Origin of the sequence: Psychrobacter sp. 1Y6 (genome assembly GCF_052258385.2) — a bacterium.
In the GTDB taxonomy this organism is placed as follows: Bacteria; Pseudomonadota; Gammaproteobacteria; order Pseudomonadales; family Moraxellaceae; genus Psychrobacter.
The window spans coordinates 1-57,671 of record NZ_JBQQEW020000001.1 but is presented as its reverse complement, the minus strand read 5'-3'; the positions used below and the strand labels follow the sequence as shown (position 1 = coordinate 57,671).

At 42.1% G+C, this 57,671-nt stretch carries 51 protein-coding genes (1 of these 51 running past the window's edge); 22 read left to right on the top strand and 29 right to left on the bottom strand.

Annotation, left to right across the window (positions count from 1 at the left end; all coding sequences use genetic code 11):
- From ACTXGF_RS13875 to rpmH, 8 genes are all read right to left on the bottom strand, one after another.
- Positions 1 to 495 carry the 5' portion of a riboflavin synthase gene (locus ACTXGF_RS13875; protein WP_379543430.1) on the bottom strand. The gene continues 180 nt to the left of window position 1, outside the view, so 495 of the gene's 675 nt are visible here — the first part of the coding sequence; its start codon is at positions 493 to 495; its stop codon lies beyond the left edge, outside the window.
- A 432-nt stretch (positions 496 to 927) separates the two neighbouring features.
- Entirely contained in the window at positions 928 to 1,983 is a 1,056-nt protein-coding gene (gene ribD, locus ACTXGF_RS13870; protein ID WP_443533028.1) for a bifunctional diaminohydroxyphosphoribosylaminopyrimidine deaminase/5-amino-6-(5-phosphoribosylamino)uracil reductase RibD, read from the bottom strand.
- A gap of 113 nt (positions 1,984 to 2,096) precedes the next feature.
- A complete protein-coding gene (nrdR, locus tag ACTXGF_RS13865; protein WP_057762240.1) occupies positions 2,097 to 2,555 on the bottom strand; it encodes a transcriptional regulator NrdR in 459 nt (152 codons plus the stop codon).
- An 86-nt stretch (positions 2,556 to 2,641) separates the two neighbouring features.
- On the bottom strand, positions 2,642 to 4,030 hold the full coding sequence (mnmE, locus tag ACTXGF_RS13860; RefSeq protein ID WP_443533597.1) for a tRNA uridine-5-carboxymethylaminomethyl(34) synthesis GTPase MnmE: 1,389 nt from the start codon (positions 4,028 to 4,030) through the stop codon (positions 2,642 to 2,644).
- Between the two features lie 261 nt (positions 4,031 to 4,291).
- On the bottom strand, positions 4,292 to 5,974 hold the full coding sequence (yidC, locus tag ACTXGF_RS13855; protein WP_160021025.1) for a membrane protein insertase YidC: 1,683 nt from the start codon (positions 5,972 to 5,974) through the stop codon (positions 4,292 to 4,294).
- Positions 5,975 to 6,189: 215 nt separating this feature from the next.
- Positions 6,190 to 6,570 carry a membrane protein insertion efficiency factor YidD gene (gene yidD / locus ACTXGF_RS13850; protein WP_443533031.1) on the bottom strand — a complete coding sequence of 127 codons (381 nt, stop codon included), beginning with the start codon at positions 6,568 to 6,570 and terminating at the stop codon, positions 6,190 to 6,192.
- Between the two features lies 1 nt (position 6,571).
- On the bottom strand, positions 6,572 to 6,943 hold the full coding sequence (gene rnpA / locus ACTXGF_RS13845) for a ribonuclease P protein component (RefSeq protein WP_443533032.1): 372 nt from the start codon (positions 6,941 to 6,943) through the stop codon (positions 6,572 to 6,574).
- A gap of 179 nt (positions 6,944 to 7,122) precedes the next feature.
- On the bottom strand, positions 7,123 to 7,257 hold the full coding sequence (gene rpmH / locus ACTXGF_RS13840; RefSeq protein ID WP_007394757.1) for a 50S ribosomal protein L34: 135 nt from the start codon (positions 7,255 to 7,257) through the stop codon (positions 7,123 to 7,125).
- A 590-nt stretch (positions 7,258 to 7,847) separates the two neighbouring features.
- Between rpmH and dnaA the strand changes: the two genes are divergently transcribed.
- The 5 genes from dnaA to ACTXGF_RS13815 all read left to right on the top strand — a co-directional run bounded on the left by dnaA (position 7,848) and on the right by ACTXGF_RS13815 (position 15,853).
- Positions 7,848 to 9,287 (top strand): chromosomal replication initiator protein DnaA, encoded by a 1,440-nt coding sequence (gene dnaA, locus ACTXGF_RS13835; protein WP_443533034.1) that lies wholly within the window; start codon positions 7,848 to 7,850, stop codon positions 9,285 to 9,287.
- Positions 9,288 to 9,447: 160 nt separating this feature from the next.
- Positions 9,448 to 10,623, top strand: coding sequence for a DNA polymerase III subunit beta (gene dnaN / locus ACTXGF_RS13830; RefSeq protein ID WP_179798536.1), 1,176 nt, complete (start codon positions 9,448 to 9,450; stop codon positions 10,621 to 10,623).
- A gap of 138 nt (positions 10,624 to 10,761) precedes the next feature.
- Positions 10,762 to 11,973, top strand: a complete 1,212-nt coding sequence (gene recF, locus ACTXGF_RS13825; RefSeq protein ID WP_443533036.1) for a DNA replication/repair protein RecF — start codon at positions 10,762 to 10,764, stop codon at positions 11,971 to 11,973.
- Positions 11,974 to 12,484: 511 nt separating this feature from the next.
- Positions 12,485 to 15,100 carry a DNA topoisomerase (ATP-hydrolyzing) subunit B gene (gene gyrB / locus ACTXGF_RS13820; protein ID WP_201568095.1) on the top strand — a complete coding sequence of 872 codons (2,616 nt, stop codon included), beginning with the start codon at positions 12,485 to 12,487 and terminating at the stop codon, positions 15,098 to 15,100.
- Positions 15,101 to 15,226: 126 nt separating this feature from the next.
- Positions 15,227 to 15,853: a manganese efflux pump MntP gene (locus tag ACTXGF_RS13815; protein ID WP_443533039.1), complete on the top strand. Its 627-nt coding sequence runs from the start codon at positions 15,227 to 15,229 to the stop codon at positions 15,851 to 15,853.
- Between the two features lie 105 nt (positions 15,854 to 15,958).
- Here ACTXGF_RS13815 and rlmF read toward each other — a convergent pair whose 3' ends face one another.
- Positions 15,959 to 16,996 (bottom strand): 23S rRNA (adenine(1618)-N(6))-methyltransferase RlmF, encoded by a 1,038-nt coding sequence (gene rlmF, locus ACTXGF_RS13810; RefSeq protein WP_443533041.1) that lies wholly within the window; start codon positions 16,994 to 16,996, stop codon positions 15,959 to 15,961.
- Positions 16,997 to 17,083: 87 nt separating this feature from the next.
- Positions 17,084 to 17,839 (bottom strand): LysE family translocator, encoded by a 756-nt coding sequence (locus ACTXGF_RS13805; RefSeq protein WP_443533043.1) that lies wholly within the window; start codon positions 17,837 to 17,839, stop codon positions 17,084 to 17,086.
- A 229-nt stretch (positions 17,840 to 18,068) separates the two neighbouring features.
- Between ACTXGF_RS13805 and ACTXGF_RS13800 the strand changes: the two genes are divergently transcribed.
- Positions 18,069 to 18,869: a crotonase/enoyl-CoA hydratase family protein gene (locus tag ACTXGF_RS13800; protein WP_443533045.1), complete on the top strand. Its 801-nt coding sequence runs from the start codon at positions 18,069 to 18,071 to the stop codon at positions 18,867 to 18,869.
- A gap of 193 nt (positions 18,870 to 19,062) precedes the next feature.
- On the opposite strand, the gene ACTXGF_RS13795 is transcribed toward ACTXGF_RS13800, so the two are convergent.
- Positions 19,063 to 19,875 carry a hypothetical protein gene (locus ACTXGF_RS13795; RefSeq protein WP_443533047.1) on the bottom strand — a complete coding sequence of 271 codons (813 nt, stop codon included), beginning with the start codon at positions 19,873 to 19,875 and terminating at the stop codon, positions 19,063 to 19,065.
- Positions 19,876 to 20,240: 365 nt separating this feature from the next.
- On the opposite strand from ACTXGF_RS13795, the gene ACTXGF_RS13790 reads away from it, so the two are divergent.
- Positions 20,241 to 21,404: a MalY/PatB family protein gene (locus ACTXGF_RS13790; RefSeq protein WP_443533049.1), complete on the top strand. Its 1,164-nt coding sequence runs from the start codon at positions 20,241 to 20,243 to the stop codon at positions 21,402 to 21,404.
- Between the two features lie 133 nt (positions 21,405 to 21,537).
- Here the strand turns inward: ACTXGF_RS13790 and ACTXGF_RS13785 are convergent, their stop codons facing one another.
- Positions 21,538 to 23,406 (bottom strand): BCCT family transporter, encoded by a 1,869-nt coding sequence (locus tag ACTXGF_RS13785; protein WP_443533050.1) that lies wholly within the window; start codon positions 23,404 to 23,406, stop codon positions 21,538 to 21,540.
- 504 nt (positions 23,407 to 23,910) lie between these two features.
- Here ACTXGF_RS13785 and guaA point away from each other — a divergent pair.
- On the top strand, positions 23,911 to 25,521 hold the full coding sequence (gene guaA / locus ACTXGF_RS13780) for a glutamine-hydrolyzing GMP synthase (protein WP_443533052.1): 1,611 nt from the start codon (positions 23,911 to 23,913) through the stop codon (positions 25,519 to 25,521).
- A 927-nt stretch (positions 25,522 to 26,448) separates the two neighbouring features.
- Here guaA and ACTXGF_RS13775 read toward each other — a convergent pair.
- Positions 26,449 to 26,676 carry a hypothetical protein gene (locus ACTXGF_RS13775; protein WP_443533053.1) on the bottom strand — a complete coding sequence of 76 codons (228 nt, stop codon included), beginning with the start codon at positions 26,674 to 26,676 and terminating at the stop codon, positions 26,449 to 26,451.
- Between the two features lie 21 nt (positions 26,677 to 26,697).
- Positions 26,698 to 26,928, bottom strand: coding sequence for a ParE family toxin-like protein (locus ACTXGF_RS13770; RefSeq protein ID WP_443569785.1), 231 nt, complete (start codon positions 26,926 to 26,928; stop codon positions 26,698 to 26,700).
- Positions 26,929 to 27,075: 147 nt separating this feature from the next.
- Here ACTXGF_RS13770 and ACTXGF_RS13765 point away from each other — a divergent pair, with 147 nt between their 5' ends.
- Complete coding sequence (locus ACTXGF_RS13765) at positions 27,076 to 28,914, top strand: hypothetical protein (RefSeq protein ID WP_443533056.1); 1,839 nt, start codon at positions 27,076 to 27,078, stop codon at positions 28,912 to 28,914.
- A 212-nt stretch (positions 28,915 to 29,126) separates the two neighbouring features.
- Here ACTXGF_RS13765 and ACTXGF_RS13760 read toward each other — a convergent pair whose 3' ends face one another.
- The gene (locus ACTXGF_RS13760; RefSeq protein ID WP_443533058.1) at positions 29,127 to 30,131 is read right to left on the bottom strand and encodes a YhdH/YhfP family quinone oxidoreductase; all 1,005 of its coding nucleotides are present in this window, start codon (positions 30,129 to 30,131) and stop codon (positions 29,127 to 29,129) included.
- Between the two features lie 191 nt (positions 30,132 to 30,322).
- Positions 30,323 to 31,300, bottom strand: coding sequence for a zinc-binding dehydrogenase (locus ACTXGF_RS13755; protein WP_443533059.1), 978 nt, complete (start codon positions 31,298 to 31,300; stop codon positions 30,323 to 30,325).
- 1,002 nt (positions 31,301 to 32,302) lie between these two features.
- Here ACTXGF_RS13755 and ACTXGF_RS13750 point away from each other — a divergent pair.
- From ACTXGF_RS13750 to oppF, 5 genes are all read left to right on the top strand, one after another.
- Positions 32,303 to 33,973, top strand: a complete 1,671-nt coding sequence (locus ACTXGF_RS13750) for an ABC transporter substrate-binding protein (protein ID WP_443533061.1) — start codon at positions 32,303 to 32,305, stop codon at positions 33,971 to 33,973.
- 189 nt (positions 33,974 to 34,162) lie between these two features.
- Positions 34,163 to 35,083, top strand: a complete 921-nt coding sequence (gene oppB, locus ACTXGF_RS13745) for an oligopeptide ABC transporter permease OppB (protein WP_443533062.1) — start codon at positions 34,163 to 34,165, stop codon at positions 35,081 to 35,083.
- Positions 35,084 to 35,181: 98 nt separating this feature from the next.
- Positions 35,182 to 36,087, top strand: a complete 906-nt coding sequence (gene oppC / locus ACTXGF_RS13740; protein WP_057757598.1) for an oligopeptide ABC transporter permease OppC — start codon at positions 35,182 to 35,184, stop codon at positions 36,085 to 36,087.
- Between the two features lie 27 nt (positions 36,088 to 36,114).
- Complete coding sequence (locus tag ACTXGF_RS13735; protein ID WP_443533064.1) at positions 36,115 to 37,284, top strand: oligopeptide ABC transporter ATP-binding protein OppD; 1,170 nt, start codon at positions 36,115 to 36,117, stop codon at positions 37,282 to 37,284.
- A 3-nt stretch (positions 37,285 to 37,287) separates the two neighbouring features.
- Entirely contained in the window at positions 37,288 to 38,310 is a 1,023-nt protein-coding gene (gene oppF, locus ACTXGF_RS13730; protein ID WP_443533066.1) for a murein tripeptide/oligopeptide ABC transporter ATP binding protein OppF, read from the top strand.
- 110 nt (positions 38,311 to 38,420) lie between these two features.
- Here oppF and ACTXGF_RS13725 read toward each other — a convergent pair whose 3' ends face one another.
- Entirely contained in the window at positions 38,421 to 38,675 is a 255-nt protein-coding gene (locus tag ACTXGF_RS13725) for a DUF2798 domain-containing protein (RefSeq protein ID WP_102078218.1), read from the bottom strand.
- A gap of 340 nt (positions 38,676 to 39,015) precedes the next feature.
- On the opposite strand from ACTXGF_RS13725, the gene ACTXGF_RS13720 reads away from it, so the two are divergent.
- Positions 39,016 to 39,735: an aspartate/glutamate racemase family protein gene (locus tag ACTXGF_RS13720; RefSeq protein WP_443533068.1), complete on the top strand. Its 720-nt coding sequence runs from the start codon at positions 39,016 to 39,018 to the stop codon at positions 39,733 to 39,735.
- A 25-nt stretch (positions 39,736 to 39,760) separates the two neighbouring features.
- Here the strand turns inward: ACTXGF_RS13720 and ACTXGF_RS13715 are convergent, their stop codons facing one another.
- Complete coding sequence (locus tag ACTXGF_RS13715) at positions 39,761 to 40,804, bottom strand: NAD(P)H-dependent flavin oxidoreductase (protein ID WP_443533069.1); 1,044 nt, start codon at positions 40,802 to 40,804, stop codon at positions 39,761 to 39,763.
- A 261-nt stretch (positions 40,805 to 41,065) separates the two neighbouring features.
- On the opposite strand from ACTXGF_RS13715, the gene ACTXGF_RS13710 reads away from it, so the two are divergent.
- The gene (locus ACTXGF_RS13710) at positions 41,066 to 42,052 is read left to right on the top strand and encodes a GTP pyrophosphokinase (RefSeq protein WP_443533070.1); all 987 of its coding nucleotides are present in this window, start codon (positions 41,066 to 41,068) and stop codon (positions 42,050 to 42,052) included.
- Between the two features lie 161 nt (positions 42,053 to 42,213).
- Here ACTXGF_RS13710 and ACTXGF_RS13705 read toward each other — a convergent pair whose 3' ends face one another.
- From ACTXGF_RS13705 to ACTXGF_RS13690, 4 genes are all read right to left on the bottom strand, one after another.
- The gene (locus ACTXGF_RS13705) at positions 42,214 to 42,591 is read right to left on the bottom strand and encodes a DsrE family protein (protein WP_102078217.1); all 378 of its coding nucleotides are present in this window, start codon (positions 42,589 to 42,591) and stop codon (positions 42,214 to 42,216) included.
- 177 nt (positions 42,592 to 42,768) lie between these two features.
- Entirely contained in the window at positions 42,769 to 43,320 is a 552-nt protein-coding gene (locus tag ACTXGF_RS13700; protein WP_443533071.1) for an acyl-CoA thioesterase, read from the bottom strand.
- Positions 43,321 to 43,379: 59 nt separating this feature from the next.
- Positions 43,380 to 44,477, bottom strand: coding sequence for a YheT family hydrolase (locus tag ACTXGF_RS13695; protein WP_443533073.1), 1,098 nt, complete (start codon positions 44,475 to 44,477; stop codon positions 43,380 to 43,382).
- Between the two features lie 299 nt (positions 44,478 to 44,776).
- A complete protein-coding gene (locus ACTXGF_RS13690; protein WP_443533075.1) occupies positions 44,777 to 45,379 on the bottom strand; it encodes a YigZ family protein in 603 nt (200 codons plus the stop codon).
- A 197-nt stretch (positions 45,380 to 45,576) separates the two neighbouring features.
- Here ACTXGF_RS13690 and ACTXGF_RS13685 point away from each other — a divergent pair, with 197 nt between their 5' ends.
- Together ACTXGF_RS13685 and ACTXGF_RS13680 are read left to right on the top strand one after the other, a co-directional pair.
- On the top strand, positions 45,577 to 46,281 hold the full coding sequence (locus ACTXGF_RS13685; RefSeq protein WP_057757631.1) for a pseudouridine synthase: 705 nt from the start codon (positions 45,577 to 45,579) through the stop codon (positions 46,279 to 46,281).
- 377 nt (positions 46,282 to 46,658) lie between these two features.
- Positions 46,659 to 47,723, top strand: a complete 1,065-nt coding sequence (locus ACTXGF_RS13680) for a disulfide isomerase DsbC N-terminal domain-containing protein (RefSeq protein ID WP_443533077.1) — start codon at positions 46,659 to 46,661, stop codon at positions 47,721 to 47,723.
- A gap of 155 nt (positions 47,724 to 47,878) precedes the next feature.
- Here the strand turns inward: ACTXGF_RS13680 and ACTXGF_RS13675 are convergent, their stop codons facing one another.
- Complete coding sequence (locus ACTXGF_RS13675; protein WP_443533079.1) at positions 47,879 to 48,529, bottom strand: DUF2939 domain-containing protein; 651 nt, start codon at positions 48,527 to 48,529, stop codon at positions 47,879 to 47,881.
- A 43-nt stretch (positions 48,530 to 48,572) separates the two neighbouring features.
- Here ACTXGF_RS13675 and ACTXGF_RS13670 point away from each other — a divergent pair, with 43 nt between their 5' ends.
- From ACTXGF_RS13670 to ACTXGF_RS13655, 4 genes are all read left to right on the top strand, one after another.
- A complete protein-coding gene (locus ACTXGF_RS13670) occupies positions 48,573 to 48,701 on the top strand; it encodes a hypothetical protein (protein WP_267442830.1) in 129 nt (42 codons plus the stop codon).
- Positions 48,702 to 48,952: 251 nt separating this feature from the next.
- The gene (gene dnaJ, locus ACTXGF_RS13665; RefSeq protein WP_057757637.1) at positions 48,953 to 50,089 is read left to right on the top strand and encodes a molecular chaperone DnaJ; all 1,137 of its coding nucleotides are present in this window, start codon (positions 48,953 to 48,955) and stop codon (positions 50,087 to 50,089) included.
- A 172-nt stretch (positions 50,090 to 50,261) separates the two neighbouring features.
- Positions 50,262 to 51,092 carry a 4-hydroxy-tetrahydrodipicolinate reductase gene (dapB, locus tag ACTXGF_RS13660; RefSeq protein ID WP_443533082.1) on the top strand — a complete coding sequence of 277 codons (831 nt, stop codon included), beginning with the start codon at positions 50,262 to 50,264 and terminating at the stop codon, positions 51,090 to 51,092.
- A gap of 76 nt (positions 51,093 to 51,168) precedes the next feature.
- Entirely contained in the window at positions 51,169 to 52,089 is a 921-nt protein-coding gene (locus ACTXGF_RS13655) for a hypothetical protein (RefSeq protein ID WP_443533084.1), read from the top strand.
- 82 nt (positions 52,090 to 52,171) lie between these two features.
- Here ACTXGF_RS13655 and ACTXGF_RS13650 read toward each other — a convergent pair whose 3' ends face one another.
- The 6 genes from ACTXGF_RS13650 to ACTXGF_RS13625 form a co-directional block, all read right to left on the bottom strand.
- Positions 52,172 to 53,347, bottom strand: coding sequence for a type III PLP-dependent enzyme (locus tag ACTXGF_RS13650; RefSeq protein WP_191115316.1), 1,176 nt, complete (start codon positions 53,345 to 53,347; stop codon positions 52,172 to 52,174).
- A gap of 146 nt (positions 53,348 to 53,493) precedes the next feature.
- Positions 53,494 to 54,048 carry a peptide deformylase gene (gene def / locus ACTXGF_RS13645; RefSeq protein WP_057757649.1) on the bottom strand — a complete coding sequence of 185 codons (555 nt, stop codon included), beginning with the start codon at positions 54,046 to 54,048 and terminating at the stop codon, positions 53,494 to 53,496.
- Positions 54,049 to 54,281: 233 nt separating this feature from the next.
- A complete protein-coding gene (locus ACTXGF_RS13640) occupies positions 54,282 to 54,536 on the bottom strand; it encodes a GlsB/YeaQ/YmgE family stress response membrane protein (protein WP_057757652.1) in 255 nt (84 codons plus the stop codon).
- A 357-nt stretch (positions 54,537 to 54,893) separates the two neighbouring features.
- Complete coding sequence (gene mpl / locus ACTXGF_RS13635; RefSeq protein WP_443533086.1) at positions 54,894 to 56,375, bottom strand: UDP-N-acetylmuramate:L-alanyl-gamma-D-glutamyl-meso-diaminopimelate ligase; 1,482 nt, start codon at positions 56,373 to 56,375, stop codon at positions 54,894 to 54,896.
- Positions 56,376 to 56,636: 261 nt separating this feature from the next.
- Positions 56,637 to 57,266 carry a copper resistance protein NlpE N-terminal domain-containing protein gene (locus ACTXGF_RS13630; protein ID WP_443533088.1) on the bottom strand — a complete coding sequence of 210 codons (630 nt, stop codon included), beginning with the start codon at positions 57,264 to 57,266 and terminating at the stop codon, positions 56,637 to 56,639.
- A gap of 201 nt (positions 57,267 to 57,467) precedes the next feature.
- The coding region (locus tag ACTXGF_RS13625) for a hypothetical protein (RefSeq protein ID WP_522885859.1) at positions 57,468 to 57,671 on the bottom strand (204 nt) is incomplete at its 5' end.

Here is a 57,671-nt window from a genome sequence, read left to right as displayed (position 1 = left end):
AGCAGTATGCGGAATGATATTTAGAGAGACAATATTGTCACGTACTAAATTGGTCGTTAGGCTAATACCATCTACTGTGATAGAGCCTTTGGTCGCTGTATAGTGCGCTAGCTCTTGCGGTATCTCAATCTCTATATAAATAGAACGAGCATCTTGTTGTAATTTGCTAACGACCCCTACTCCATCTACATGGCCAGCGACGATATGACCACCAAAACGAGTCGTCGGTAGCATGGCTTTTTCTAGATTGACTGTATGACCTGCTTTTAACCCCTCTAATGCTGTTCTAGCAATAGTTTCACGTGAGACATCAACAGAGTAGTAATTACTTCCGAGCTCCACCACGGTTAAACAAATACCATTTGATGCAATAGAATCGCCTAGCTTCACGTCACTGAAATCTAAGTCATCAGACTCTACTGTCAAACGTATGTCACCGCCTGTAGCCTGCATAGATTTAACTTTTCCAACGCTTTCTATAATTCCAGTAAACATATTATCCTCATCTCATTACAGTATTGCCGTTATAGGCGATATGTTTTAGTTTATCAAATCATCTATCAATTCTTTATCACAACTTGTTCAAATAACTGACAGTGAAACATCGTTAGACTTGACCTTTAATAGGATAGATTGTGGATAAGTAAGGATAAATCAATAGAGGTATAGCTAGAAGTCGCTATACATACATAGTTATCCACAATAAATGAAAATTTCACATGAAACCTATTTATTTATAAATAAAATGTTAAAGTATTGATTTATATAGATATTTATTAAAATAATCGAAATAGAAACATCTTTTGTGTTTCATGTGAAACAAAGTTATACACAGTTCCATGTGAAACACGTAAATCAACAATTGATTTATCCATATTCTAAGCTTATTTTTATGATTTGTGGAAAACCTACTTATACGAAGAATATTTATAAAGGTAATAAGGTTAATTTGAGATCTGAGCCAAGCTGTTGATGACTTTCTATATCAAATCGTAACTGCTGAGCAAGGAACATAGGATTGAAATCAACCATTGGACGAGCTTGATCACCAAGTAAGCAAGGTGCTTGATATACGATTAGCTCATCTACCAACCGTTGACTCAAAAAGCTACCTGCAACACTAGCACCTGCTTCTACTAGCACGTCATAGCATTGATGCTTACTGACTAACTTTGCTAACAACGCTGGTAAATCATCTTTATGCCAATAGATAGTATCTGGATGCCGGCACAGCTGATGATCAGACTGTAGGCTGTGCTTTAAACGCTGACGCCTATCAAGTATGACTATTTTGGGATTAGGTATGTTTTCAGGTGGCACTCCCAACTGTTCTGAGCGCACATTGAGCTGCGGGTTATCAGTTATTACAGTTTCACTACCTGTAATAATCGCACCACTTTCTGCTCGTAATTTTTGTACATCCTCGCGAGCAGCAGTTGAGGTAATCCACTTTGATTCACCAGATGCCATCGCTGTACGGCCGTCTAGACTGGTCGCTATTTTTAATCGTACATAGGGCATCTGAGTGCGCATAGCTTTTAGAAAACCACGGTTTAGTGCCTCTGCCTGCTCTGTTAGGACACCGACTGTCACTTCTATGCCAGCTTGCTCTAATAGTTTCACACCGCGACCTGCGACCTGCGGATTAGGATCTAGACCTGCAATCACAACGCGCTTTACCTTAGCGGCAACAAGCGCCAACGCACATGGCGGTGTACGTCCCGTATGACTACATGGCTCTAATGTAACGTAAGCAGTTGCATCTGCTGCCTGTGTACCAGCTTCTTTCAGCGCGAATACTTCTGCATGTGGCTCACCAGCTTTAGGGTGAAACCCTTGACCAACAATCTGCTCTGCCTGAACAATAACGCAGCCCACTGCAGGATTGGGTCTAGTAGTATACAAACCGCGCTTCGCTTGTTCGATAGCAATCATCATAAAGTAGCGATCTTGTGCATCTTGAGCATGGCTTTGAATAGACATAAGGCTAGGCTTAATAAATGATTAAAAGTTCTATATAAGAAAATAAGCGTTAAAAGCTGATTGGTAATTAGAAATCACTTATCAGCTAGGGTTTACTTAAAAGCTTGCTCCGCTTATTTTTCATTTGGACGAATATTGGCAATTTCTTGATGGAATGCATCGATATCTTGAAAATCACGATACACACTAGCGAAGCGTACATAGGCGACATCATCCAAAGTTTTGAGCTCACTCATGATGATTTCACCCAAGACTTTACTACTGATTTCTCGCTCACCCATCTGCCTAACACGCTTCTCAATACGACTAATCATCGCCTCTTGTTCATCGATAGTGATAGGACGCTTTTGTAAAGGTAGTAAAATAGAACGGCGCAGCTTTTCATTGTCGTAAGGTTCAATCTTGTTACTAGACTTGATAATCCTTGGCATGACAACTTCTACCATCTCAAAAGTCGTGAAACGTTCTTGGCAGCTGTTACACGAACGGCGTCGACGCACTTGTGCCCCTTCCGCAGCAAGACGTGAGTCAATAACCTTGGTCTCTGACGCATTACAGTACGGACAGTGCATAGCATTTCCTTATTTTACGATTGAGAATAAGAGCAGTGTTTTTAAGATAGCTAATTTTGATAAATAATAAAAATATCATTTACCAGTTATTTACCAATACAAAAGCTACCGAATATCTTACCCAATAAGTCATCAGCGCTGAACTCACCCGTAATTTCACCCAGACTCTGCTGTGCCTGACGTAAGCTATCAGCAACCAATTCACCCGCTTCAAATACGGTTAATTGCTCGTGGGCTTCTGCCAAGAAATTAGCTGTCCGTCTAAGTGCGTCTAAATGTCTGATACGAGCGATTAAGCTATTCTCTGGTGGATGAAAGCCTACTTTCTCACATAGTGCTTCGACTAAATCATCAATACCAATACCTGTTTCACATGAAACATTAACTTGCTGGTAGCCTCTGTTCTTGATTTCAGCTTGGGTCATAGCAGCACTTTCTTCTCTATCATTATCGCTCAATAAATCGCTTTTATTAGCAATGATAAGTAAGCGTTTAGCTTCTGGTAATTCACCAAATAACTGTTCAGCAAGCTGCAAAGGTGTGCTTTCCTCTTCAACATCGCGAGTCACATCATAGACCATCAGTAGCATATCAGCTTGAGTGATAGCAGTACGGGCACGCTCAATTCCGATACGCTCCACAGTGTCTTCTGTCTCGCGTAGGCCTGCCGTATCGGTCAGATGTAGTGTCAAACCATTGAGCACAACTGTCTCTTGCAGCGTATCACGTGTAGTACCAGCGACATCAGTCACGATAGCACGCTCTTGCCCTGCAAGGCGGTTGAGCAAGCTAGATTTACCTGCGTTTGGCCTACCTGCTAGCACAACATGGATACCATCGCGCAAAAGCTGACCTTGCTTTGCCGTTGCTAAGACTTGTTGTATCTTATCTTGCGTTTGCTCAAGTTTGCCTTGTATGACGCCATCAGACAAAAAGTCCACGTCTTCTTCATCAGGGAAATCAATCGCAGCTTCGACATGTAAACGAAGGTGAATGAGTTGTTCTAGTAGCTGGTTAATTTTTTGTGAAAACTCACCACTTAAAGAACGAATCGCACTACTGGCGGCGGCAGCACTGGTGGCATCAATCGCATCAGCGATCGCTTCGGCCTGCACCAAGTCCAATTTATCATTATCAAAGGCACGATAAGAGAACTCTCCTGCACTTGCTTGCTTGGCACCTAGCTCAAAAACTCGCGCGAGCAATTGGTTTTGCAAAATAACGCCGCCATGCCCTTGCAGCTCAATCACATCCTCGCCTGTGAATGAATGCGGACCTTTGAAAAACAAGACCAATCCCTCATCGATGACAGTGCCATCAGCTTGATAAAAACGACAAAAGCTGGCCATCCGCGGCGTAAAAGCAGACTTACCTGTTAGAGCACATGCCATATCGTAAGCACGGCTGCCTGATAGACGTATGACACCCACACCCCCTCGCCCGAGAGGCGTTGCAATCGCAGCAATTGTGGCCAATCCAGATGTATTAGACTTTTCAGAAGAATTAGGTACGGCTAATGCTGTCTCTAAGGAATCCACAATGACTCTCAATATTTAAAAGCTCCATTATAGACGTCTGGACTCATACTGACAAAGCAAACTTTGAAAGGTAGTCGCATCAGACATATATTCGTTTCAATGTTGATAAGCTGTGGATAACATTTACTACTTATCAACCACCTATAAAAAAAACCACCGCTTGCGCGATGGTTTTTTATATTTCTGACAAAGAACTAATTAATCGACCACTTTTACCGTACGACGCTTTTGCTCTTCATCGACTTTTTTATTGACGATGTATTGCTGAGTCATACTAAACAAGTTGTTGACTGTCCAATATAAAACCAAACCTGCTGGGAAGAACAGCATGAATGCCGTAAAGATAATCGGCAAGAACTTCATTACTTTTGCTTGCATCGGATCTGCTGGCTGCGGGTTCAACTGCTGCTGTACAAACATTGATGCACCCATTAACAACGGCAAGATAAACCATGGGTCCATCGCTGACAGATCTTGAATCCACAAAATCCATGGTGCATGACGCAGCTCAACACTCTCTACCAATACCCAATATAATGCTAAGAAAATCGGCATCTGCATCAAGATTGGTAGACAACCTGCCATCGGATTGACTTTTTCTTCTTTGTAGATCGCCATCATCTCTTGCGACATTTTCATACGATCATCGCCATGCTCTTCTTTAAGCACTTTGAGTCTCGGCGCAATGGCACGCATTTTAGCCATCGAGTAGTAGCTCTTATTAGAGAACCACATCAAGGCAATTTTCACTAAGATAGTCAGTAAAATAATTGACCAACCCCAGTTACCAACAACCTTATGCACACCTTCCAAGATAGCAAACAAGACCTTTGATATTGGCCATAGCAGACCATAATCAACTGTTTTGTTAAGGCCTACCGCAACGTCTTTTAGCTCAGACTGAACTTTTGGACCTGCATACAGTGTTGCATTTAAAGTAACTTGTTTGTTTGGTGCTACGTTCACTGGTTGGCTATTAAAGCCGATAAAATAATCACTACCTGTTTCACGAGTGAAGAATTTGCCAGTAAAGTTTTCAGGCGTCCAAGCAGATACAAAGTAATGCTGTACGATACCAACCCAGCCTTTATCGCTAGTGGTCGTCAACTCACCATCACTAAAGTCACCAAATTTCAGCTTATTATAAGGATCATCCGGGGTACCCCAAGCGCCGCCTAAATAAGTCGCCATGCTCAGCGCACCTTTATCAGACATACCAGGGTCTTTACTATCATCACGCTTTAATTGCGCAAACATCTGACCTTGCCAAGCATTGGTAGACGCGTTTTGGATCTGATAACTAATATCGATTGGATATTTATTTTCAGTGAAAGTGAAAGTCTTGGTAATCGTTACACCGTCTTTTTTGTAAGTAAGCGGCACTGACAACGTTTGCTGTCCATCTTCCATCACATAATTGTTAGCAGTATGGTTATAAGTCGCTCTACCTTCTGCTGTATCAATACCGTTCTGACCGATAAGTCCAGATTGAGCCACATACACACGGTTACTGTTGTTTTCTAACAATACGAAAGGCTTATCGCTATCGAGCGTTGCGTCATACTGCTTGAGCGCAGCATAAACAATATCACCACCTTCTGGATTGATTTTTATATCATAGCGATCAGTTGTTACCGTGATTAGACCAGCGTTTTTCGCAGGAGTCGCTGTCACAGCACTATTATCCACAGGTAATGTCTGTACCGGGATATCACCTGCTGCACCAGTAGTAGAAGGAATGTCAGCACCTACCGAACTCGTAGTTTCTGGCACCGCATCTACAGCTGGAGCATCGGCATAATCATCTCGCCATGCCAAAATCAGCAGATAAGCGGTAATTAGCATCGCAATGATGATCATCACCCGAAATATCTTTTGCATAAACCTTTCCTAGATTAAAAAATTAGGGAATGAAAAATTAGGGCATGTGTCATGACTGTACTACACAGCTGTCCTGTCACATTGCAACTGCATCAGTAGTCATTTACATAAAATGTGCATCATTTTACTAAAAATCTGTCTCAAATGATACCAAGAGTGTGGATAACTTGTGGGTAACTCAACAGAGTATATCTCTGAGACTAAAGAGATCAACTTTATGTTGATTTCATCAAATAATTAAGCTGTGAAACATAGCTAGTAATGTCTCGATAGACACCCAAACCCTTAAGGTTGATATTTAGTACATCACTAAAAGATATATATTGATAACTATAGGAAGCTAATGGTAAGGGTACAAAGTCTATACCGTGCCCACCTAAAGGGTGACACCTACTAAGACGTTTTAATAACAACCAACCACCCTTACGGGCACCATGCCATGTTAAAGCTTGTTTGCCATAATTTGAGCATGTCGGATAATAGCGACAACGAGCAGGTATTACAGGACTAACTATTTTTTGATAAAAAACAATCAAATTAAAAAATACTTTATAGAAAATTTTATTTATATTTTTTATTTTTAATAAAGTATTCATTTTATTTTTTTTCTATTTTTTTAAATATATTAATTATTTGATTTTTTAGCTCTTTATTATCTATATCTTTAATAGATTTTTTGACAATAAAAACAATATCTTTATTTTCTATCTTAAAAGCTTTTGTACGGAACTCTTCACGCACATGCCTTTTGATTAGATTACGAGCGACAGCAGTAGGTACTTTACGCTTAGTAATAGCCATACCGACTCGCGGCTGTGCATGCTCGTTGGCGCGTACAAAGGCCATTAAATGACTCTGATGAATCTTGCGCTCAGGTGCGTCAAATACCTCACGGAAGGCTGCAGGGGTAAGCAGGCGTTGCTGTTTAGTGAAACTAGCTGCAGGTGTATCTGATAGAGTATTGGACATAGTACAACCTAGTAGAATAACGATAGAAGAAATAATAACAAATTATAGAGACAAAAAAAGCGCCTATGTGGGCGCTTTTAATATATGGCTAAGTGTCAGTTGTGATGATTGACTATCGCAATCTATAAGCAATAAGAACACAACAAGCACTGTTAGCCATGCTTATCGCAATCTACTGATTATACAGTAAGGCGATGACGTCCTTTAGCGCGGCGACGAGCTAAGACCTGACGGCCTTTTTTAGTTGCCATACGAGCACGGAAACCGTGAGTACGTTTACGCTTGATCACGCTTGGTTGGAATGTACGTTTCATAACTCACCTATCAAAATAATGGACTAAATTCGTAATAACGGAGGATTATACCATTCAGTATAGTTTTGGTCAATAAACTAATTTGCTTTGTACCTAAATAGGAAATACCTCATACAAATCTAGTAAAGATATTTCCTTAAAACCTATTTCTAGTTAACCAAATTTTATAGTTATATATCCTATAATTTACAAAGTTATCCACAGGTTGGCTCAAACACTATAATAATAATTAATTAATATAAATATAGTATTGTTATTATTGGGACCATGATTATCTGTGGTTAAGTCTATTTTCCTTTTTATTATCAATTTACTAGGCTATGGGTAATCCTGTGGATAAACTGTGGGTTAAATATGGATAACTAGCTTGTGAAAGTTATGCACAAAACTGTCCACAGTCTTATCCACAAAAAACAAGGTTTTATCCACAGGGTATCTGTGTTAAATTAGGCGCTACTTGATATACATTTTCGTATAGGATATCAGTACGAACTTTTTGGTTAGTTGTTACGTGTAATATCGAGGCTTAGGTAGCAATTTATATTGCTAAAAAATAACTATTATTTCAGATTACAAGGTCAGTACTTTTCATGATAGACACAGCAAATATTTGGGATAAATGTCTAAACGATTTGCGTTATAACGTCAAAGACAACGTGTTTACTATGTGGCTGAGACCTCTGTCAGCTCATCAAGAAGCACAAACTTTAATTATTCTTGCTCCCAATGATTATTTTGTGACGTATATCAAGAAGAATCATCTTCAAGATATTCAGCAATTGGTGACCAAACACAGCCAAGGTAGTATTGAAGAGGTCGTCGTACGTGTTGATAATGCTGGCCGCAATGCAGAAGATAACAGTCAATCAGGTTCTTTATTTATAGAAGACGAGGTCTCCCCTACCCCATCCGAACATAAGTTTGAATCTATTCATCATAACAACGCAAAAGCAGATATCGACGCGAACATGCGTCATAATGAGCCAGTTGAGTCTGCTGATACAAAATCATTAAGCTATCTGAACCCCGACTTTACTTTTGAAACCTTTGTTACAGGTAAGTCCAATAACTTGGCTTACAAGGCTTGTTATGAGCTTGGTAAGCGCCAATCGAAAAATCGTCACAATCCTTTATTTATATATGGCCCTTCTGGATTGGGAAAAACGCATTTAATGCATTCTGTAGCTCATCGCTATTTAAAAAATAATCAAAGTTTTTATTATTTCACTTCTGAAAAATTTATAAACCAATTAGTTTATTCATTAAGAAATAATAAAATAGAAGATTTTAAAAAGAAAATAAAAAAAGTAGATTTATTAATTGTAGATGATATTCATGTATTGGCAGGAAAGACTAAAAGTAGTAATGAGTTTCTAACATTATTTGCAGATTTTACTAGTGGTGATAAACAACTTATTTTAGCCTCTGATCGACATCCCTCCCAAATGACGGAATTTGATGAACGATTTAGATCGCGGTTTTCTTGGGGTTTGACAGTCGCTGTTGATCCTCCTGAAATTGATACTCGAGTACAAATTCTGCAGAAAAAAGCAGCCTCCTACGGGATGGTATTACCAAAGGAATGTGCGCTATTCATTGCACAAAATGTGGTGTCTAATGTCAGACGTTTAGAAGGTGCCCTAAATCAGGTGTTTGCCAATGCTAACTTAACAGGAGCACAGATTACTCTTGAGATGGTGCAATACGCACTAAAAGATATCGTTGCGATGCGTGTGCAGGCAGTGAATATGGATAACATCCGTAAGATAGTTGCTGAGTACTATGATGTCACGGTCAAAGATATCATGGGACGTAAACGTACGCGTAGTATTGCAAGACCACGTCAAATAGCGATGGCTTTGTCGCGTGAATTAACAGGCGATAGCTTCCCTGAAATTGGTCAGTCGTTTGGTGGACGCGACCATACGACGGTGATGCACGCTTGCGATAAAGTAAATGAGTTAAGAGCAGCAGATCCTGCATTTGATAAGGACTATAAAACCCTAGCTCTAATGTTACAGGCAGGATAAAAGCGCCAGATATCATTGTGTTTTAGTAACGACAGATGGTTTATAATATCGAAAATACAAGTGCACAGATGCTCTGTAGATTATCGTCAGCAGACAAGGTATTATTGAGTCATTACGACAAATTTTTATAAAAGAATCATTCAAATAAGAGTAACTAAGCATGCAATTATCGATCAATCGAGAATCGTTACTAAAAGCTATCAACTTGATCGCCAAAGCCGCTGATAAACGCCACAATATGGTTATATTGGGTAATATCAAGCTACAGCTATCAGATTCTGAGCTTATCTTAACAGCGTCAGATTTAGAGGTAGAGCTGACATCGACATTGAAATTGCCTGCTGGTGCTTGTGTAGAAGCAGGTACAACGACGCTTCCTGCAACCAAGCTAAAAGATATTTGTAAATCGCTACCTGCACAGGCGCAAGTTAATCTAGCAACTCAAGCAAATGAGCGTTGTTTGTTAACTAGTGGTAAGAGTCGTTTTACATTAGGAACATTACCAAGCGAAGACTATCCGAGTTTGGGTAACCCTGAAAATATCACCCCTCTGACTATTAGCCGTAATCGTCTAACAGATTTGATTCATAAAACACAGTTTGCAATGGCGATTCAAGATGTACGCTACTACTTAACAGGTATGTTATTTGACGTTTCACAGCAGCAACTGACAACGGTAGCAACAGATGGCCATAGATTGGCATTAGCCCGTAGTGTGATCAATGTAAGCGCAGATCTCAATATGCAGGCTATCTTGCCACGTAAGGCAGTAATCGAACTTGAGCGTTTGGCTTCTGAGCTTGGTAAAATGTTGGGTGATCAGGACAACGCAGTTACCCTAAGTTTTGGCCGAGAGTTTTTACAAGTAAGTTTACCATTTGGCGATGTAGATAGTGCAGGGCAGGTCAGCCAAGATCTAATGGTAACATTTACCGCACGTTTAATTGATGGTAAGTTCCCTGATTATCGCCGTGTGATGCCAAGCAATACTGACAAGCTGGCTTTATTCAGTCAGGAAAAAATGACAGATGTTCTACGTCGTGTTGCCATCTTGAGTAATGAAAAATCTCGTGGTGTGGTTTTTAATTTTGCTAGTGATGGTATGGTCGAAGTACGTGCTAATAATGCTGAGCAGGATGAAGCAGTCGAGATGATACAAGCTAAGTATCAAGGTGAGCCGATGGAGCTGTCGTTTAATGCTGCGTATCTGCAAGATGTATTGGGCGTTATCCAAGGCGATTTACAAATGCATATGAGCCAATCGAATGCCTCTGTATTGGTTAATCAACTAAATGATGAGTTCCATCAATATGTCATCATGCCAATGCGTATATAGTGTGTTTTTCTTTAGAGACAAACAAAATTGAATAGAAGTAGTACGTTCCAGAAAGTTTTATTCTCAGTACTAAATATTGATTTTTAATGAACTTTTGACTGCTTTATTAGCAGGCTTTAATGGGCGGCTATCGATACCATGATTGAACGTCTACAAATATCCCATCTTAGAAACCTTACTCAAATTAGTTTAGAGCCTGCTGCTTGCAACATCATTATCGGTGCAAATGGTAGTGGTAAAACCTCGTTGCTCGAAGCTATATTCTTGTTATCAAGAGGTAAGAGCTTTCGTCATCACCAGCCTAAACGTTATATCCAGCATCATCAAAATAATACGACTGTCCATGCTAAGCTCAGTGATGGTCGTACTTTAGCTATTCAAAAGCAAGCAGATGCTACGACCATCTTACGCCTCAATCAAACCACTGTTTACAACCAAAGTATCTTGACAGAGCAGCTACCTACGTTGCTGATAGATCCATCGACAATGGATATGTTGGAGCAGGGAAGTGCGAGCCGTCGACAGCTGTTAGATTGGTTAGTGTTTCACATGAAACAAGGGTTTCATCCACAATGGATGGCTTATCAACGTCTCCTAAAACAGCGCAATAGTTTACTAAAAAGTACTCGTCATTTAACCCAAGTACAGCTTGCTGAGCTGAAATCATGGGATAAAGGGTTGAGCAACCATGCTGCTTTGATTCATCATTATCGCGAGCAAGTATTTACTGAATGGCAGCCTTATTTTGCCAAGAGTATCGTACAGCTATTGCCCTCTTACGCTGAGCAACTGAGCCTGAGCTATAACGCTGGTTATGACACCAGTATCGCGCTAGATGTGCAGCTTAATGAGCGGTTAGATCAGGATTTGCAATTGGGATATACCCGTATAGGCAATCATCGTGCTGATATCCATGTGCATTGGCGTTCTGATGATTCTATAAGCGATCAAACGACAAATGCCAGAACAGAAGCTTCAGCAAATAGTATCCAAACCAAATTACCGACTTTAAAAGAGCAGGCAGCAAACGTATTGTCTCGCGGTGAAAAGAAACTGCTCATTACTGCACTGCGCTTATCGCAACTACCACTGTTGCTAAACGATGGAGAGCACAGTGACTCACTCAATGATGATTTATCATCGAGAGCGACACCTGTTGTGCTCCTAGATGATATCACTGCAGAATTGGATGATAGAGCTATAGAAATACTGCTATCGACCCTCGCTCAACTCCCTTGCCAAGTATTTATGACCAGTCTAACAGACGATATTTTACCTTTAGTTAATGAACTTTGGTCACAACCAAATATGTTTCACGTGAAACAAGGTGAAATTCTGTTTACTAACTAATATTCCATTCTTCTACTTGTACTTTTGACGATTACCCATCTACGTTCATCTCTCATTATTCAGTACACTAGCGACTACTATTTGTCCTAACCGTTACTATGTTAAGACAACCTTCCATAGACCGTAAAACTCTCAGTAAACAGTGACTTAGAAGCGAAAAAATGTTAAAATAACCCTTTATTTTTGTCCTGTGCTCAGCAATTTATCTGATAGCATCATAGAAAAGATTTCTATTTTTTAATTATTCATAAGTATTTGATAAATATGTATTTTATTTATTTCAATAGTTTTAACAATGGCTAGAAAAACAAAGACTATTACTAATAAATAATTTGCTGATTTTATCTCTGTGCGGCCTTTTTTGAGGCTAACGGTGGTTAGTAGTTTAACTGCTCATATGCACTCTAGATTATGAATAATAGACGTTAATTCTAAGATGCCATTATGTAGCGGACTGTTTATAAGTGCGCTAAGCGTAAATGGCTGATTATGGCTAGATTAAGGAATGTACATGAGTGATTCATTACCTATTGACCACGAGCAATTGATAGACGACAGTGCTACTGAAGCGGCTGTTCCTACTGTAGTTTCAGAAGTATTGCCTTCTGATTATAGTTCTAAAGATATTCGCGTATTGCGTGGGTTAGAGGCCGTACGTGTGCGTCCTGGTATGTATATCGGTGATACCGATGATGGCACAGGCTTGCATCATATGGTCTTTGAGGTAGTGGATAACTCTATCGATGAGGCGCTTGCTGGTCATTGTGATCAGATTGATATCGTTATTCACGAAGATGAGTCTGTCAGTGTGATGGATAACGGTCGCGGTGTGCCTGTTGATATCCACCCAGAAGAGGGTGTATCAGCGGCTCAGGTTATTATGACTGTATTGCATGCGGGCGGTAAGTTCGATGACAATAGCTATAAAGTGTCAGGTGGCTTGCACGGTGTAGGTGTATCAGTCGTTAACGCTCTGTCTCAAAAGCTTGAGATGAATATCTGGCGTGAAGGCTATCATTATCATCAGACTTATACTGATGGCGTACCTGATAGCGATATCCAACAGATGGAAGCAACCGATCAGACGGGTACACAAATCCGTTTTTATCCTAGCAGTGATGTGTTCACCGGTACGATCTTTGAGTACGATATCTTAGCAAAACGCTTACGTGAGCTGTCATTTTTGAACTCTGGTGTGCGTATTGTTTTGACTGATGAGCGTATTGATAAACGTCATGAGTTTGAGCATAAAGGTGGCTTGCTAGAGTTTGTTAGCTATATCAATGCTGGTAAAGACGGTATCAACGAAGTATTCCATTTTACCAGTCAGCAAGATGACGGAATCAGCGTAGAAGTCGCGCTACAGTGGACAGATACATATAACGAAAAAGTACTGTGCTTCACCAACAACATTCCGCAAAAAGATGGTGGTACTCACTTATCTGGTTTCCGTTCAGCATTGACGCGTTGCTTGAACAGTTATATGGATCGTGAAAACTTATTCAAAAAAGAGAAAGTAGCCGCAACGGGTGATGATGCTCGTGAAGGGTTGACCGCAATTGTCTCTGTAAAAGTACCAGATCCGAAGTTCTCAAGTCAGACCAAAGATAAGCTAGTATCAAGCGAAGTGAAATCTGCTGTTGAATCAGCCATGCATGATAAGTTCAATGACTACCTGCTAGAGAATCCAGGTGCTGGTAAAGCCATTGCTAACAAGATTATCGATGCAGCGCGTGCACGTGATGCGGCTCGTAAAGCGCGTGAAATGACACGTCGCAAGACTACTTTGGATATTGCAGGTCTGCCTGGTAAGTTAGCCGATTGCCAAGAAAAAGATCCAGTATTATCTGAACTATACATTGTGGAGGGTGACTCTGCAGGTGGCTCAGCTAAACAGGGTCGTAGCCGTAAAACACAAGCAATTTTGCCACTAAAAGGTAAGATTCTAAACGTCGAGCGTGCTCGTTTTGACAAGATGCTATCGTCTGCTGAAGTGGGTAACCTGATTACTGCATTAGGTTGTGGTATTGGTCCTGATGAGTATAATCCTGACAAAGTACGCTATCACAAAATCATCATCATGACCGATGCCGATGTTGATGGATCGCATATTCGTACGTTGTTATTGACGTTCTTCTTCCGTCAAACGCCTGAATTAATCGAGCGCGGGTATGTATATATTGCTCAGCCACCGCTATACAAAGTAAAAAAAGGTCGTCAAGAGTTATATCTAAAAGATGACGAAGCGCTTAAAGCGTATCTATTGTCTTCAACAATTGACAATACCAAGCTACATATCAGTGCTGATGCGCCTGCGATTACTGGTCAAGCGCTTGAGACATTGCTTAACGACTACAACCAGACACAGTTGATCAAGGCGCGTCTGCAGATTCGCTTCCCAGCGGTGATTTTGGACGCATTGACGCATACGCCAAAACTTAGCACTGATATGACTTATGATGAGTCTGCTATGCAGGATTGGAAAGCAGCAATGCAGACTAAGCTGGATTACTTCGGTAGCGATCTAAGCCCTGAGATTGAATTGGTTAATATCCATGCGCCGCAGCCGAAAAATATGGATGCAGCCGCAGCAGATTTATTGGGTATGACGCCAGTAGTAGGTACTGAAGAAGGCGAAGCGTCAGATAGTGAGGCTTTATCTACCAAGGCTCAGTGGCTGCCACGCGTCACAGTATATGTGCATCAACTAGCACACCATTATCTGTTAGATGCTAGCTTTATCAACTCGGGTGAGTATGGCAAACTGCTACGTTTATCAAGCGAGTGGAATACATTGCTTGAGAGCGATGCTTTTATCCGCCGTGAAGCGTCTGCGGGAACAACGAAAGATATCCCAGTACGTGACTTCGATTATCTATGGCAACAAATGATGCTGGATGCGCGTCGTGGTCTAGCTATCCAGCGTTACAAAGGTCTAGGCGAGATGAACGCCGACCAGCTATGGGATACAACGATGGACCCTGAAAATCGTCGTATGCTACGCGTTACTATCGAAGATGCTATCGCCGCTGACCATATGTTTACTTGCTTGATGGGTGATCACGTTGAGCCGCGTCGTATCTTTATTGAAGAGAATGCGCTAACAGTATCGAACTTAGATATCTAAATTTGAAATTGGTTACTGACAATTTATAAAAATACCGCTTTGATATTCAAGGCGGTATTTTTGTTTCACGTGAAACTCATTTGTTAGCATTGCTATTACTTAATAATTATAATCTGCGGGAATCAAATGGTTGAAGTAATTTTACTCGCTATTGCTTTAGCGATGGATGCGTTTGCAGTGTCGATAGGGTTGGGTGCTAAGGCTCAAAAATACAGTCGTCAATATGTACTGCGCTTGGCTACCTATGCTGCGCTTTACTTTGGTATCGCTCAGGGTATCATGCCTCTTATCGGATACTTATTAGGTGCGGCAATGTTGGGTTGGCTGGCCGCTGCTGCACCTTGGATTGGCGGTACTATATTGATTGCTCTAGGTGGCAAAATGCTTTACGAAGTATTTACTACTGATGAGTCAGATGATAACAGTGATGATCTGGACGTCAATGATGATGCTATTAATACTGGTAGTGACACAGTAACAGCCGCCAGTAAGCATGGACATATTAATCATCGCACCATGTTTACGTTAGCGGTTGCAACCAGTATTGATGCAATGGCGGCAGGGTTTACGCTGAATTTATTGGCACTGAATGCGTGGTTAGCATGCTTAATTATCGCTGTAGTAACTGCTATATTTGGCTGGATCGGGGTCTATTTGGGACGTCGCTCAGGCACATGGCTAGAAGATAAAGCTGAAGCATTGGGCGGTATCGTGCTTATCGCGATTGGTCTAAAAGTGATGTTTTTTAGCTAATTTATTTAGATTCTTACTGAGTACTCATAAAAAAGCACCGCTTTGAATATCAAAACGGTGCTTTTTGTTTCACGTGAAACTCAGACTAGTAATTTTACTTATCGATTATTCTTCGTCAGTATCAAAGCGCCAAGCTAGTACACGAGTGCTTTTCTGACCTTGGCTCATTTCGACAATACGCATTTGAGCGACGTTTAGCTGCTTTAATAATAATTGCAATGGCTTAACGTTTTCAGATTTTGATACTAAGGTTGTGAACCAGCCAACGTGTTCGGCAAAGCTCTGGCTTTCTTTTGCCATTTTGGTCAAGAACGCAATTTCGCCACCTTCACTCCATAGCTCTTTGTGCTGACCACCGAAGTTGAGGTTTTGCGCAGCGTTGCCTGATTTGGTTGAGCTACGGCTGATTTGCTCGCTTTCATTCTTACCACGATGGCGCTGCAAGTTATGTTGCTTTCGGCTATTGGCTTCCATCGCTTCTTCTAATGAAGCATGAAATGGAGGGTTACAAACCACGACGTCAAAATAATCTTGACGACCAATAATGTTTTTAAAGATAAATTTAGGCTCAGGCTGCAGCTTTACCTTGACCGCACTCTTTAGTTTTGGATTGGCTTCACAAATCAGCGCTGCGGTATTGACCGAAATAGGGTCAATGTCACTTGCCGTGAAGCGCCAGCCATAGCTCTGACTACCGACGATAGGGTAGATCGCACTGGCACCAGTACCGATATCAAGGGCGTGAATCTCTTTACCTGTTGGCGGTGTGTTATCGGCATTTACGTGAGTGGTTTGCGCCAATAAGTCCGCGATGTAGTGAATATAATCGGCACGTCCAGGAATAGGCGGACATAGATAACCTTCAGGAATGTCCCAAAATTTAACCCCGTAATAGTTCGCTAACAGTGCTTTATTTAGCACACGAACAGCCTGATGATCCGAGAAGTTAATCGTCGACTCACCTTTAGGATTGGTAATGGTGTGGTCAGCAAGCTCAGGTAAAGCTCGAGTCAATACCGCAAAGTCGTAACGACCTTGGTGCGGGTTGCGTGGGTGCAGCTGACCGAGTTTTTTCGCGGTCGCAGGAGATCTGTTTCTGTGTTTACTATTTGCAGGGTTACGGGTCATGGGCTTACTTGTCATAATGTCAGGCTACGATATATGGATATAAGTAACCAGTGTAGCAGATTTCGCAGGTTGCTAATGGTTTATCCGCGCTTTATCGGTCGCTTATCGGTGACGCAATATCAAGTTAAGCCCTAATACGATCATCGCAGTACCCAATACGCGGTCGATCCAATGCTCAAATCGTTGGAAGCGTCGATGTACCGCAGGGATAGAGAGTAGCATGACGACCGTACTAAACCACGCCATCTGTAACACCATCATCCATACACCATAAATAGCCAATTGCCAAAGCGGTATGTCAGGCGATAATACAAGAGTAAAAATAGCTACAAAATAGACAGGGGCTTTAGGATTAAAGACATTACAAAGGAAACCGCGACGCAATGTAGCAAAGGTAGATTCACCATTGCTAGGTAACTCTTGGGTAGAGATATCTTTGGCTACAGGTGTAGTCTGGCTAGTAAGCGCATCTTGTGAAACGTGAGCGCTTAAACCTACTTGCGGATCTGCTTTTTCCAAAGCATGTGTTTTTTCTAAAAGATGAGCTGTGTCTAAATCTGCTGGTTTTTTAGGCTTAGCTTGGATACCTTGCCAACCTAAATAAATCAGATAGCCGCCACCTAACCATTTAATAGTAGTCAATAATGGCTGCGAATGGGCGATGACGGTCGCCAGCCCTAATACCGAATAGATAATATGTACGGCAAGGCCCAAGGTGATACCGAGACTACAGATCAAGCCTGTGCGTCGACCTTTCGCCAACGTCTGCTGCGAGACTAAGACAAAATCAGGGCCAGGTGAGGCCGCAGCCAATAGATGTACGCTAGTGATGAGTAAAAAACCGTGCCAAAATTCCATAAAATACTCTGAACCATATTTAGACCTGCAACATAGTTGCACTTATCGTAAATGAGGTCAACTTTTATCGATTTTTGCACTATGCGAGTCATCTCTATTACTTGTGTTATAGAACGAGGGTGTCTATATTAAAGGTGACTTATCACTCAATCTCTACACATAAATTACCGAGATTTGACTATATAACTATTTATCACACGCCAATGATTACTTTAACAAGGATGGAACCATGACTACGGATAGTAACGCCACAGAGAACCGTATCACTTATAACACGCAAGGCCATGTTTGCCTTGTCGGGCTAAACCGTGCCAATAAGCGCAACGCCTTTGACAGTCATATGATTGCCCAACTGTCTGACGCCATGACTCGCTACGAGCAAGATGATAACTTACGCTGTGCATTAATATTTGCCCACGGAGATCACTTTACTGCTGGGCTAGATTTGGTAGAGCTACAAGACAAGCTAAACGATGGCGTATTTGAGTTTAATGACGATCAAATCGACCCATGGGGCATTAGTGGAAAACTACGTACCAAACCCGTGGTCGTCGCGGTAAAAGGTACTTGCTTCACCGTGGCTATCGAGCTAATGCTAAATAGCGACGTGGTCATTGCCAGTGATAACTGTAACTTTGCACAAATGGAAGTTCAGCGCGGCATCATGCCGTTTGGCGGGGCGACGGTACGTTTTGTAGCCGCTGCTGGCTGGCAAAAAGCTATGCCGTATCTGCTGACAGGTAAAGCATTTGATGCGCAAACGGCCGATAGGCTGAATTTGGTCAGTGAAGTGATGGCAAATGGTACTGAGTACGAGCGTGCATTGACGCTGGCGCAAGAGATCTGTAAAGCTGCGCCGTTAGGTGTAAGAGGGGCATTGTCTTCAGCACAAGACGCTAGCCGTAATGGGGCAGCGACGGCACTGGCCAATATCCATAGTTATCTCCCGCCGCTCTTTCATTCAGAAGATGCGAAAGAGGGTGTAATGGCTATGGTTGAGAGACGTGAGGCTGAGTTTAAGGGGCGTTAATATTAATACAGTTTAAGAGTGTTTCTCATACGTAAAATATAAAAGGACGATATGTGCACTTACCTTTTAAACTTCCGTAAAAATCCTATTTAATCAAACATACCACCCAAAAAAACCTCGCAATCGCGAGGTTTTTTTATTTTATCGAGTATGACTGACTACAATAGCGTCAGTGTTGACCACTCAACTATAATTATTTAGCTTTTTGGTAGTAGTCAACCATCATAGTACCCAAAGTGCCGTTGTCATCGATCGTGACGATTCTGACCGTACCTGATTGTGCTGCGGTACTCGACTGCACTTGTCCAGCGTTACCTAGGACGACTTGGTTGTCTTTGGATGCTTTCGCCTCGTTACCGATAGCGATACTGTTCATGCCGCCTGCCATAGATTTATTACCGACCGCCACCGAAGTTGCGCCTTGTGCCATAGCCGCTTCACCAACAGCGGTAGAGCGCATACCGCTTGCATTGGCTAGATGACCAAATGCTTGTGCGCGTTCAGCGGTGGCTTTTGACTGCCAGCCGATAGAGGTTGAGCCTAGACCAGCAGCATTGGCTTCACCGCCTACGGCAGTGGCTGAGTTGAGACCTGCATTGGCTTTATTACCGACAGCAACCGTATCATTATTGCCACCTGCCATGGCTGCTTCACCGACAGCAGTAGAGCGCACACCGCTAGCATTGGCTAGATGACCAAAAGCTTGTGCACGTTCGGCAGTGGCTTTTGATTGCCAACCGATAGAGGTTGAGCCTAGACCAGCAGCGTTCGCTTGACCGCCAACGGCAGTAGCTGAGTTTAGACCTGCATTGGCCTGACTACCGATGGCAACGGTATCATTGGTGCCGCTAGTTGTGGCAGTGTTGCCAAGAGTGATAGCGGTGCTGCTAGTTGCGTTTGCAGTTTGATGGTCAGTTCCTGTTGCCATAGCAGTGCAAGAAGCAGTTGCGGCAATGGCAAAAGTGAGGGCACTAATCTTTAGTACTGATTTCGGTAACAAGTCCATTTTCATTCCTTTTTGTTAGCCTTGATGGCTTATTAGATAGTTTGGGTAAATGTTGATAGATTATAATCATGGCAACATTAGCGCACTCTGGCACAAATAACTTTATGATAGATAGAGTCCGAAACCTTAATGTAGCATTAATTTTTAATCATTATTGAAATAATGTTTACTTTATATCTTTGAAGGTTATTTAAGCCGATAAATGGATAATTAAGGTCTAAAAGCACTTTAATTATTTATGAAAAATCGAACACGCCTTAATCTACTAGAGCAGATAGCGTAGCGTATATTGATAATATAGTGCACATATTGCGCTGTATTTTTGACGTTCCAAACCATTATTATTCCAAATAAGAAGAGTACCAATGCAATATAACTTTGATGAAATAATCGACAGACGCGACACCGGCTCACTCAAGTGGCACTATAACGATGACACGATTGCGCTATGGGTGGCGGACATGGATTTTAAGGCTGCCGCACCGATATTAAGCGCGGTTGAGCAAGTCATGCAGCATGGCATCTTGGGTTATACCAAACCTACTGATGCTTTATACGACTCAATTATTAACTGGCATGGCAGTCGTTATGACTTGCAGTTAGAGAAGCAAAATATCTTGTTTTCCCCAGGTGTCGTGCCAAGCCTAGCGCTGATGATGAATGTCTTTACCAAGGTAGGCGAGGCGGTAATGGTCAACGATCCTATTTATACACCCTTTATGAGCAAGGTTGAGCAAAATGGTCGCAAGCTTGTGCTCTCTGCAATGAAGGAAGTCGAAGGTAAATATCATTTAGATTTGGCTGATATAGAAGCCAAAATTATCGAGCATGAGGTTAAGCTTTATCTACTTTGCAATCCGCATAATCCTGGTGGTCGCGTATGGACGAGGGACGAGCTGGAAGCGCTACTGGCGATTTGTAAAAAGCATAATGTGGCGATTGTCAGTGATGAGATTCATCAAGATTTGACCTTGACTGGTCACACGTTTATACCGTTTTTAACACTGGCAAAAGGCTATGAGCACAATGTAGTCAGCCTGACTTCGATGACCAAAACCTTTAATATCGCAGGTATCAAAGGCTCAATGATATTTGCTAAAGATAAAGCGCTAATTAAAAAAATCGGTCAGCAGCAGCAGTTAAATGATGAGTATGAGCTGAATTTATTTGCTTATACGGCCATGCGTGTGGCTTATGAGCAAGGCGATGAGTGGTTGACGCAGGCGCTGAATTATATCGAAGCCAATATTGATTTAACGGTGCAGTTTTTAGAAGAGCATTTGCCTAAGATTAAGGTCATGCGCCCAGAGGCCTCATACTTAATCTGGGTGGATTGCTCGGCATATGCTGAAGATGATCACGTGCTTTATGACACACTTAGAGAAGCTAAGGTTGAGTTGAGTGCAGGATTTAAATATGGTGAAGAAGGGCATCTTAAAATGCGTATTAATGTCGCTTGCCCTAGAGCATTGCTATTAGAAGGGTTAAATCGTATGCATGCAGCGTTAGATAATGTTGTTGAACCCTAAGTGATAGCGTCAAGCTTTTATAAAATGGCTATATAACAAAAAATCTATATAACAAAAAAGGCTGGACTATCAAGGTAGTCCAGCCTTTTCATTGCTTTAAAACAACGTTAATGGTGATTTTTATTAGTAATAATTAATCATCATTTTTCGCGTTCTCAGCATTTTCAGTATCCTCACGCATTTGCTCCCACTCTTCATGTTGATGCATAACCGAGCCTTCGAGCGATTCTGAGGTTTTGCCTACTTCCCACGGTGCATTGTCAGGCAACTCTTCGATATGAATGGTTTTTAGACCGTAATCAGGCTGGTAAGCCAGATCATATCGAGCGGCTTTAATCACAGATATCATCATCATACACAGGATGACAATAAGCGGTGCACCAGCGATAATAGACGCGGTCTGCAAGGTTTGCAGATCTCCTAAGAACATCAAAATGGCGGGTAATAAACACAAAGTAAATGCCCAAAACAGGCGATTCCAACGATGCGGCTCATCGTCTACTTCTACCTGTACGACAGATGCCAAGATATAAGAGATTGAGTCAAAGGTTGTGGCAGTAAAGATAATGGCCAAAAAGGTAAACACAGAGATGACTAAATAAGACATCGGCAAGCTATTTAATATCGCAAAGATGGCAGCCGTTGGTGACTCATTATTAAGTACGGCAACCACATCGACCGTACCTGTTAATTGCAAATACAAGCCATAGTTGCCTAAGATAATCATAAACATGGCACAGCCAAGCGAGCCATAGAACATGGATCCTAAGACCATATTTCGTATGGTACGTCCTCTAGAGATTTTGGCAATAAACAGACCGATAGTTGGTGCAAATACTAGCCACCATGCCCAATAAAAAACAGTCCAATCTTGTGGAAAGGTTGTGTGTTCAAAGCCGAACTCTTGAAAGTCTTTAAAGGGTTCGATATACGTCATCATGAGTGGCATTTCGGTGATAGAACGCCCTAGCGCTTCTAAACCTGTATTCAAAATAAAGACAGTTGGCCCAACAATCAAAATAAATAATAAAAAGGCGACTGCTAAGTAAAAGTTAATGTTGGAGAGTTTTTGAATGCCGCCTTTTAACCCTTGATAGGCACTGTAAGCAAATATCATGGTGGTGATTAATAAGACAACAATCTGCATCGTGGTGTTACGTGGCAAACCAAACAGGTTGTGTAAGCCTTCATTGATAAGCGGAGAGGCCAGACCTAGCGTCGTCGCGCCGCCACCAACCATACCGAAGACAAATAGTACATCAAGCATCTTGGCCCAGTTACTGCCAGCCAGCTTTTCACCCAACAATGGCATGAGCGTTTGGCTAACTTTGAGTATGGGTGTCTGACGCACATAGTAAAAATAAGCGATAGGCACAGCAGGTACTAAGTAGATAGACCAAGCGACAGGACCCCAGTGAAAGATACCGTAGGTGGTTGCCCAGCGAATAGCATCAGGTGAGCCGCCCGGTAGATTAAAAGGAGGGCCTTGATAATAATAAGCCCACTCAATCAGCCCCCAATACAGGATACTGGCACCAATACCGCCACAAAATAACATGGACGCCCAAGAAGAATCTGAAAATTCAGGAGTTTCTTCTGGGCGGCCTAGTTTGATCTTACCAATGTCAGATATTACGATGTAAATGACAAACATCATGGCGAGAGCACCGAACGCTAGATAAGCGAAGCCAAAGTTATCAACCACAAAGCTACGTGCTATTCCTACCCAAGCTTTGCCTTGTTCGGGGAATAGTATCAAAGGTATGGCGATACTGAAAAGGATGGCCAATACCATAAAAAACGTGAATTTGTCGATACGGGTATCAGGTACGTGGTCGGGTCGCCATTGTGGTACTGACATCCCGACATCGAAGGTGCCTAGATGTGGAGGTTTATGGTGCTTTGATCGTGCTTTTACATAATCTGGAAGGTATTCTTTCGAAGATTTACTCGTGCCCTTAGCTGGTTTCTGACGATTTTGCTCGTTATCAAAGTTACTCATTTTATTGTCTCTTTATATTGCTCTTTGTATTTGACATTACTGTCTATCACTTATTCAGTTTTTAAGACTAGAACTCCTTTTTCTCGTGGTTGATATATTTCCTACAAATAATGTTTGGATATTCTAAAGTACTAATTAATTTTCCAAGACTACTCACTAGATAGCCTTCATCTTGATTACTACTATGTGTATCATATTTTATGGTAATGGTCAGCATGGTAGATATAAGCCTACCTTCTATGAGCATAACCACTACGACCATAATCACTATGAGCATAGTAGCGGTAAATACATGGTTTTGTTTGTTTAGTTGCAATACCCCCGTAATGAACTGGTTTTGGTTTTCTTTATTATTTACTTTAGGTCGGGTTGTTTTCGAGCACTTACCTTCTAAAAATTTAAATATTTATGCATAACTGTTAATAATCGAAAATCTAATAGCCAATAGAGGGCGTAAACTTGTTAAAATAGGGCACCAATTTATCTATTGATGGATATCGATTTATGACCACTGCTGCTGCCACTCCTGCAATCAAAGAAGATCGCATCTTAATCCTCGATTTTGGCTCGCAATATAGCCAGTTAATCGCCCGCCGTGTGCGCGATTCTGGGGTGTTTTGTGAGATGTTCCCTTATGACATCGACGCTCAGCGCATCATCGATTTTGGCGCAAAAGGCGTTATACTATCGGGCGGCCCTGAAAGCGTCCATGCTGAAAACAGCCCACGTATCAACGATGCGGTATTTGATCTAGGCGTGCCAGTACTAGGTATCTGCTACGGTATGCAAGCGATGGCAGATCGTTTTGGCGGGCAAGTTCATGCTAGTGACATTCATGAGTTTGGTGCGGCGACCATCGAAGTAAATGGTCACTCGCAGCTGACTGACGGTATCGAAGACAGCAAGACTGACGGCGCGGCTGCCAAGCTAAACGTTTGGATGAGTCATGGTGACAAGGTCATCGAAGTACCTGAAGGCTTTGACATCATCGCTAGCACGCCAAGCTGTCCAATCGCGATTATGGCCAATGATGATAAGCAATACTACGGCCTACAGTTCCACCCAGAAGTGACGCATACGCTACAAGGTCAAGAGCTGCTTGGTCGTTTCGTGCATCAAATCTGTGAATGTGCAGGTGAGTGGACGCCAGACAATATCGCTGATATGCGTATCGCACAGTTAAAAGAGCAAATCGGTGACAAGCAAGTATTGCTAGGTCTATCGGGCGGTGTGGACAGTTCAGTCGTTGCCGCGTTATTGCACAAAGCAATCGGCGATCAGCTGACTTGTGTGTTCGTTGATAACGGTCTATTGCGTCTGCACGAAGGCGACCAAGTGATGCAAATCTTTGCAGAAAACATGGGCGTAAAAGTCATCCGCGTCGATGCTGAAGATTTGTTCTTAGATGCGCTAGCAGGCGAGTCTGATCCAGAGAAGAAACGCAAAATCATCGGCAAGACGTTCATCGACGTATTCGCTGATAGCGCGCGTCAAGTGAGTGAGCAGAGCGACGGTAAAGTCGTTGAGTTCTTGGCACAGGGTACGATTTACCCAGACGTTATCGAATCTGCCAAGTCCCATCAAGGCAAAGCACACGTGATTAAGAGCCATCATAACGTAGGTGGTTTGCCAGATGATTTGGCATTTAAACTGATTGAGCCATTACGTGATTTGTTCAAAGACGAAGTGCGCAAACTGGGTATTACCTTGGGTCTGCCAGCTAAAATGATCTATCGTCATCCGTTCCCAGGTCCAGGCTTGGGCGTGCGTATCCTTGGTGAAGTTAAAAAAGAATACGCTGATATCCTGCGTTTGGCTGATGCAATCTTTATGCAAGAGCTTGAGCGTTCAGGCTGGTATGACAAGACTGCACAAGCATTTGCGGTATTCCAACCAATCAAATCTGTCGGCGTGGTCGGCGATGGCCGCCGCTATGCGTGGGTAATCGCGCTACGTGCGGTTGAGACGGTAGACTTTATGACGGCTCGCTTTGCGCATCTGCCGTATGATTTGATCGAGACGGTATCGAACCGCATCATGAATGAAATCGCTGAAGTATCACGCGTGACTTATGATGTGTCGAGTAAGCCGCCTGCAACGATTGAGTGGGAATAATCCTGTTTAAGTTGTCCATGCATAAAAAAGCCCACGATAGCGTGGGCTTTTTTTATGTCTCGCAGTATTTGGTAACTCATAGCAGCGGGAAGCACCGCTTGAGCATGGTATCGAAGGTGGTATTATCGAGTCATGAGGCCATAAGTGATAGCTGATACCATGCTGCGCAATCTTAAGTCGAGTAATAAACTCTCCAAGGTGAATGACCGGGACGGCCTCTATGTGGCTGTCACCCCTGCCAGTTCCATCTCATTTCGTTAAAACTACTCGATCAATGGCAGGCAAGAGACGATCACCTTTGGCTGCTACGGCGTTGGTGGTATCAGTATGGCAGAAGTCCGTGAGCGACTTAGTGTGGCCAAGCAGATGGTCGCTGATGGCAAGTCGCTAGCGAAGGAAGAGACTCGGACAAGGCGCGTGTAAAAGGCGCTGAAACCTTTGGTGCTTGGGCAGAAAAGTAGCTACGTGGCTACCAGATGGCCGACTCTACCCGTGATATGCGTTGCTCGGTTTATGCGAGAGATATGGAAAAAAATTCGACAATCAGAAGTTGACCGAAATCACCCACGAGGACTTGCGAGCACTGATCGACGCCATCGTAGAGCGCGGTACCTTTCTACGACGGTTCATACGCCTGAGATTGCACCCTAGCCTGTGCTCTCACATACATAAAATCAATTGTGATGAAGCTATAACTCGTTTCTAGACAAAAGTATGCCAGCGTTTTTGCTAAATTAGTTGTACAGAGATAATTTAATGTATAGCGAAGCAAGGTTATAACGTCTCTGGACGACAAGGTTGAATAAAGTAATTACCATGCTAATTGATTGTTAAGTTTCTTTTAAAAAGCGAGACAAAAAACAAATATTCATTCTCGCTCAATTATTTAATTTTTGCAGTTCTAGTTACACTGTAACGAGAGAAAAATCAATGAAGTAGGCGCTTTTTTCCTATATCCATGGGTTGCAATGGTGGTCTATCATGAATAGAGCCTGACATTAAATTTGCTTGGTTTAGTGCAAAATCGACTGCATTTGCTACAATAGAATCCATTCCTCCAGATTCTGCAATTCTAACATTTCTTGCTGCTCCACCTGAAAGATCGGGCTTACCATCTCTTTTTAATTTATTACACCATCTGTCTTTCTTTTTCATAATATCACCTATAATTGTCGGTCATGAGTATCTATTGTATGTCTCATGAGTTAAGAGTTTCCATTTCTGTTTATCGTTGGAAAGTAGTCGGTATCTAGTACCTACATTAAAGACAAATTTGATACCAAATCTTGTCTTAATTTTTCTGGGGTAACGTTTTTCCGTGACCGATGACGACAAGACTTCTGATGCTTTCTTTACTACATGGCTTGGGATACCAGTTCCGAAATCAATATTGTTGTAAAACTGCATTTCACTCTCCTTCATTATCTAGGGTTAGTGTATGTAAGAGCCGATTTCTTTATACCCCCAGTTTTATACGAGCCAGCTTTATTTGAAAATGAAGCTTAAAAGGTGCAAGATGATAATTCAATTTACTCAGAGGGTTGGTGCGCTATTATGTTGATTCCAAATACTGCTCAGACTGTTGACTTTGTGTTCGAGTTACTGGATCTGAAGCTTAGTAAAAAGAAAAAGATTGCTATCAACAGTCGCTCAGAATTTGAGAGTCAAAATGCGATATTTAAAGAAAAATGCGATCTTATAACTTCTGCTTTATCTTTAGATGATCCCGACATATGGTTATACATAGATCATACGATTGGGACGCTTTTAGAAGTAATGAAGGAACTTAATTTGCTACTAGGCCCTTTGGCTATGGATGAAGCTAATCAACAGAAAAATAGGGCGATATTCATCAGTTATTGGTGCATACCATACGTAATTTCAGCAATAGGCAAACTAGAAGGTAGGGTTGATAGAGAATCGCCATTATCTACCATGAGGACTTGGCTGATCGAGATCTTGCAAGGGAGCGATGATGTTAGAAGAGCTACAAAGTCTAAAAGCTGCGATGTTGAAGCATTCATTCGCCAAAAACTGGCTCTAGTGCTTCCAAGGACAGTCAGTGGAGATATAAAAAGTGATCTGGCTTCGAATAAGGGGTGGAAATCAATTTCATATTGTGACGATATAAATCAAAATCTGCTCGAAAAGTTTCAAGCTGATTTAGTTGGTCGTGAAAATGCTAAATTACTTCCCCAGATTAGAACGTTGGTTAGGGCTGGAGGTGTACTAAGAAAATCTTTAAAAGGCATTGATTTTGAAGAGTTGACTATTTCTGATGCTAATGAAGTAATGCTAAAAATGGATGATTTCCTTCCTTCATTTGAACAGATACAAGATAATTTTGAAAATGGTACTGAAACTGACGCCTCTGACTCACTTATTGAGGTGTCTAATTACTTAGAATCTAATTTAGTAAAAGAAACCAGCCAACATACCTTGAAAAAGATATATGCTATCAATGAGTTAGTCGAAGGGTTTCCCACGGTTGCGGCTAATAATGGCTTTGAGTATATCTTGTTGATATTACATGAACACATGGCCGATTTTGAAGGTTTTGATCCTACACTATTACAAAGTGTTATTGATAAAAGTAAGTATGTAGATGACGATATCTACAGAATTATAATATCTAATGCTCATGAGCAAGCACGGCAAGAGTTTACTGACTTTATTGAACAAGTTGATAAAAGTTCTTCTTCATCGCAGCAAGTATTGGTTTTGTCTTGCATAGTATTGGCTACCTCATTAGTGGTTTTACAAACCGTACAACACAATAAAATGACGAAGCTCATTGCTGTAATTAGAAACTGTTTGAGTTCTTCTGGAGATTTTGCCGTTTTGCTACCATTCTCTACGGCTTTTGACCGAAGTTCAAAGACTCTCATTGATTTCAATCGCTTTAATGAAGATAGTCAGCTCATTGCTTACGCTATAAAAGTCTATAATATGCAACTAATAAATAATCTTCAAGTGTCTGATTTTTCGAATAAACTCATACTACCATTTCGGCACATGGACTTTCAGTTAGAAGATTTTATTGACTCATATTGTAATGGTAAGTTTGATGAGAAAAAGGCGAAAGTGCTAACTAAACCTAACCGCTTTTGGAGAGTAGATCGCTCGTCAGTATATGAAGTATTACGAGATATCGAATTTTACATAGATATATTTGGTGTAAAACTTAAAGAGGGCAATGCGATTGTTCCACCTAGTGTTGATAAGTACCTTCGTCTACCAGATGGCATAAAAAAGAAGGCACTGAAAGTATTAAGCCCTAAAGAATATGAAAAAGATAATACTGCATCGAAAAGATCAATCAAAGCAAGGCGAGCTGGTGAAAAAAGCTATATTGGTTCTGATGGTTTACCAGTTTTTATCCTTAAAAAGTAGCATAAGAATTACAATCCACTGCTAAGATACTCCCAAAGCGTGATAACAAAAAAAGAAAAAATCAGGCCTTGCTTAATCTGGCTTGACAGTAGACTCTGCCATTGGTTCTGGCTTCAAACTCATGCTCTTATCCTTGAATCTAAATAAAAAAGTAGCACTCCTTTTGGGGGTGCTGCTTTTTTTATTAATACTGATTGTTCTAAACCTAAAACCTAACCCTTCACGTTCACCACATAACGTCCAACCACTTTGCTAGACATAAAGCGATCTAAGTATTCTGGCGTTTGCTCTAGCGTAATCTCTTCACCATAACTCTCAAGATTAGGGAGTTTCATATCAGTGGCGACACGTTTCCAAATGGCTTCTTTGTCAGCCAGTGGAATATAGACCGAGTCGATGCCCAATAGCGACACCGCACGGGTAATAAAAGGTATCACTGACATCGAAAAATCAGCGCCACTGGCTAGACCACAACTAGTCACTGCACCGCCAGCTTTAGTTTGCTTGAGCAGGTTGGGTAAGTAGTCGCCGCCAATGGTATCAATAGCATTTGCCCATAGTTCACGGCCGACAGGCTTGTTACCGATTTCATTGATGGTATCGCGATGACGTACTTCGCTTGCGCCTAGTGCCTTTAAATGCTCGCTTTGCTCTGGCTTACCTGAGAATGCAATCACCTCATAGCCGAGCTGCTTTAGGATAGCGATACTGATCGTACCCACGCCACCTGTTGCGCCAGTGACAGCGACTGGGCCATCACTTGGTTTTGCGCCCATTTTTTCTAGTTTTTGGACACTTAGCGCTGCAGTTAAGCCGCCCGTGCCATAGGTCATCGCTTCTTTTAGGGTGAGTGTTTCAGGGCAAGCCAGCGCCCAATCTGCGGGGATTGAGATCATTTGACCCAAACCGCCATCTGTATCCATACCGAGATCATAGCCGAATACCAATACTTCTTGTCCTACGGTAAACATGCCTGACTTGTCACTGACTACGACGCCTGCTGCATCGATACCAGGGGTATGCGGGTACTGTTTGGTGATTCGTTTATTACCCGATGCCGACATTGCATCTTTAAAATTTAACGACGAATAATGTACTTCGATGAGCAAGTCATTTTCTGGCAAGTCACTGACCTTGCGTTCTTGAATACTTTTTTTGAATTCGCCATCGCTGGTTTCTTCGACGACTAAGGCTTTGAAAGTTGTATCGTTTGACATAGTTATATCCTTATTAAATATTATTATTTGGGTTGATAGGCAATTGCTGATGGCTCTAATTACGTTAAAGTCATCATAACAACAGCACGGTTAAAATAAAAAAGCCCATAGTATTATCTGACAAGTAATACAAATGGACTTTTCATATTTATGATGCCTTCAATGACAATCAATGCAAGGTAGAGTTTCGCTTAAGGCTTTAGGATAACTTTACCTTTTTTGCTTGACTGTACTTTTCCAGAGACGGCAGTTGTGATGTCGTCCAGACTATAGATAGCTTCGATAGGGAGTTTTAGATCGCCATTCGAAGCACGCTCTAGTAGCTCATCGATTAGACATTGTTTGTTTTCAAGATCCATTTCTTGACTGGTTTTACTGCCCCAGAAACCTTTTACAACGGCTTGCTTAAAGATCAAGCTGCCAGCGTCTAGTGCCATTGGTTTGCCTGACATGATACCAAATGAGACCAGCGTGCCTTTGCTGCCAAGTAATGATAGTAGCTCGTTGCTCGACTCACCACCGACTGAATCGACGGCTGCTGTAATCTTATCATCACCAATGATAGCGCGAACTTGGTCTTTCCAGTCATCGTCAGCGGTGACGACATTGTTTTTGATACCGAGCGAGGTCAGCTCTTCTATCGCATCTTTACTACGTACAAGGTTGATCGTATTTACACCGCGTGCTGCTGCTAGCATCGCAAGGGTTTTACCGACAGCGCCGTTTGCCGCGTTATGAATAATCCATTGACCTTTATCTACTTCTAAAAATTCTAATAGCATTAGGGCAGACAGCGGCATAGCAATCAGTTGGGCAGCCAACTCGTCTTCGATACTATCAGGCATGTTAAATACCATGCTGGCAGGGGCGACGAAATACTCCGCCCATGTCTCGTGCACACTGGCACAAGCCACACGCTGGCCGACGCTTAGGTCTGTGACGTCATCACCCACAGCATCGATAATACCTAGCGCTTCACTACCACCGATGGCTGGCATCTCAGGCTTATAGCCGTATTGACCACTTACGGTCAGCAAGTCATGGTTATGAATAGGGGAGAGAATGGTTTTGATACGGACTTCGTTGGCCGCTGGCTGCGGCATCGGGCTGTCGCCAACGCTCAATACGTCAGAAGGTTTGCCAAAGCTGTTATGAATAGCACTACGCATGATGATTTCCTTTATATATTTATGATTTAATTTATGTATAAGTGTATTAAGAGTATGAATAACCGATGATAAACATCATGTCATTGGGATCATTCATCAATGTATTTTTTTTCTAGTAGAAACGATACCATGATAATGATGCTTAGAGGTTATCGACTAACAAAGACACTATACTTAAAAATAGACTGGTCGTCTAGGAGTTGGATACATTTGCGCTAACGGGATTTTGTTATAGAAAGCTTGGCTTACATCGGTAATATTCTTTGTGTTACTGCTCACACTGATCTAGAGCTGTTCATGTTATTTGATTTATGGGTTTCAGCAGGATTCTCTAATGAATAGAGTCTTTTAGAGAAGAGTCTTTTAGAGAGAAACTAAAAAGAAAAATCATTGATAACATTACTCAATGAATTACAGCGAATATCTTAATGAATCACCGTGCTACTCAAGGTCGCACTAGAACGTATCGCATGAATGGTCTTTCATATAATTATCTAAATTATCAAATGTCTTACACTTAATAATAGAGTGCTATTCCAAGTATTAGTTCGTAAGCACTATAAAATGTCAAACATATGTCAGATACAATTTATAACATAAGAGTAGCATTTTGACGAATGATGGGTTTTTTATAAAAAAACTGGTTAAGTCCTTGTAGAATTCCATAAATTAGTATGTTTTTTGTTCGTTTCTACTAACTAATAATATATGCAGATGTATGACTAAATTCACGTTTTTTCTGTGAACTGAAAAATTGTTGACATTAATAACTTTTTTTATTATTACTATTACCAATAGTTTTCCAACACGCATTATGAACAGATGATAGTCATTTAGACAGACACTTCAAACAATCTAGATAACTATAATCATTACAAAGTTACTGGTCAGATTATGGCCTTTAACGACGTAAACAATGCATATGAAAACGATATATTAACTGTAAATGGATTTACTACTAGATTAGTTAATCTTATCGCCACCTGCCTGCTAGGACGCCATATGACCCGCAATTCTGTCTCCCTTCGTACTGCTGTATTTTTACCGACTTCTCTTGTACTTGCCATGTTTATGACAGGGTGTAGTGATAATGCGGCCACTAATAGTACCAGCTCATCAGCCAGTATTGATCCAAACGTACTAGCAGATACTCAAGAGCTGGTCATTAATAATGGAACAGAGCCTGAATCGCTTGATCCACATAAAGTGTCTGGTGTACCTGAGTCTAATATTGGTCGTCAATTATTTGAAGGGCTAACCAATACCGATGCAGACGGTAAAACCATCCCAGGAATCGCAACTGAGTGGGAGAGTCCGGATAACAAAGTGTGGACTTTCAAATTACGTGATGCCAAGTGGTCAAATGGTGACCCAGTCACTGCGCAAGACTTTGTTTATAGCATGCGCCGCCTAGTCGATCCTAATACAGCGTCGCCTTATTCAAGCTATTTGGTTGATGCTAAAGTAGTTGGTGCTGATAAAATCGTTGAAGGTGCTGCAGGTATAGATACACTTGGAGTAAAGGCAATTGATGAAAAAACACTGCAAGTAACTTTGTCAGAGCCAGTGCCTTATTTTCCAGATATGCTTATTCATAATTCCGTCAAACCTGTGCATCAAAAAACAATCGAAGCATTCGGGGATAAATGGACAGATCCTGCCAATATCGTCGTCAACGGCCCTTACAAAGTTAGTAAATGGCAGATTAACGATGAGCTCGTTTTGACACGTAATACTTCTTATTATGATGATGCAAATACAACACTTGATACCATCACGATGCTACCTATTCCTTCTAGCACGACCGATGTAGCACGCTATCAGGCTGGTGAAGTGGATGTCACTTATAATGAGATTCCAACCGAGCAGTTTGCTTCTTTGAAAGAGAAAAATGGTGATGAACTCAGAGTTTCACCTTATCTCTGTACCTATTATTACGAGTTTAATACCGTCAAGCCTCCTTTCGACAACCCTAAAGTACGTCGTGCCTTAGCCTTGTCACTAGATCGTGACACCATTGCCGATAAGGTTATTGGACAAGGCCAAACAGCGGCTTATCAGCTCACACCTATAGCAGCTAATGGCAAGGTGGAAAATAAACCAGAATGGTCAACGTGGGATAAAGAGAAGCGTATTGCTGAAGCCAAAAAACTACTAAATGAAGCTGGCTATAACGAGAATAATCCGCTTTCCTTCGAGCTGCTTTATAACACCAATGACAATCATAAAAAGGTCGCAGTTGCTGCCACTTCGTTATGGAAACAAGCGCTCGGTTTCGTCGATGTAACCTTGACCAATAAAGAATGGAAAACCTATCTTGATACACGCCGTAACGGTAACTATCAAATCGCTCGTGCTGGTTGGTGTGCCGACTACAACGAACCTTCAGCATTTTTGAATATTGCCAAATCTGACAATAGCGGTAACTACGGTAAGTACGCCAATGCCAATTTTGATAGCTTAATGGCTCAAACGTTAAAAGCGGGCGTCACGCCTGAGCAACGTGCAAGCTTATATCAAAAAGCGGAAGCACAGTTAGATCAGGATATGGGGCTACTTAATATCTATCACTATGTCAGCCCTCGTTTGGTAAAACCTTACGTCATCGGCTTTTCAACGAAAGATCCTCTAGACAACTGGCAAGGTAAAGATATCTCTATCGCCAAGCACTGATCATTAAGCACTGATCATCAAAGAATTACCATCCAATAGTCTTATTAGCAGGCGCTATGAAAAGGAGTAATTCCGATTGATAGCGTCCGTCTGCTATGGACCAGAGAAAGTCTGAAAGTGGCGTAAATACTCAAAACGAGCATTTTGAAATCAAGCGTTGTTGTACAGGTAACCTTATAAAGAGGCATTATGCTAAAGCTTATTTTTCGGCGGATTTTAGAAGCCATTCCGACCATGTTTGTTTTGATAACCGTGTCTTTTTTTATGATGCGTTTGGCACCGGGCAGTCCTTTTACTAGTGAGCGTAGTTTGTCGCCAGCAGTATTGGCCAATATCGAAGCCAAATACAATCTCAATGATCCTATGTGGCTGCAATATGTTAATTATCTCAAGCAGCTGGCTCTAGGCGATTTCGGACCATCCTTTAAGTATAAAGACTATACGGTCAATGAATTGTTATCGCAGTCGTTTCCGGTATCAATGGAACTTGGCTTGTATGCTTTTGTATTAGCACTGGTGTTGGGGCTTATTCTTGGGGTGATAGCTGCGCTCAAGCAAAACTCTTGGATGGATTATATTCTGATGGCGTTTGCCATGACGGGTGTCGTGATTCCAAGCTTTGTAAAAGCCCCTTTATTAGTACTGGTGTTTGCGATTCTTTTACAGTGGCTGCCCGCCGGTGGCTGGAATGATGGAGCAGTGCGAAACCTAATACTGCCTGTTACAGCTTTAGCATTGGCTTATGTCGCTAGTATTGCACGTATCATGCGTGGCTCGATGATTGAGGTGATGAATAGTCAGTATATCCGTACGGCAAGGTCTAAAGGGTTGCCGATGCGTCGAATCGTGATGAAGCACGCGCTCAGACCAGCATTACTACCTGTGATCTCTTATCTGGGTCCTGCTTTTGTCGGCATTATCACTGGCTCTATCGTGATCGAGACTATTTTTGGTTTACCAGGTATCGGGCAGTTATTTGTGAATGGTGCGCTGAATCGCGATTATGGTGTTGTGCTTAGTTTGACCATTTTGGTTGGTGTATTGACGATTGCCTTCAATGCCATCGTCGATATTTTATACGCCATTATTGATCCAAAAATCCAGTATTGATATTGGTATTAATGGCCACTTAAAGCACACCGTATAAATGCCAATTATCGCTTAAAAATAAATATCAGATTCTCAATTAAATGAGTAAAAGGACGACTATGAGCCTGACCGTAGACCAGCCAACCGAGCTTATGGAACTGCCTATCAAAGAGATAAAAGGCCGTAGCCTTTGGCAAGATGCATGGCGCCGTTTTTATCAAAACAAGGCGGCAGTGACGAGCTTTTTTATCCTATTACTCGTCGGTATGTTCGTCATCTTTGTGCCCATGCTAGCACCTTTTGGTTATGCAGAGACTGATTGGAACTTTATGCAATCTGCGCCATCGATTGAAAACAAGCACTATTTCGGTACTGACTCGCTCGGTCGAGATTTACTCGTACGTACAGCAGTCGGCGGGCGAATATCACTATTGGTGGGTATCGCTGGTGCAACGGTGGCGGTATTGGTTGGTACGGTGTATGGCGCAACGTCAGGCTATCTAGGCGGCAAAGTAGATATGATTATGATGCGCTTTTTGGAGATTCTAAGCGCCTTTCCATTTATGTTCTTTGTGATTTTGCTAGTGACGATATTTGGTCGTAACCTTATTTTAATTTTCGTCGCTATCGGCTTAGTCTCTTGGCTAGATGTTGCTCGTATCGTCCGTGGTCAAACACTGAGTCTGAAGAGTAAAGAGTTTATAGAAGCAGCCCACGTCGGCGGGGTATCAGGTTTTAACATTATCCTGCGTCATATCGTGCCCAACGTGCTTGGTGTGGTTGTGGTGTATGCCTCTTTGCTAGTGCCAACGATGATTTTATTTGAGTCGTTTTTGAGCTTTTTGGGACTTGGGGTTCAAGAGCCAATGACCAGCTGGGGTGCGCTACTCCAAGAGGGCTCACAAACAATGCAAGTTGCGCCTTGGCAAATTTTGATTCCCTCGGCTTTCTTAGTCATTACTTTATTTTGTTTTAACTTTATCGGCGATGGTCTACGTGATGCGTTTGACCCTAAAGACCGCTAGACTCAAGCTCGCTAGGAGAAAAACATCATGTCAATACAAGATAGCAATAGCGCACCTGAGAAAGTAGACTCTACTGTTCGTAAAGTGGGCGCTGACTCAATGCTCAATGCCCAAGCCAATCATGCTAAACAAATTAGTCAAGAAAGCAGTTTATTAGCAGTTAAAGATTTATCTGTGCAATTTACGACCGAAGATGGACTTGTAACTGCAGTGAATGGTTTGAATTTTAATCTGCATGATGGTGAGACGTTGGGTATCGTTGGTGAGTCAGGATCTGGCAAGTCACAGACGGCGTTTGCCATCATGGGTTTGCTGGCAAAGAACGGCCGAACCAAAGGTTCCGTAAAATTTGAGGGCAATGAGTTATTAGGCTTATCTCAAAAAGCATTGAATAAAATTCGTGCTGAGCAAATCGCTATGATCTTCCAAGATCCGATGACCTCACTCAATCCATATATGAAAATAGGCGATCAGCTTGCCGAAGTGTTGATTCTGCATAAGGGTATGAGCAAAAAAGATGCGTGGGCGGAGTCGATACGTATGTTAGATGCGGTCAAAATTCCTGAGGCAAAAAAACGGATTGGTATGTATCCGCATGAGTTTTCAGGAGGGATGCGCCAACGGGTGATGATTGCGATGGCACTCCTCTGTCGTCCGAAATTATTGATTGCCGATGAGCCAACGACGGCGCTTGATGTGACCGTACAAGCACAGATTATGGTGCTGTTAAATGAGCTAAAGCGTGACTTTGGTACCACTATTATTATGATTACTCATGATTTGGGTGTGGTAGCTGGTATCTGTGATCGGGTACTCGTGATGTACGCTGGTCGTACCATGGCGTATGGGGAAACGGAAGAGATTTTCTATACGCCGACGCATCCTTATACCATCGGGCTATTAAAAGCTATTCCGCGTCTTGATGATGATAAAGGTAAGCTTGAAACCATTCCTGGCAGTCCGCCCAATTTATTGAATCTACCGACTGGCTGTCCTTTTCATGAGCGTTGTACGCATGCCATGGATATCTGCCGTGATGTACCACCACCACTTGAGTTTTTGCCGAATGAGCGTCAACGTGCTTGCCATTGGCATCCTGAGATGCAGATTGATGATTCAGCAGACGTTACCAAGGGTATGGCAACAGATACTGACCCTAAGACTAATATCAATAACCTATCGACATTGGAGGGCTAGGACATGACATTATCTAATATAGGCATAGTCAAAGAAAGCCAAGCTCCACTACTACAAGTGCAGGATGTGCATACGACGTTTAATATCAAACAAAAAGGGACGTACTTTTGGCAAAAGCCAGACACCTTAAAGGCTGTCAACGGTGTCTCGTTTGAGCTATTCGCTGGCGAGACTTTAGGCGTCGTAGGTGAGTCGGGCTGCGGTAAATCAACGTTAGCGAGAACGATTATCGGCTTAGTGAGAGCCAATGCTGGCAGCATAAAGTTTGGTGATGAAGAGATAGTAGGCGCCTCTAAGAAAACCATGAGAATAAAGCGCAAAGACATTCAAATGATATTCCAAGATCCGCTAGCGTCGCTTAACCCACGCATGACGGTAGGCGATATCATCGCAGAACCACTGCGTACCTACTATCCAGAAATGAAAAAATCTGACGTACAAGATGAAGTACGTACAATGATGAAAAAGGTTGGGCTACTATCTAATCAGATTAACCGCTATCCGCATGAGTTTTCTGGTGGTCAGTGTCAGCGTATTGGAATTGCTCGCGCCCTAATACTAAAGCCTAAAATCATCATCTGTGATGAGCCAGTATCGGCTCTTGATGTCTCGATTCAAGCGCAAGTCATTAACTTGTTGCAAGACATACAGCAAGAGATCGGGTTGGCGCTTATCTTTATCGCCCATGATCTATCAGTGATTAAACATATCGCGGATAGAGTGCTTGTTATGTATTTAGGACATGCCGTCGAGCTAGGTATAAACAAAGCTGTGTACGGAAATCCGACGCATCCCTATACACAAGCACTAATGTCAGCGGTACCATTACCTGATCCTATTGCCGAACGTAATAAGGTCATTCAGTTATTAGAGGGCGACTTACCAAGTCCAATCAATCCACCGTCAGGCTGCGTATTCCGTACTCGCTGTCCAATAGCGGATAGCGAGTGTGCACAAATCAAACCTGTGTTAGAAGGTACTTTGGACCATAGAGTGGCTTGTTTGAAGAATAAGGTTGAACTCTAATTAACCTACATCCATGATGCTATCGGTATAAAGAACACTAGTATAGATAATTCATCAGCGTAGTCAGTGATGTCCACTATGTAGTGGTTTTAGCTGCGGTAGAGTATATTTTAATAAAACTCTATCCTACTCAGTACGTGCTCTTGTACTAGATAGGCGCAGATGTACGCACTTGGCCATGCAAACATAAAAGCCAGTCCCCACGAATGCATCAACTCCATAAAGAATCCGTCGATAAAGCCTTGTTTGACCACCAACAGGGCTGTTGAGATAATCAGTGACATCATCATCGCCATCAGACCTGTAAAGATAAGGCGATAATATTTGCGGCGCGTACGTATTCTGATAGTGGGGAAGTTGGCCATAGTATTCGGTTGTCCTACATAGTGTTAGCTACGCCCAGCCTATGATGCGGGCATACGTTGTAAGTTAATAGTTAGGTGGTGAGCAGGCATAATAAATGGATAAGGTATTGGCTACCAGTGTTCATCATACTCCGTGAGGTCAAACGGGTAAAATCGTTATTATCAATGGTAGGGTTTGCGATATGTTATTAATATGATTATTGTCTTTAAGGCAGCATTTTAAAGCTTTTTGCAGAGATCATTTCTAAAACGAATATCTCTAAAAATAGCGCGTTCTCAACAGTCGATTTTGCTACGATAACTTACTATAACTAAGACCAAAAACAACTAGGAGTATAGTATGGCAGTTCAAGAACAAAGAGATTCTCAAAAAAAAACATTAGGAATCATCGGTGGTATGAGCTGGGATAGTACCGAGAGCTATTATCGTCTGATTAATGAAGGTGTCAAGCATCAGCTTGGCGGACTACATTCCGCAGATTTATTGATTCATAGTGTGGATTTTGCGTTGATCAATACGTTACAGGAGCAAGGCAGATGGGACGAGCTAGGTGTGATAATGGCTAACAGTGCTCAGCGTCTACAAGCAGCTGGCGTACAAGGAATCATGATTGCCTCTAATACGATGCACAAACTGGTCGATGACGTGCGCTCCGCCACAGACTTGCCATTGACTCACATCGCTGATGCGACTACTGATGCTATCAAAAAACAAAATCTTACCAAAATAGCCTTACTTGGTACTCAGTTTACGATGACTCAAGATTTTTATAAGCAGCGTCTTATTGATGCGGGTTTACAAGTATTGATACCAGAAAATGAGGCACGAGCAGAAGTGCACCGCATTATCAAAAAAGAGCTGTGTGTTGGTGAGTTTAAAGACAGCTCACGAGAGTATTATCGTCAAGTGATTAAAGATTTGGCAGCGCAAGGGGCAGAGGGTGTGATCTTGGGCTGCACAGAGATTGGTCTACTTATCAAACAGGCTGATAGCCCGATACCTGTATTTGATACCACAGCTATTCATGCAGCTGCGGCGGTGGATTTTTTGTTAGAGTAGTGCGAACTGATAAAAATATTTAAGCCTATAACGTTTTTACCAGTCGCTCAAGCAGTTCAAGCGTGCTTTCTTGTTTGACCAAAGTTATCCCTTGTCCTGCCCATAAAGATTGATGTTCTGCATCCATATTCTGAGACGCATGAGCTCGCATAGATTTGGATATGGCATTTAATTGCGGGTAGGGCGGTAGCTCATCAGCGCTTTCAAATTGAGCAAAATCACGTAGATAATCGTTTAATAAACCACGAGCGAGCTTACCTGAAAATAATCGAGTTAAGCGTGTCTCTGAGCTGCGTCTATTGTGACTGGCATTGAGTAAGGCTTGTTTATAAGTATCATTGATACCGCATTGGTCAGTGGTCAAAAACGCCGTCCCCATTTGTGCAAGCTCAGCACCTGCCGCTTGTACTGCTTTGATATCCTGTCCCGTCATAATGCCACCTGCTGCAACCAAAGGAATATCAGTACAGGCGCGGGTCTGGCCAATCAAAGTCAATAATCCCAATGGATCGCTTTCACTTTGCAGTAACCAACCACCGCGATGACCTCCCGCTTCGACCCCTTGTACACATACCGCATCTGCGCCAATATCCGCCCATGCTTTCGCTTCTAGTGGATGATTGGCGGTGCCGATGACGCGCGTGCCGATACCTTGCAGACGCTGAACTTGATCAGCACTGATAATGCCAAAGGTAAAACTGGCAACAGGCACAGGGTTGTCATAGAGCACTTGTAGCTGCTCTGCAAAGCTCTGTGCTGGGCGTTCAAGTAGTGTAATTTCGATATTATTGTCTTGATAGTATTGACTTAGCCAAGCGGGAATTTCGGTATCAAAGGTGCTCGACTCATACTCAGATAACACCATTAGATTAATCATAAAAGGACGGTCGGTGAGCGATTTAATAGTATCAATTTGGCTGGTCAAAACATTTGGCGCAGTCATACCAGATCCTAGTGAACCCATTCCACCAAAGTTACTCACCGTCGCTGCCAGCTCAGGTGTGGTTGCACCTGCCATGGGAGCTTGGACGATAGGGTAGGTTAAGTTTAGGGTATCAAGTAAGGTCATGACAGCTGCCTTTTTAGTAGAGTGTTTGCATGACTTACTTTAACAGAGCTGAGTAAAGAGTATGTGAGATAGTGTTTATTTAGTTGCTAAATAAGGTGATGATTTTTGACTATAAATTTGTAGTTAAAATAGTTAGCTATGGATTTGTAGTTAAGTGATACATCAAAATCTGTAACTATAAATTAGTTTAGTTTATTCGAGTATTTATAATGTAAGATACAATTATCGACTTTCCGTAACAAACTTCTAATGAGCTACAAAATGAATTCAATACTAAAAGAGTATGATAACTCAAAAATTTTATTGGAAAATCTAGATAGGACTCTTCTAAATCTAATAAACTCTCTACTTAAGCAAAAAAATATTAGAGTTCATCAAGTACAAACCAGAGTCAAAGATAGAGATAGTTTAGAAAATAAAATCATAAGAAAAAATGATAAATACAAGCATCTTAGTGATATTACAGATATAGTTGGTGTGCGTATTATTACTTATTTTGACGATGAAGTAGATCAAATTGCAACTATGATTGAAGAAGAGTTCGTTATAGATCAAGATAATTCTGTAGACAAGCGTAAAATAGATAATGATAAATTTGGTTACAGAAGCCTGCATTATGTGGCTAATTTAAAAAAAGATAGGATAAACTTACCGGAATATTCTAGCTGTGGAGAGCGTAAGTTTGAATTCCAAATTAGGACAATCTTACAGCACTCATGGGCTGAAATTGAACATGGGCTAGGCTACAAAGGTGAATTTGAGATACCTTCTTCCGCAAAACGTACTTTTTATAGAGTGGCGGCTCTTTTAGAGCAAGCAGATATTGAGTTCGTAAAGTTAAAGTCTACAATTGAAGATTATGAAAAAGATGTAAGTATAGGAGTTAGAGAAAATCCAAGTCAAATTGAAATTAATAAAGCTTCACTCATCTCATTTATTACCAAGAATGAAAATGTAATTAGAATTGAAGATAAAATAGCTAGTTATGGGAATGATATTTTTATTACTGATGATGAAATTCAGGAACTAATCAGTGACAACCTATTAGGATACATAAAATCATTAGGTGTTAAAAATATTGAACAACTTGAGCAACTATACTTAGATAATGAAGACGGTCTTATAAACCAAGAAAAAGATAAGTTCACAACAAGCAACGTTGTTGGTTTTGACAGAGGAGCTTCTATACTTTGGCTGATGAGCTTTCTTGCAAAGTTAAGTGGAGAAAAGGTAGATATATATATCTAAAGATGATTTAACTATCTATTATGTATTTTTAATTTTGATCTAATCGTTGATTAGTAATGGTTTCTATTAAAAGGTAAATAAGAAAGTCAGTCTTCTAAGTCACCAAAACGATGACTAAGAAACTGACCCATTCTTATAACTTCGATTTTTAACATTTATTATTAATTCAATTGCAACGACCCTTTCGCATTCATCAGTAGCTCAACCACATCATCACCGCTAATTACTTCAAAGCGCTTGTCGATATCTGACTCTTCTACACCGTTGTGTTTCATACAAGCACCGCAGACCAATACTTGACCACCTTTTTCGATAAAGGCTTCTAGTAACTCACCAGCTGGCTCAAACGGATCGCCGATATCTACATTGTCTAGCGCATTTGGTTTTGCCAGATGTACGGCATCCACCATGAGTATGACAGTAGCAGAATGGCCTTTTTTCAGTGCCACGCCTGCCATGGTAAACGCTAAAGTAATTTTGCTTGGGTTTGATTCACTATTATCAAATAACGTGCCGACATAATCTGTTGTATTAGCCATATTATTCTCCTTATAAGACTATATTTGTTTTGTCTGAGTATGTACTCACTACTATCCTAACATTTGTTATATGTATTTATATAATGAGTTGTTATGAAATAGTAGCTATAAGGTTGCTTGCTTGTACCGTCTGTTAAATAAGTTAAAAGTAATGGATTTCTAGCTTATAGAGTTAAATTAATCGGCTGAGTCTACGGGTGGCCACGGACGATCAGCATCACTTTTGATCCACTCAGCCACGTAACCCGTTGGCGGTAGATCCCAATCAGACTGGCCCAATGCAGCCAGTACTTGTGCCGTGTCGATCACTCTGCCACCTTTGGTTACACCGGTACGCAGTAGACCAGATGAGCAGGGCTGCCCTTTGACCCACATTGATTGCTCAATATACAGCCAGCGCGCGTCGATACCGACGATTTTGGTTTTGAGCGTGACTTTTTGAAAGGCGCGAATACGCTTACGGTATTGAATAGTGCTGCCAGCGATGACCAAACCCCAGCGTTGTTTTAACAATTGCTTGCCAAGCCCAGTCCGTACCGCAAAGTCCATACGACCCAAATCATAAAGCGTAAATACGCGGCCGTTATTCATCTCCAAAAAATTATCTATATCGGATAAGCGGCAGCGAAACTGAATCTCACTGGTGTCCTTAAACGTCAGTGTGTCGCCCTTTTTTGCTTTTAGGGCAGCATGAGCGATGGTGCTAGCATAACGGATAAATGGGTACATAAAACACTCTCAAAAGGTTATAAACGTTGGCGTTATTATTTTGTCATTGATGACAGTGATTATTTATTGTCAGAGACTACATCCTGAGAGGGTTCGCTAGTAGAAGCCACACCAATCCAATTAAAATAAGCGCTGACAGTTTCAGGTATCCAGTTAATATCGAACTTTGAAGTCTTGGACTCTTTATCATTGGTGACAGACGATTTGCTTTTGGAATGACCATTGTCTGAGCGATAACGCAGATAACCGATGTGCCCACCGTGCTCAGTATCTAAGATAGTGACACTTTCAGAGACATCATTTGGGGTAGCAGTAAAGCCAATAAAAGGGTCGTCTTTTGCACTGATTAATAGCAGAGGGTGAGTGACATTGCGCAAATACGGCATGGCGGATGCGGTATGGTAATAATCGTTTTTGGAGCGATATCCGTGACGCGGCGCAGTAAAGATATCATCGAAATCACTGATACGATTGGCAGCTTTGATAGAGTTGATTTCATCTTGAGTGAGATCGTTTGCCAATGCTTTTTTAATAATTGGGTTAAGCAGATACGGCGTATAGATACGATGACTCAAAAAGCTGTGCATAGTAATGGCAGCTGAAGACATATCGACTGGCGCAGAGATGACAACAGCACCTTTACAAAGGACTTTGTCCTCATATTCGCCCATGTATTTGGCCAGTGCATTGCCACCTAATGAGACGCCAACCGCATAGATATTGGCATACTGCTGACGCAAATTCTGTAGCGCATGATGCACCTCGTCAGTGTCGCCTGCGTTGTAGAACACCGTGCCGCTAGCAGGAATACCGCCGCAACTGCGAAAATGCGCCACCACAAAGTGCCAGCCTTGCGCGTGCATTTGGTACGCTAGTGCGCGTGCGTAATGACTGTCACTACTGCCTTCCATGCCATGGAATAGCACAATCAATGGGGTTTGCTCAAGCTCGCCATCTTTTGATACTTCTATAGGGTGCGCATCATAAAAGTCATAAGCAATATCGCTCTCATCCAGTGAGTCTTTTTCGACCACGCGGCGGTAGGTGGGTGCCTTTGGCGCAAAAAACTTGGGTAAGATGCTTTGCAAGTGTGGATTGGTCAGCCAAAATGGTGGCTTAAAAGGGGCTGGAGAAAAAGGTTTGGTTGAAGTTGACATATATTGGTCTTATTTAATGATCGTGGAAAAACAAATAGAGTAGCGTGATAAGGGTTTTTTATCATAACGCCAGTACCTGTGAAAACCAATAATTTTCAGTGAACGCATGATTACTGAAAAGCAGCTACTGGAAATTAGCTACTGGAAATTAGCTACTGGAAATTAGCTACTAAAAGCAGTTACTGAGCAGTAGGTGCTGAAAATCATTTACCGAGAAACAGTTACTGAAAACAGCTAACAAATAAGCATATTGAAAAGAAAACTATCTAAAACGGTCGATGAGAGTAGTTAGTTAGATTTTAATCTTCTGAATTGTTCAATACTCGACCATCCATTGCTAAGCGCGCTTTTAGACTTTCGACATCTGCTTCAGCAAGTGTAGCTGTTAGGGTTACTTGCTTGCTATAGGCGACATCGTCGATATGACCACCAAGGCTTTCTAACATATAGCGGCATTGAGCTTCAGTCGCAAACTCTGTCAGTATCTGAATCTGGGTCATCGGTACATATGGGCTTAATATCATCTCGTCGACGGCCGCTTGAGCAGAGCCCGCATAGGCGCGTGTAAGGCCGCCAGCACCCAATTTGATACCACCGAAGTAACGTACTACGACGATAATCACGTTGCCGATCGACTTATGCTGCAGTACATTTAATATTGGCCTGCCTGCCGTACCGCTTGGCTCACCATCATCATCGAAACCAGCACTGGTGGTATTATTAGGGTCACCAATGATGTATGCCCAGCAGAAATGGCGTGCATCGGGATATTGCTCTCGTAGTTGTTCCACGTGAAACATTGCTTGTTCACGAGAGGTTACTGGATAGGCGTAAGCGATAAACTCAGATTTTTTAATTTCGAGTCGCGTGGTAACGGCACGTTTTAGCGTTTGATAGCTCATATTTCATCAGGCTTAGGTTGGATATGTTAAACTGGTCTGACTTTCACTGGCTTTTGTATTGGGCACAGTGTTCATTTAATTTTTCATTATAGTACCATTTCTAACCATCGAAGATAACGAGCCGCTCACGGCTGAGTGCTGGCGTCGTTAGTTTCTGATTTAGGGCTGGTATAATAAAACCGATGGTAGTAAATAGTATGCGTTTAGATAAATTCATTAGTAAAGCCACCGAGCTGTCGCGTAAAGAGTCAAAAAAGATCATGCACGCCGGCGAAATCACTGTAAACGATCAAGTGGTTAAAGATCCTGGCCTACATGTCGATGTCGTCAATGATGATGTGATGTGGGCGGGCGAGCCATTATCGGTCGCTGCGGGCAATCGCTATATCTTGTTGTACAAGCCTGAAGGTTTTGAGTGCACGCTAAAAGTTAAAGAGTATCCAATCGTCACCGAACTGATTGCTGTACCAGAATTGGGCAGCTTGCGTATCGCTGGGCGTCTCGATGTCGATACTACTGGCGCATTGCTCATGAGTGATGATGGTGGCTGGCTACATCGTGTCACCAGTCCTAAGCACGAGCATGCAAAGGTGTACGAGCTGACATTGGCAGATGCAATGGACAGTGATGCACAAGAAAAAGCCGTGAAGAAAGTGGCGGAAGGCATCTTGCTTGAAGGTGACTATGAGCCAACCAAGCCTGCTGTTCTTGAGTTCATCGATGAAAAACATGCACGCCTAACATTGGAGCAGGGCAAATATCATCAGGTCAAACGTATGATGGGTTACTTTGGTAATCGAGTCACGGAGCTGCACCGCGCTAGTATCGGTCATATCAATCTAGAAGGACTAGAAAAAGGCGATAGCCGTTTCTTAACGCCAGAAGAAGTTGCCAAGTTTTAATAAATAAGCACTGAAATTACTAAGCTTTGGCCTTAGTATTTGTCTTGAAACTATCGTTTTGAACCCATTAGCAGCCGCTACCCAGTGTGCTGCTTTTTGCGGTCTGCTATATTGTATTTATTTCTACTATCTACCTGTGTTGCCTATCTCTTAAGGCTAAGTAGCAGTTTTGCGACATTAGCCATTTAGTGCTTTGTAAAACTATCCCATATGCTACAGTCTTTTTTATCTATATTTTTATGACAGACAACTCTTAAACCAATTCCAAAAATCTGACTAATCAGAAAGTGGATTGCTACCTTTCAGTTAGTAATAGATTTGGAATTGGTCTTAATATTAAAAACTGCCATTATTAAAAACCAGATAGGAATCTCTCTGTGACATTACCTGTATTAAAGTCCACTAGTCTAATCAGCGTCATACTATTAGCAACCACTGCTTGCGCTCAGCCAAGTTCAGCGGATGCTAATAGCAATAACGTAACGCAAAACACTACAAATTCGCAAGCAACTCAGACAGTGAGTGCGACTGTTGATAAGCGATTGCGCCAAATATTGACCCAAGCAGGCATCAAAACACAGATTACTTCTATTGTGCCATCTAAACTGCCCAATATGTATCAAGTCAATTTGGCTGGCCAGTTGCCGCTGCACATCACCGAAGATGGTCGTTACGTCATACAGGGTGAGCTACAGAAGAATCCAAGTAAGCAAGTTGTCACTAAAACGCCAGTACGTAGCACGAGTGCGCAAGTAGGCAAACCTCTCAATACGAGTGTCAAGTCTGACATGCTAGCAAATATGGCTGCGCTTAAGAATATGAGCACGAAAACACCATTCTTTTATACCGCAGTACCGGGTGTCATCTGGGGTGCAACGCTAGAAGGCGTGCCGTTTTTACTATCGGACGATGCGCAGTATATTACCGATGGTGAAATATCAGTCATCGAAAATGGTCAATTTATCGGCCTCGATGAGAACTTTGAAAAACGCAAAAATCAGTCTGTGTTTGCGTCATTGGACAAAAGCCAACTGATTACTTATCCAGCTACTACTACTGAGAGAGCCGTTATCTATGTGGCTGATGATGTGAATTGTCCTTATTGCCGCCGACTGCATCAGCAAGTGCCATCGCTCAATGCAAAAGGCGTGACGGTCAATGTCATCGGCTATCCGATATATGAGGCGTCACCGAAGCAAATGCGTGGTATCTGGTGCCAAGCAGATGAAGGCAGTCGTCGTCAGGCATTTGACAAGGCGATGCTACAGGGTGAAATGACACCTGCATCAGCAAGTTGTACAGTTGACCATGTGACACCCAATCGTGAAAAAGCAGCTGGACTCGCGGTAATGGCGACGCCTGCCATCTATCGTGAAGATGGCGTGCTGTATCAGGCGAGTTTTGAGAGTCCAGAATTTTTAGAATTCTTGGGTGTTGAATAATTGATTGGTATGGTTAAGTGTTTCAACAGTTCAAAAACTTAAGATATTGGACTGCTAAACAAAGTAAAAAAACCGCCTTATGAATCAGTTTATAAGGCGGTTTTTTTATGGTTCTATTCAAAAATTTTTGCGTCTCAAAAGCTGTCTTAAATAATTTATGGTAAGACGATATCAACGATTTTCCAATTGATAAGCCCTTCACGCTGCATCTCGATAGTGAGAGGATAGCCTTTCACCTGACCACTAATACTAAAGCAATTGATACCACAGTAGCTCAGCGTTGGCTTTTCGCTGTCATTGCCTTGGGCGACTTGCTGCTCAAGTTCTGCCGCTTGTTTTTTCATGACTTGCTGTATTTGGCTTTTGACCACGGCATCGACATCACCGCGCTGAATGATTAAGCTCTGAATTAGGTTTTTCAAGTCAACTTGATCGCTAGCGATGGCCCATGCTGCGGCTAGCTCTTTGGTTGCCGTGTTGGCTTGACCTTGGGTATTAATCACTTTTTCGATATTCTGCGGCGTGATGGCCCCTTCAACTGCCTGCGCGATAAAACCATTCGCGGCTTGGGTCAACGGCTCACCACCCAATTCAGAAATTAGGGGATACTTAGTCATTGTCGTCGCAAATTGGCTGGTTAGCTGATTTTGGACGCTTGGTCGCACTTGCTCATAATCAATAGCCGCTGCGATAGTGGCACCGTCTTTATCGTCATAAGCGTTTTTGAGCTGATAAGCACTGTAGTATGGCGAGCCTGCATACACTGCTACCGCAATGATGATTAATAGAATAACCAGCTTTTTCATAAGACTTGATACCTTGTCGCAATCGTCATCACTATGAGTATAAATGACCGTAGATGTGACGGTAAATATTAGCACGACTATGCACCGCTCAGGTACGAAAAGCTTTGCAGTAACCTTAATGAATCGTTTGGCTTTTGCCGCAGCGATGCCAACTGCTAATTTCATCATCTAAGAGCTTGATAAATCAGCAGACCATCTCCATAAATAGCGCAAACTTTTTATAATTGATTTGGCTAAGCAGCCTTCACCGTATTTGTTGGTTAAGTCTAAGCATTATGGTTCTATAGCCTGGTGAGTTATTATGTTTCATGTGAAACGTAATACATATCCACTAGCTAAGAACCACGAATAAGATTAAGACAATTATCAACTGAGCTGATGATTTGACGAACCGGTGTGGCTGTAAAGACGATAGGAGAGAGCATGAGTAAGCGCGATTTTTATGAAATATTAGGTGTCAGCAAGACTGCTGACAGCAAAGAAATTAAGCGAGCCTACCGTAAGCTTGCCATGAAATACCATCCAGATCGCAACTCTGATGATCCTGATTCGGAAGACAAATTCAAAGAAGCTTCAATGGCTTATGAAGTATTGAGCGACGAAGAGAAACGTTCAGCCTACGACCGTATGGGCCATGCAGCCTTTGAAAACGGCATGGGTGGCGGCGGCTTCGGCGGCGCAGGTGGCGGTAACTTCCAAGATATCTTTGGCGATATCTTTGGTAACTTCGGTGATATCTTCGGTCAGCAGCGTGGTGGCGGCGGTGGGCGTTCGCGTCGCGGCTCTGACTTGCGTTATGTGATTGAGCTGACATTAGAAGAAGCTGTACGTGGCTGCAAAAAAGAAATCAGTTTTACGGCTCCTGCGCCTTGTGATACCTGTGATGGTAAAGGGGCAAAAAATGCTTCTGATGTTGTTACCTGTCAGACGTGTCATGGCCAAGGTCAAGTACGTATGCAGCAAGGTTTCTTTGCGGTACAGCAAGCTTGTCCTCATTGTGGCGGTACTGGTAAGCAGATCAAAAACCCTTGTTCGGACTGTCATGGCAATGGCGTAAAAGACAAATCACGCACCTTAGAAGTCTCTATCCCTGCAGGCGTCGATGATGGTGATCGCGTTCGTCTAGCAGGCGAGGGCGAAGCAGGCGGCGCTGGCGTACAAAACGGCGATCTATATGTCGAAGTACGCGTCAAACAGCACAATGTCTTTACCCGTCAAGGCGCTGATCTATATATGGATGTACCCGTAAGCATCACCGATGCAGCATTGGGTAAAGAAGTCGAAATCCCAACCTTAGATGGTAAAGTAAAAATCAAAGTGGCAGAAGGTACGCAAAGCGGTAAGTTATTGCGTGTACGCGGCAAAGGCGTAACGCCAGTCCGTACTACCATGAAAGGTGACTTGATTTGCCGTGTGGTTATCGAAACGCCAGTAAATCTGACTCGTGAGCAAAAGGATTTGCTACGCCAATTCCAAGACACTTTGGATGATGACAGCAAGCATCAACAGTCGCCGCATAAAAAATCATTCTTCAAAAAAATCGGTGATTTATTCGATTAAGAAATAATCTAATTAAGTAGCTAGTATTAAACTAAGCCCAAAGGTTTCATGTGAAACTTTTGGGCTTTTTATTGATAGTATAAAAAGCCATTCTTGTGTCGATATTTGCTAAACTTACAATAAATATGGTCAAAAATAATTTCACCAAATATAAAACAGCTAAGGTAAAAGTATGAGCGAACAAGCGAATCATAAATCTATCAACGTTGGGGTAATCGGTGCAGGCGGGCGTATGGGTCGTATGCTTATCGAGGCAGTACAGAATAACCCGCAAACTACATTAAAAGCAGCGATTGAGCGTCAAGGCTCTAGCCTAGTCGGAGCAGACGCCGGTGAAGTTGCTGCTATCGGCCATTTAAATGTGCAAATCGTTGATGACTTAGCCGCTGTTATTGATGATATTGATGTACTGATTGATTTTAGCTTGCCTGACGCCACTGAAAAAAACATGCAAGTTTGTGCTGAGCATAATGTTGCTATGGTCATCGGTACGACAGGATTCAATGAACAGCAAGAACAAGTACTGGCAAAGGCAAGTGAGAAAATCACTATCGTATATGCGGGTAACTATTCGACAGGCGTTAATTTATCATTGAAGCTACTCGGTATGGCTGCCAAAGCGTTTGGTAATGATGCTGATGTAGAAATCATCGAAGCCCATCATAAGCATAAAATTGATGCGCCTTCTGGTACCGCATATATGATGGCCGAAGCCGTCGCGGAAGCGCGCGGACAAAACCTAAAAGACGTCGCTATTTATGGCCGCGAAGGACAAACTGGCGAACGCGAATCTGGCACAATTGGTATTCACGCAGTACGCGGTGGCGAAATCGTAGGCGACCATACTGTGATGTTTATCGCAGATGGCGAAGTGGTCGAGATTACCCATCGTGCACGCGCGCGCATGACATTTGCCGCTGGTGCAGTACGTGCCGCAACGTGGGTCGTTGAACAGGAAGTAGGACAGTACAATATGCAAGACGTGCTTGGATTAAGTGACTAACGACTATTTATAGTTAATGGTTGATGATTGACTATAGCGTGATGACTGATGACTTAATAGCAGCAAGGGAGCAGGTATGAATAGTATCAAACGTTATGTTAGGCATAAACTGATAAATACTTTTTGTACCACCAACCTTGCAAGCCTATCAGCCTTTGCACTGAGTCTAGCGGTTCTACCAATAACCGTACAAGCTGGTACTGCTCAAACCTATGTTATCCATACTTATGGTGGGGCTAGTCTGTTACCTGCAGTAAGGCAGCAATTAAATAGTAGCGCAGACGGTGGTACGGTGACTACGTATCAAGATAAATTGGTACTGCAAACCACTGCACGCAATTATCAGGCTGTACAGCAATTGTTGTCTCAGATTGACCGTCAGCCACAGGCATTGACGGTCGCCGTACGTGTTGGCAATAGTAGTAACGGGCAAGGTAGTATTCAGCAGGGTCAGGTCATTATTACCAATCGTGGTATCCAAGGTACAGGCGTTATTAGTCAGCGTAGCAGCCAGCAGCAGAGTAGTAATCTATATCAAGTACAAACACTATCTGGCAGTGCGGCGAGTATCAGCACAGGTACGCTCTACTCACTGTCTCAAACCTACAATGCTAATAACCATTCAATTTATCATCGTTCAGCTAACGATAACTTCAAACCACAGATTGTGATTCAGCAGCAAATACTACTGCCAACGACACAAGGGATTGCCGTCACACCAAGACTGCTGCCCAATGGGCAAATGGAAGTACAACTTTCCCAAGTGGAAGAAAGGTTAGTGCAGCCGAATTCACCTTATAATCAAATGAGTTCTACTGACAATTCCACTGGCAGTGCTAGCAATGCTATTCGGGGTCAAAGATTGAACAGTACGATGATCGTGCCACGTGGACAGTGGATGACGATTGGACAGATTTCACAAAACTCAAGCAGTAGCGCTAGTAACGGTAGCCGTAATACTAATACTAGCGTGCCTATTTCTTTGCGGATTGATTAGTTCACCAAGCAAATCATTATGCACAAAAAAGCGCGACACGGGTATTAACCGTGCCGCGCTTTTTTGTGGAACATTACAAATACTAGTCAATATAAACCACTTCTAGCGGTGGGAAACCATTGAACTCTACCGATGAGTAAGAGTTGGTATAAGCACCAGTGGTGAGCCAGTAGATTTTATCACCAATCTCAAGCTCTTCTGGTAGCTGATAGCCTGCTTCTTCATACATAATATCGGTTGAGTCACAAGTTGGACCTGCCAGTACTACTGTGCCTTCACTGGTAGACGTTTCCATCTTAGGCGTATACACAGGATACTTGATAGCTTCACCTAGCGTTTCGATTAAGCCTTGGAATAGACCAACGTCGGTATATACCCAACGAGTCAAATCAGTATCAGATTTACGAGATATCAGTACCACGTCACTGACCAATACGCCTGAACCACCAACCAACGAACGACCCGGCTCCAAAATAATCTCCGGCATTTCGTCATCATTATAGTCATCAGTCAGATAGCTGGTAATCTCTTCCGCGTAGACTTTGATAGGGTTGACTTCGCTGATGTAGTTGGTCGGGAAGCCGCCGCCCAAATTGATCATTTGCAGCTTGATACCTTCTTCGTTCTTCATCCAGTCAAACATATATTTAACTTTGGATAATGCATCATCCCATGCAGCGACGTCTTTTTGCTGGCTACCGACGTGGAATGAGATACCATAAGGAACCAAGCCCAACTCGCGTGCTTGAACCAGTAGGTCGATTGCCATATTAGGATGGCAACCAAACTTACGTGATAATGGCCATTCTGCTGTCTCTGATCCTTGAACCAAGATACGCACAAATATTTTAGAACCTGGAGCGTGTTTGGCAATGTTTTTTAGATCCGCTTCTGAATCAGTCGCATATAGATCGATGCCTTTCTCAAAAGCATATTTGACATGCTCAGCTTTTTTGATGGTGTTGCCATATGAGATACGAGATGGCTCAACGCCGCAACCAAGCACGCGATCAAGCTCATAGATAGAGGCGCAGTCAAAGTTTGAACCAAGGTTTGCTAGTAGATCGATTACTTCCACTGCAGGGCTAGCTTTCATTGCATAATGCAGTTTTGCGTTAGGAAACAGGCTTACCATCTCGTGGTATTTGGTTTCGATACGACTAAGGTCAACTACTAAGAAAGGCGTCTCGCGACCTTCAGCAGCCTTGGTAAATTTCTGCCAGCTGGCAGGTTCAAAATATTGGTCAATTTTGATCATTGTCATAGTAGTAAACCTTTTGTGGAAACTGTATCGGTTAGAAAAATTATCGCCAAACAGTGAATGCTAAATATTAACACCCACTGTAGACGTAACTATGTGAAGGATAAAGACGAAATAGAAAGATAAGAATAAAGAGTAGCGCTTTAAGAATTGACGGCTTGTGTCTGTTTTTCTGCTGATTGAGCTTCTTGCTTTTCGCGTATTTTAAGAACTTTACGGACTTTATCACGAGCACGAGTCTGTTTAAGACGAGACAAGTAATCAACGAAGATTACGCCATTTAGGTGATCCATTTCATGCTGAATACAAACAGCAAGCAGTCCTTCAACTACTTCGTCGATGACCTCACCGTTACCGTCTAACGCTTCGATACGGACTTTATTAGGACGTTCGACTTTGTCATAGACATCAGGTACAGATAAGCAGCCTTCTTCATACGGTTGCTTTTCTTCTACCAGTGGCGTAACTTTTGGATTGATAAAAACTCTAGGAGAGCTTTTGTCTTCAGACAAATCCATAACGATAAGCTGAATATGATGATCCACTTGACTGGCTGCAAGCCCAATGCCTTGAGCATCATACATCGTCTCGATCATGTCTGCGATTAAGGTTTTGATTTCAGCAGTCACTTCCTTGACAGGCTTGGCGATAGTACGCAAGCGAGGATCTGGGTAACTTAAGATAGGGAGTAGTGCCATAACGCTCACCTCAATGATAAGGACAAAATAGGGTTGATATTATAAGATAAATGGGGACAAAAGTAATGCTTATCAATACTTTCGCAGTCATATGATGCTATATGCAGATAGAAAGACTAAATTTCGATGATAAATGGCATAAAAAAGCCCTGCTTAACGCAAGGCTTTGTTTATATAGTATTTTAATTAGCTAGTAATCATTTATGACTAAACTATGCATGGCTTATGACCAATTATGCACGGCGTTTATTTACGATCATTTCATACAAGAACAATAAGATAATTGCACCAATTACTGAGAATATAAGACCAGTGAAACCGCCATCAGCGTTAATACCAATTAGGCCAGCTAGGAAACCACCTAGCATTGCACCAACGATACCCAATACAATAGTCATAATCCAACCCATAGGGTCGTTACCTGGTTTGATAGCACGTGCTAATAAACCAGCGACTAAACCTACAATAATCATCCAAATAAAACTCATGTTATTCTCCTAATATTATTAATATTTATAATGTGTTACAAGTTTTGATAAATCTATTGTAAACACTCCTCGGACGCAAAAGTAAGCATAAAATGTTACTACTGTAGGGGCTATGTGAGGAAAAAGTCCGATTTGCTATCGAGTAAGGGCAATAAGTAAACGAAAGGTTACAAAGGTAGCAGTGGTGCTAACAGCGTTTATCAATGTGGTGCCTGTAGTGCTGAACTCATATAGTGAAGACATATAAATATTAGAAATAAAAAACGCAGCCATCTATTAGATGGCTGCGTTTGTATGTAAGAGAATAAGAAGAGCTAGTTCTTTATAAGAGCTGCTTCATTATCTTAGTTAGAAGCGTTAGCCGTTATGCAATGCGGTTAATAAACGCTGATGAATCCCCTCAAAACCGCCATTTGACATGACCACAATCGCGTCACCTGCTTTTGCATGACTGCTGATATGCTCAATGATAGCATCAATGCTTGATAGCACTTGCTGGTTGCCGATAGCGTCGCTGGTAGCCTTGGCCTGTTCGATGACTTCTCTTAAGCCCCATTCTAAACCAGTAGGCTCGTACCATAATGTGTAGTCAGCAAGTGCCGCTGATTGAGCCAAGCTGTCTTGATGAATGCCCATTTTCATGGTGTTACTACGCGGCTCAATGATAGCCCAAATACGTCTATCAGCCAGCTTCTTTTTGGCACCATCCAATGTGGTTGTAATAGCTGTTGGATGATGGGCAAAATCATCAAAGACTAAGATGTCATTGACGTCGCCAATCAGCTCCATCCGGCGCTTAATACCAGCGAAGTCTGATAAAGCGGCACAGGCAGTCTCAACACTGACACCAACGTCATAGGCAGCAGCCACAGCAACTAATGCATTGTTGACGTTATGGATGCCGCTCATCGACCAGTTTACGATAGCAGTTGCCTCTTTATCAGCAGCAAAACTGACTTTGAACTTACTACCGTCTTCTTGAATCAGCTCAGCTTGCCAATCGCTACTATCTTTTAGGGCACGCGTATTTTCACTCGTATCATCTAAAGTAGAGTCGATGACAGCAGTACGCCAGATAGGTGTCCAAACCCCTTTCGCTAGCGTATCTTCTAAACTGATGGTCGCGGCTGGCATAATGATTTTGCCAGTGCTTGGAATCATGCGCACCATATGATGGAACTGAGTTTGTATCGCATTAAGATCTGCGAAGATATCTGCATGATCAAACTCAAGGTTATTCAAAATAGCAGTACGCGGACGATAGTGAACGAACTTCGAACGCTTATCAAAAAACGCAGAGTCGTACTCATCTGCTTCAATCACAAAGTAACCAGATTTATCATCAGCGCTTTTATCAGCACCTAAATAGCTGCTGTGCGCGAACACTTGCTGTAGCTGCTCGTCAGTCGTATCAACCAATGGCACACCGCCAATCAAAAACCCTGCGTCGATACCAGCATAATGTAATATCCACGCAAGCATAGTCGTGGTTGTGGTCTTACCATGTGTCCCTGCAACGGCGATTACATGGCGTGACTGCAATACTTGCTCAGATAAAAACTGCGGACCTGAGGTATAGCGCAAGCCATTATCTAGCATATACTCAATCACATCCATGCCGCGCTTCATCGCGTTCCCAACGACCACTAAGTCTGGCGTTGGTTGCAAGTGCTCTACCAGATAGCCTTCTTCGATAGTCACACCAGCATTTTCGAGCTGAGTGGACATAGGAGGATAGACATTGGCATCTGAACCCGTGACCGTATGCCCAAGCGCACGTGCTAGCAATGCCAGTGAGCCCATAAAAGTACCACAAATACCAAGGATATGAATATGCATAGACGTTCCGTACGCGCTTGAATGAAAAGAATAGAGAGCTGATAAAATAAAGTATGAGGTGCCTAGCTGTTATCAGTAAAAATAACCACTTTGATAAACAACGACCAATACATCAGCTTGGCAAACAAGCAATCATTGTAAAGTAAACCCTGTTCGATGACCAATAAAAAACGCCTAACAAGTAGGCGCTATGTAGCTAATGTAATTTGGTCGTTTTAGTATGTAGAGATACGCCAACTAACAGTCAGCATGATGACGCTTTTATTTGCGAGATAACGTATAGTCATCCTCTAAATTATCGTGCTCGTCGATCCGTATCAAGTGGTTATCTTGGATATGGTAGGTCTCGATATTTTTTCCTTCATAGACAATGGTAATTTTATCATTGTCTTGTCGGTAGATGCCCGATTCGAGTAGGGGTGTTTTTGGTTTTTCAGGATTATGATAATAACTTGCTTTTAGTACGGAACCATCGGCGAATAAGTTCAATGTGACATCAATACTGTCGCAATCTGTACAAGAGACCATGCCACCATAATCGCCCATCAATGTCGCTTGCAGCATACTGCTTTTCGCTTCTGTTCGCTCCATAGAGCTGTCTGCATAGGTATCTTTATTTGACTGAGCAGCAGCAATTAATGATTGCCCTTCCACCATTTCGCTTGTCTCATCATCACTCGCTAGCTCAGCATTGTCATCTTGCAATGATTGTGAAGCATCTTGCGACTTAGAACCAGTCGACGCGAACGTAGATACCATGTCTTTATCGGTATTGGACGAGGCACTATCACAGCCTACGAGTAGCACGCATAGTGACGCTACAAGTAACGAAGGACGCCACCGTTTTACGATAGCAAGCGTGGTAGAGCGAACGGGAGCAAAATATATCATGGTCATACCAAAAACAGTTTTTAACAAGTATTTTTCAAGCTCATCTATACTATCGACAACGTAAAGCAATTGTCAAAGATAAGGATAATAAGGCATGGGTGCGTAGTAATAATATAAATTAAGAACTTGATAGCATTATCTTATATTCAAAATACAGATAGCTTATGAGTAGAAAGCGACAAATATCTAATGCTTATCCGTTTATAAGGTAAGCTGACTAAAGATATCAAAGGCTTGAAAATATCTCTGTGGGCTTTTTGTTGTTGGCCTTATATCTAAAAGGCATAAGTTGACATTAGCGATACCTATTGGTAACGCTAATATGGGTTGTAAGGGTGGGTTAATAGTAGACAAAAAAATAGACATTGTATCGAAGATAGCAATGTCTGTTTTAAAAGCAAAACT

What these genes read in the sequence shown, in the direction of transcription:
- ribD (WP_443533028.1), bottom strand. Translation starts at nt 1,983, where the DNA reads ATGTCTATTCAAAGCCATGCTCAAGATGCACAAGATCGCTACTTTATG.
- nrdR (WP_057762240.1), bottom strand. Translation starts at nt 2,555, where the DNA reads ATGCACTGTCCGTACTGTAATGCGTCAGAGACCAAGGTTATTGACTCA.
- yidC (WP_160021025.1), bottom strand. Translation starts at nt 5,974, where the DNA reads ATGCAAAAGATATTTCGGGTGATGATCATCATTGCGATGCTAATTACC.
- yidD (WP_443533031.1), bottom strand. Translation starts at nt 6,570, where the DNA reads ATGAATACTTTATTAAAAATAAAAAATATAAATAAAATTTTCTATAAA.
- rnpA (WP_443533032.1), bottom strand. Translation starts at nt 6,943, where the DNA reads ATGTCCAATACTCTATCAGATACACCTGCAGCTAGTTTCACTAAACAG.
- rpmH (WP_007394757.1), bottom strand. Translation starts at nt 7,257, where the DNA reads ATGAAACGTACATTCCAACCAAGCGTGATCAAGCGTAAACGTACTCAC.
- dnaA (WP_443533034.1), top strand. Translation starts at nt 7,848, where the DNA reads ATGATAGACACAGCAAATATTTGGGATAAATGTCTAAACGATTTGCGT.
- dnaN (WP_179798536.1), top strand. Translation starts at nt 9,448, where the DNA reads ATGCAATTATCGATCAATCGAGAATCGTTACTAAAAGCTATCAACTTG.
- recF (WP_443533036.1), top strand. Translation starts at nt 10,762, where the DNA reads ATGATTGAACGTCTACAAATATCCCATCTTAGAAACCTTACTCAAATT.
- gyrB (WP_201568095.1), top strand. Translation starts at nt 12,485, where the DNA reads ATGAGTGATTCATTACCTATTGACCACGAGCAATTGATAGACGACAGT.
- ACTXGF_RS13815 (WP_443533039.1), top strand. Translation starts at nt 15,227, where the DNA reads ATGGTTGAAGTAATTTTACTCGCTATTGCTTTAGCGATGGATGCGTTT.
- rlmF (WP_443533041.1), bottom strand. Translation starts at nt 16,996, where the DNA reads ATGACAAGTAAGCCCATGACCCGTAACCCTGCAAATAGTAAACACAGA.
- ACTXGF_RS13805 (WP_443533043.1), bottom strand. Translation starts at nt 17,839, where the DNA reads ATGGAATTTTGGCACGGTTTTTTACTCATCACTAGCGTACATCTATTG.
- ACTXGF_RS13800 (WP_443533045.1), top strand. Translation starts at nt 18,069, where the DNA reads ATGACTACGGATAGTAACGCCACAGAGAACCGTATCACTTATAACACG.
- ACTXGF_RS13795 (WP_443533047.1), bottom strand. Translation starts at nt 19,875, where the DNA reads ATGGACTTGTTACCGAAATCAGTACTAAAGATTAGTGCCCTCACTTTT.
- ACTXGF_RS13790 (WP_443533049.1), top strand. Translation starts at nt 20,241, where the DNA reads ATGCAATATAACTTTGATGAAATAATCGACAGACGCGACACCGGCTCA.
- ACTXGF_RS13785 (WP_443533050.1), bottom strand. Translation starts at nt 23,406, where the DNA reads ATGAGTAACTTTGATAACGAGCAAAATCGTCAGAAACCAGCTAAGGGC.
- guaA (WP_443533052.1), top strand. Translation starts at nt 23,911, where the DNA reads ATGACCACTGCTGCTGCCACTCCTGCAATCAAAGAAGATCGCATCTTA.
- ACTXGF_RS13775 (WP_443533053.1), bottom strand. Translation starts at nt 26,676, where the DNA reads ATGAAAAAGAAAGACAGATGGTGTAATAAATTAAAAAGAGATGGTAAG.
- ACTXGF_RS13770 (WP_443569785.1), bottom strand. Translation starts at nt 26,928, where the DNA reads ATGCAGTTTTACAACAATATTGATTTCGGAACTGGTATCCCAAGCCAT.
- ACTXGF_RS13765 (WP_443533056.1), top strand. Translation starts at nt 27,076, where the DNA reads ATGTTGATTCCAAATACTGCTCAGACTGTTGACTTTGTGTTCGAGTTA.
- ACTXGF_RS13760 (WP_443533058.1), bottom strand. Translation starts at nt 30,131, where the DNA reads ATGTCAAACGATACAACTTTCAAAGCCTTAGTCGTCGAAGAAACCAGC.
- ACTXGF_RS13755 (WP_443533059.1), bottom strand. Translation starts at nt 31,300, where the DNA reads ATGCGTAGTGCTATTCATAACAGCTTTGGCAAACCTTCTGACGTATTG.
- ACTXGF_RS13750 (WP_443533061.1), top strand. Translation starts at nt 32,303, where the DNA reads ATGACCCGCAATTCTGTCTCCCTTCGTACTGCTGTATTTTTACCGACT.
- oppB (WP_443533062.1), top strand. Translation starts at nt 34,163, where the DNA reads ATGCTAAAGCTTATTTTTCGGCGGATTTTAGAAGCCATTCCGACCATG.
- oppC (WP_057757598.1), top strand. Translation starts at nt 35,182, where the DNA reads ATGAGCCTGACCGTAGACCAGCCAACCGAGCTTATGGAACTGCCTATC.
- ACTXGF_RS13735 (WP_443533064.1), top strand. Translation starts at nt 36,115, where the DNA reads ATGTCAATACAAGATAGCAATAGCGCACCTGAGAAAGTAGACTCTACT.
- oppF (WP_443533066.1), top strand. Translation starts at nt 37,288, where the DNA reads ATGACATTATCTAATATAGGCATAGTCAAAGAAAGCCAAGCTCCACTA.
- ACTXGF_RS13725 (WP_102078218.1), bottom strand. Translation starts at nt 38,675, where the DNA reads ATGGCCAACTTCCCCACTATCAGAATACGTACGCGCCGCAAATATTAT.
- ACTXGF_RS13720 (WP_443533068.1), top strand. Translation starts at nt 39,016, where the DNA reads ATGGCAGTTCAAGAACAAAGAGATTCTCAAAAAAAAACATTAGGAATC.
- ACTXGF_RS13715 (WP_443533069.1), bottom strand. Translation starts at nt 40,804, where the DNA reads ATGACCTTACTTGATACCCTAAACTTAACCTACCCTATCGTCCAAGCT.
- ACTXGF_RS13710 (WP_443533070.1), top strand. Translation starts at nt 41,066, where the DNA reads ATGAATTCAATACTAAAAGAGTATGATAACTCAAAAATTTTATTGGAA.
- ACTXGF_RS13705 (WP_102078217.1), bottom strand. Translation starts at nt 42,591, where the DNA reads ATGGCTAATACAACAGATTATGTCGGCACGTTATTTGATAATAGTGAA.
- ACTXGF_RS13700 (WP_443533071.1), bottom strand. Translation starts at nt 43,320, where the DNA reads ATGTACCCATTTATCCGTTATGCTAGCACCATCGCTCATGCTGCCCTA.
- ACTXGF_RS13695 (WP_443533073.1), bottom strand. Translation starts at nt 44,477, where the DNA reads ATGTCAACTTCAACCAAACCTTTTTCTCCAGCCCCTTTTAAGCCACCA.
- ACTXGF_RS13690 (WP_443533075.1), bottom strand. Translation starts at nt 45,379, where the DNA reads ATGAGCTATCAAACGCTAAAACGTGCCGTTACCACGCGACTCGAAATT.
- ACTXGF_RS13685 (WP_057757631.1), top strand. Translation starts at nt 45,577, where the DNA reads ATGCGTTTAGATAAATTCATTAGTAAAGCCACCGAGCTGTCGCGTAAA.
- ACTXGF_RS13675 (WP_443533079.1), bottom strand. Translation starts at nt 48,529, where the DNA reads ATGAAAAAGCTGGTTATTCTATTAATCATCATTGCGGTAGCAGTGTAT.
- ACTXGF_RS13670 (WP_267442830.1), top strand. Translation starts at nt 48,573, where the DNA reads ATGACCGTAGATGTGACGGTAAATATTAGCACGACTATGCACCGCTCA.
- dnaJ (WP_057757637.1), top strand. Translation starts at nt 48,953, where the DNA reads ATGAGTAAGCGCGATTTTTATGAAATATTAGGTGTCAGCAAGACTGCT.
- dapB (WP_443533082.1), top strand. Translation starts at nt 50,262, where the DNA reads ATGAGCGAACAAGCGAATCATAAATCTATCAACGTTGGGGTAATCGGT.
- ACTXGF_RS13655 (WP_443533084.1), top strand. Translation starts at nt 51,169, where the DNA reads ATGAATAGTATCAAACGTTATGTTAGGCATAAACTGATAAATACTTTT.
- ACTXGF_RS13650 (WP_191115316.1), bottom strand. Translation starts at nt 53,347, where the DNA reads ATGATCAAAATTGACCAATATTTTGAACCTGCCAGCTGGCAGAAATTT.
- def (WP_057757649.1), bottom strand. Translation starts at nt 54,048, where the DNA reads ATGGCACTACTCCCTATCTTAAGTTACCCAGATCCTCGCTTGCGTACT.
- ACTXGF_RS13640 (WP_057757652.1), bottom strand. Translation starts at nt 54,536, where the DNA reads ATGAGTTTTATTTGGATGATTATTGTAGGTTTAGTCGCTGGTTTATTA.
- mpl (WP_443533086.1), bottom strand. Translation starts at nt 56,375, where the DNA reads ATGCATATTCATATCCTTGGTATTTGTGGTACTTTTATGGGCTCACTG.
- ACTXGF_RS13630 (WP_443533088.1), bottom strand. Translation starts at nt 57,266, where the DNA reads ATGATATATTTTGCTCCCGTTCGCTCTACCACGCTTGCTATCGTAAAA.